This is a genomic window from Natronoarchaeum sp. GCM10025321 (genome assembly GCF_042663585.1).
Lineage (GTDB): Archaea > Halobacteriota > Halobacteria > Halobacteriales > Natronoarchaeaceae > Natranaeroarchaeum.
Window position 1 is genome coordinate 173,014 of the sequence record NZ_JBHTAN010000001.1, and the last position, 57,671, is coordinate 230,684.

A 57,671-nucleotide genomic window follows, 5' to 3' on the forward strand; every position below is an offset into this window, starting at 1 on the left:
GATCGACGGTGACTGGGTAGTCTCGTTCGATAAAGAAATCCCGTACAGCGGAGTAACCTGAGAACCAATAACGCTTTACAACAACTGCACTAATCTGAGGATATGGATAGGAATCTCCCGCTCGCCGTCCTCTGTGGGCTGGTGATGGGTCTCGGCATATACTGGTTCCTCTCCCCTGACTGGTTCGTTGCGGGGGGGACAGCGGCGGTGCACGCTGGAGCGGGGTACTTTTATTTTGCCTTCGATATTTCTCTCCTTGGTAGTAGTATCCAATTTGACGATCGAATAGACAGGTTGGGCTACGCTATTGGCCTGTTCGGTCTCTGTGTGAGTCCAATGGCGTTCGCACAGTACTACGGGCAACAAGGCGCTACGACGCTCCCATTCGTGATTTTATTTGTGGGCGTAATTGCGTTTCTACTTTTCATCTCAGAAGCTCAGCGACAGACCGAATATATCCACTGAGACACGCTATCAAGTACGGCCAACGGGGCATCTGAAGACTCATTGGTACTGGCTCTGTCGACTGGTGTACAAGGATCCGCTGTGAGGTACTTTCACTGCATTGGAAATATACTAAGTTGTCTTTGTTGAAATCCTCAGAGAGTTACAGGTTCGCCCAGTAGTCCAACCGGATGGAAGCCCTACCGAAGTCGCGGTTACTCCGAATTGTTGAGCAAGCGATGCACTTGGGTCGTCGAGCTGTCGCTCGCTACTCCTCGAAATTCTCGAAACGACGGTACCCAGTTCAGCAACACATCGTCTTGCTCTGTCTCAAAGTTCGGAAGAATACGACGTACCGGACGCTTCTTGACGAACTGATCGAGATGCCTCGGATTCGGTGTGCCCTCGATCTTGAGGAAATCCCGTCTCCTTCGACGTTGTGTGAACTCGTTGTTGGCTGTCTCACTCACAACACCGACAAGGCCCTCTGAACGTTAGATGTAGTGTGTGGAGTTAGTACAGGTTGGTTGTGCTGTGTATCTATTGTGCCGCAAGTGTGTTCGCCACCCAACCACCGATGCGACCGAAGGACCACCCGAATACGGGCGACAAACACAGCACTACCACACCAGCAAAGGCGAAGAACATGAGTCTGGGCACCGACCACGTCGCAGTCACGGCTTCCATGAAGACAAGCGTGAAAATTGCGATGACACCACCGAGGAATCCTGCGCGGAGTCCAGCAGCACTCGGATCTGCCGAACGGGTGGCTGCGATAGCTCCAGCAATCGACGCGCCAATTATCATTACCGCACCACCAATGGTCGCTTCAGAGTTCGGTAGCCAATTCATCACAGCAGCAGCAGGTAGTGAGGCCCCCGCACCGAGAATTGCAATCCGCCATACTTGAGGAACGTTACGGGGGTGGAGGACTGGAAACATATTCCATCTAATACTGTACCTGAGAGACATCATATGGTTTTTGAAGTGTCAACCTGCGATTTGACTTGACCAGTGAGACCGCTGTTACATTCGCAGCTCTCAGTGCTAGATTTCTATATAGCACTATACGATATACAAAACCCATTAACTGCTTGGATAAGTGGTTAGAGTCTCTCTTCCGCCTATAATCCGCATAATCCTCCCTGTTCCCAATTGGTCGTGATTACACTGATAATCACGACCACTTTGAGGTACCCCACCGCCGTCGGTGAAGCACGAATTCTGTAATCGGCTCCCGACGCCGCTTCTCCCAGGGTAGAGCCGCCGAGACCAGGGGTCGAGTTTGGTCTTGCTCTCCGCAGGCGAGGTCAAGGCGATGGCCAAGAATCGAGTTCAGTATAGAACTAATGACCTCAACCTATATTTAAACAAAGCGCAAACGGTGTTATATGACCGAAGACGAATCGAATTCCGAGGACGTGATGGAACGCCAGACCACGGGTGAAGACCGGGTGCGGATGATCGCCCGACAGCTATCCGAGCCGCGGACGGCAAACTGGATCGGCTCCGAAGCGGGCTGGTCACACGAGCCGACCAAACGCGTCCTCGAACGACTCGTCGACGATGGGATCCTCCATCGTGACGAAGGCGGCACACACACGACGTACTACCCCGATCAGCGCCGCCTAGCGATACAGGAGGCGATGGGTCTTCGAGACAGCGAGCACACTGTCGAGGAGCTCATGGACACTCTCGCCCACATGAAGGCGCAGATCCGGGACTGGGAGGACGAGTTCGACGTCGAGTCGCCGAACCAGCTTCGCGGAACGCTCGCTGACCAGGCACTCGACGTCACCGAAGAGGATCGTCCCCGTGAGATCGCACGCGAGTGGGAACACCTGCAGCAGCGCATCAAAATCATTGGATTCGTGATCCGCGAGTGGGACTTCCTCGCTCCGACGACAGAGCCTGCCGATGCTAACAGCTAAGAGATGTCGGTCCCGCATCCCGGAAGTGATCCGAACGCGAACCTCTACGCCCAGTTGGAGCGAGATGTCTCGACCATGTGCCACCGATCGGGACCGTCGAGTACGATCCTGACGATATCGAGGCCAAGCAACTACGGGCGATTTTCGATCCCGCCCGCCTTGATCCCCCGACAGGCCCCGATTCGCCGGAACTGACCGTCAAGTGGTATCGACAGGGCCCACACGATCGGTTCCGTATCAACTACACCGACCCGAACACTGGCTTTCACGCTGGCTGGCACCAGGACGAGGACCACCCCGAACTCGGGCAGGTGAATTTCCAGTACTCGGTCGCCAGTACGGAGGACCCCTGGGGGATCACGTTCGAACACGAGACTCCCTCCCTGATCCTCTGGGAAATCGTCGAAGAGTTCCTCGAGGACGTTCGTCCGAACGACCAGTACACGAGCGAGAAACCATGACACCCCGAGAACGCACCGATCAGTCACTCGAGAGTTCCTTCGAGCGCTACCTCCAGGACAAAGGGTAAGGCCGCGGTGGCGGCGGCGGGAACTACCGGCGGAACGCAGCACGAGAGCTCGAGCGGTTTGCCGAGTGGGCCACCACCGACCACTTCTTAGAGGATTCACTGGGCCGGGGTCTCACTACGCGCGAATCCGAGTCAGGGGGAGAGCACCCGCCAGAGGATCCGTGGGTACAGGAGACTTGTCGCCGGTCGTTCCAGCCGAAAGACCCGCAAGAACGCCTCCGTCAACATGCCGTCGTCGTGGGCTCTAGCGACCAACCGGCCTGCGTACCTGTTGAGCAGATCGGTCGCGAACGGTTTGGGTCCCGTCGTCTGTTCGAAGGTAAAATCGTTGCCGACGGCCGTCCGCCAGGCCTCGTGGACGATGTCGTCGACTCGCTCGAACATCCGTGGTCCGAGTCCGTCGATCCCTCTCGGGAGTTCGTGATGGAGCGCAAGCGCGTCTAGAGCTGCGACTGACATGCCTTGTCCGTAGACGGGGTTGAAACTGGCGACGGCGTCACCAGTGACGACCAGTCCGTCCGGGAACCGAGCAAGGTCGTCGTAATGGCGGCGAACACTCGCGGGGAACGGGTAGCGTTGGATCTCCGACACCCACTCTCGGTCACGCAACTGCGTCGAGATGTCATCCATCGGGAGAGTGTCGGCCCAGTCGAGGAACGATTGACGGTCGACCGGCGCTCGCTCGCCGTGCAGTCCCTGGAGGAGAACCTCCCACCGATCCCCCTCGACAGGGAGCATAGCCGCACCGCGCGGTCGGTGGGGCTCAGGTGCGATGAGAACGCCGCGTTGTGCGTCCGGCGGCCGAGTGATACAGACCGTGCTGTAAGTAACGTCGACCGTGACCCGGTCGACATCAGGGGACGGATAGCCGTGTCGCTCGAGCCACGCCGGCGTCCGACTCGTCCGACCCGTCGCATCGACGGTGAGCATCGCGTCGAGTGCCGTCTCCGTGCCCTTCTCGTCTCTGAACCGGACGCCCGTGACACGGTTCGAAGCCGGGTCGTGCTGGTAGTCGATGAAGTGACATCCCTCTCGAAAGCGGATCCCCGGTGTGTCGCGAACCCGTTCGCGGACCACGTGTTCGAAAAGCGGTCGGCTGGCGTACAGCGCTGACAGTGGCGTTGCTGACTCGGCAACGACGCCCCCATGGTCGTACCACGCGATATCCCTCGTCATGTCCAGTTCCAGTCCGCCGGCGGCCAACACATCGTTGCTGAACCCCGGGAAGAGGTCCTCAAGTGTGGCCCGTCCGGCTTCGAGCATCGCATGAGGATGGCTCGTCTGTGGTGCTCCGCCGCGGCTTTCCGGTCCATGGGGGAGGTCGTCGCGTTCGAGGATCACCACTTTGTCGACGACGTCGTGGAGGATACGGGCTGCACAGAGACCGGCCATACTCCCGCCGACGACGATGGCTCTGTCGCCAATCGGCTGGACCCGGGCTTCCTCGTACCGCGCCATCGTTGCCAACGTCATGTGAGAACGATCACTCATTTGTAAGTGCCTGACGGACAAAAAGGCCGCAGTTCCGGCCTGCATCGGGACGGCGCGGCGTCCATGTGGTGGTCGACATTTCTGACGGCAAGCACGGCTGTTCCCGTGTACACGACAGCGTGGATCGGGACGGGAGCCGACGGCTGCAGGCGCGTGAGAGTGACAAGGCAGTATCGCCGACGCGTTCGACGCCCGCCTCGTGTACTCGGATGCCATTCCTGGATCTTCGCGTCCGCGAGAAAGGACCTTCCACGCCGTCACAGAATCACGCATACAAGCTACGTCGGTCCGATAGTACCGGCAGCAGATGGTTGAAATGACCGTAGGACCAAGCCAAGATATGACACAGACCTACCCGATCAGGGATCTTCCGACGCCGGATCCCTCGCTGGACCCGGCGGAGGTTGTCGACATACAGCTTGATGCTCTGGCAACGAACGATGATCCCTTCGAAGACGCGGGGATCGGCGTCGCGTACAACTTCGCCTCGCCGGCGAACCGACAAACAACAGGTCCGTTCGACCGGTTTGTACGGATGGTGAAAGGGCCACAGTACGCTCCGATGGTCGATCACGTGGCGGCGACGACCGGCGAAATGGAACGGGACGGTAACAGTGCCACGCAGTCGGTCACGCTTACGGGGCCTGACGGTCGGACGGTAACTTACGATTTCGGGCTCTCGAAGGATCGACCCGGCGAGTTGGATGGATGCTGGCTCACCGATCGCGTCCTGATATCCTCCAGGTGAACGCAAAAGAATCCCGAGCGGAGAGAGTTTCAGGTTTGCAATCCAGTTAACTACGCGGGCTGATAGACGTCACCGGCACGCTCGTGTTCGTAGCTATCTTGATACAGAGAGACCCCCACCGTTTACGCTGGGGAGGAGGTCACCGAGTATCGGTATTGTCTTTTTGTCCGGTCGCATAGTCATGGTAGTGACAGGGTTCAGGGGGGCGCTCATAGACTGCCTGCACTGTGATACCGAATTCGAGTCGCGCAGCGCGGCGCTTGTAGACAAGTACAATCTTGATGACGTGGCGGCAAGTGAGCCCCCGCCATCATCGGTTACAGCGGATTTCGATGTACGCGACAGGGAGTTACTCGGCCGCGTCCGGCGGTTCGACACTGCCCCGCTGGGACTCACGCTTGCCGGACCGGCCTATCGTGACAACCCCATCCTTTATTCGAACGAGACGCTGAGAGAGTTCACCGGCTACCCGCTTGACGAACTCCGCGGTGAGAACCCACGACTGTTCCAGGGTCCGGACACCGAACAAGAACCGCTCAATCGGCTCCACGAAGCCGTCGACACCTGGACCGAAGTGACCGTCGAACTCTGGAACTACCGCCGAGACGGGAGTCGCTTCCGGAACCGCCTCACTATCGTCCCGGTTCCCGACGATAGCGGCATGATCGCCAACTGGCTCGGTATCCAAGCCGTCATCGACAGGTAGTTCCATGGATAGCGGCGGCACGGATGAACCGAGAGCGTCTAGACGTGGGCATTGATCGGTGGGCCCGAGGCGTCCAGGGGCAGCACACCTCTGCGGTGTTTCAGACAGGTTTGCGCGGAGCGGCGCGGGTAGCGGTTTACACCACGGAAAAGTGGCGATACACCGGGAGCAAATCCGGCAGTTTGGATCAACTGATCTCCGACTCAACGTTCAAGTTTGTCAAAGGAGTACCCGAGAACGAGAATGAAGCTTATCGAACGTGGACACGGGACTGACCGCGTGGCCATTGTCGGCGGCATTCACGGCGACGAACCCGCTGGCGAGCAGATCATCACCCGGCTGGCAGAAAGACTTCCCAATGACTGTCCGAAAACCATCCAACTGATCCTCGCCAACGAACCCGCCCTCGAACTTGGTGAGCGGTACACCGAAACGGATCTTAACCGAGCGTTCCCCGGCGACCTGGAGGGGGATGCGTACGAGACTGTACTCGCGGCTCGCCTGACGCGATTACTGGAGGGATGTGAAGCCGTGCTCGCGTTGCATACCTCCCACAGTGCTCCTCCGCCGTTCGCGATATACAGCAGGTTAACCGAGTCGGTCAGACGGACGGTAGCAGCGCTACCGGTCGATTACGTTCTCGATTCGGGAGCACTCCGCGACACGACACTAGATTCAGTCGTTCCCAACGCCGTCTCCTTCGAGACCGGACGACAGGGAAGTGAGGAAGCCGTCGAGGTCGGATACAGGGGTGCGCTCTCGTTTCTACGCGCCCATGGTGCCTTGACCGATGAGGAACCGACGTTCACCGAAACCACAGTGATCAAGGGGGACAAGGAGGTGCCGAAAGGAGGTGGCACACCACATCTGTACTACAAGAACTTCGAGGAGATGTCCAAGGGGAGTGTCTTTGCCGAAGACGACGTATACGAGCACCGAGTCGAACAAGACGGCGTCGTCCCCGTCCTTGCAAGTAAACACGGATACGAGGATATCTTCGGCATCTACGGCACCGTGGAGCAGACTCTCAAGCCGCCGGAAGCCCATCACCCCGAGGATCACTCGACGAGCGAACCGTCGTAGAAGGTCTCTCCCTGCTGTTGGATATACGCCCGCTGTGTGTCTCGGACGGCCACCCATGGCAGATCAGTTGCCGGATGCTCACCAGTTGCGAGTCCGGTCGGGAGTCCAGCGACGGCAGCCACGAGCACGGTCGCGTTGGGATCTCGGCCTCGATAGTCGACCCTGGCGTCTCCACCGCCCCTCCGACCGGGTTGTGTTCGTCGATGCTAGCGACGACTGGTACTTGACAGCGTTGCTGACGTTGAATGCAAGACTGAGAGCAGGGATTCAGCCAGAAATTTTCACCCTCATCTCCGTAATCACGACCACTTTGAAGTACCCCCGCGCCCTCGGTGACGCACGAATGCGACAATCACCTCACTGCGCCACGTCTCCCGAGGCAGAGCCGTGGAAACTGGGCTCGCAGGAACGCGGGGGCGCAGTCGATGCCTGATCGGGCACTCTCGACGCCGCTTGCCGACAGCTTCGAGCGCTACCTCCAGGACAAGGGGAAAGGCCGCGGTGGCGACGGCGGGAACTACCGGCGCAATGCGGCCCGCGAGCTCGAGCGGTTCGTCGAGTGGGCCGCCGCCGACCGCGGTGAAGACGACTGGACCGGAATCGTCACCGACGACGTCGACCGACGGCCAGCCTTCGATGACCTCGATGAGCGCGTGTTCCGCGGATATGCCCGGCATCTCGCTGGCGACCGGGGGCTCAAACAGAACACTGTACAAACCTATTATCGCTATATCTCTGCCTGGTGTGGCTGGTGTGTCAACGAGGGCTATCTCGAAGCGCACTACGCACAGCGGGCGAGTGCGATGGCGCCACTGCCGGACGACGACGGCCGGAAACCGGGAGATCAACAGGCATGGACCTCGGAACAGCGACATGCGCTCACTAGATACGTCGACGAGCGGGCCCGTGACGCCATCGAGACGTACACGAGACTCCCCGAAGATGCCGACCCCGTCGACAGACAGCGAGCACGATACAAGGCCCTGAAGACGGCCAGGGATCGTGCGCTGGTGTTCGTCCTCGCGTACACGGCGGTCCGCGTCGGCGAACTGCTCCGGGACCCGAACGATCCGCGTCGACGAGGCGTCCGATGGGAGGAGATATCGCTCGACGACGGGAGTATGGACGTCTACCGGAAGAAACAGCAGTGGGATGCCGCAAGCCTGCCCGACCCCGTACTCTCACCACTCCGGAGCTATCGGAAAGTTATGGCTCCGCCGACCGAGCGGTGGCCGGTGTTCCCGACGTTCGACCAGCGGACGCTCGCAACGCTCGTGAAGGACGAACTCGCCGACAGAGGGCTACGTGCGGAAGAAATCGACGAACGCCGTGATGGGCACGCTCGTGACCTGCTGTTAGCACTTGAGGAAGACATTCGTCCGCCGTCAATCACGACGGACGGGGCACGGTCGATTCTCCAGCGACTGTCGGAAGCCACAGAGATGGATATCGACCATCCGAAACACGATTATCTCGCTCCACACGGTGGTCGACGCGGAATGGGCGAGGTCCTCGTCCGCGCGTTCGGCTACACCGTAGCAGCCCGCTATCTCGACAACTCCGAAGAGATGGTTCGGGAGCGCTACTCACACATTGAAGCCGGTGAACTCGGTGACGTCGCTACCGAAGCACTCGACGAGATAGACGGCGGAAAGTAATTGGCCGCGACGGTCTGCTGTGTCGTCATCCAGCCTTCGAGTTCGATATCCCCGGAGACCGGTCCCTCATCCACACGAACAGTTGGGGATAGGCCCAGGGTGACAGAGTGCTGTGCAGGGACAAGTCGGCTCTCACCGACGCCAGCGAACGCTGCTGGTGCTGCGCCCGTGTTCGTTGTGGCATCGGCGATTCGCCTGAGACAACCAGCCAGCCCACCAATGGCCAGGAGGCCACCCGCGGCGAGCAGTTGATGGCGGTTAATGGTGTCATGTGACAGACCATCCGAGAGACCAGTTGGTTTTCGTGAACTCATCTTCAACGTCGGAAGGAGAGACGTAGTATAAGCTTTCTTATGATTTTGAGCAGAGAACGTAGTTTCTGGCGTCTGTACTAATCGTCAAAAAACCGGAATGAGGATCACTCACCCGGTCCGATGTTCTTCTACCACATCCGCCCACGGAATCGGGCCATCCTCCACGATAGTGTCCGGGCTAAGCGCAGGGGACTTCAGGACCTCGGCAGAACTCGGGATGTTCGGATCGAGACCACCGAGAACGCCGGCAATCCCGTTCTCTTCTGCCGGTGGGCGGCCTGTCTCTTCGGTCTCGAGTTCTGGGATCTCTCCTTCGTCCTCAGAGACGACGACCCGATGGACCATCCCGAACGCCTGATGTGGGAGACAGTAGAAGTCGTAAAGGCATTGGCGGTGAGAAGCGGTGCTACCCGTTCTCCTGCCCGACGAGTCAACGGATGCAATATCGCAAAAACGGTTCCTCAGTTCGATTCGGCGGAAGTGGATCTGATGAGTGTCCGTGTTCGGACTGGCGGTGACAACATCAGGGAGTCCACTCTCACCAGTATATTCAAGTCTCCGCCACAGGATATACAAAAGTATGGCCCCCGCGAATAAATACAACATTTCCGGTATTGATTTCGTTGACGATCAGTACACTGTAGAACAGAGCCTAATCCGAAACAAGTACGAAGCACTTGATTCGGCAGGTAACACAGTTCTTAGTGGCAAACAGAAGATGTTCAAGATGAAAGAAGAGTTCCCGTTCGTCGATGCGAACGGGGAGGACGTCTTCTCGGTGAAAGCCGCAGGCATCATCGATGTTGCAGGCGACTACCTACTGATAGACGCACAAACCGAAGCAGAACTCGTTGTTCTTTCGAACGACTTCTCCATGTTTCAGGATACGTGGACAGTACGTGATGCCGAAACGGGATCCAAACTCGCCGAGATCAACTCTCGCGGAGCAGTAGTAACGGCGTTGCGGGGTTTTCTCCCGCTTGGTTATCTGATCCCGCACAAGTACGAAATCACGGACGCGAACGGTGATCACGTCGGATCGATCAATGGCCAGTTATCGTTCCGAGATCGGTACGAGATTACGATTGACGACGCTACCGATGTTCCAAAGGAACCGATTCTCGCTGCTGCAATGGTGATCGACGCGATCCAAAACAACTAATCAGTTATCCAATAGGGGGAATTATATCGCAGTATTTATTCAGTAGCGCGGCAGAAAGTCAAATAGATATGAACGACTGGTCGGTTATGAATACTGATCTATCTTTTTTGGTCTCGATCGAACATAGCCGAGACGAGCGGGTCTCCGCAGACTGATGGGCAAAGAGCTAGAGCGTGACCTGGGCCTACCTGCAGTGACGGCGATCAGCATCGGCGCGATGGTCGGCAGCGGTATCTTCATTCTGCCGGGACTGGCGATGAAGATGGCCGGTCCGGCGGTCGTGTTCGCGTATTTCCTCGCGGGGGTGCTGGTGTTGCCCGCAGCACTGAGCAAGTCCGAGATGGCGACGGCGATGCCCGAGGCCGGAGGAACCTACCTGTACATCGAGCGCGCGATGGGGCCACTGTTTGGAACCATTGCCGGCGTTGGGACGTGGTTCTCGTTGACGTTCAAAGGGGCGCTGGCACTGGTCGGCGGCGCGCCGTATCTGGTGTTGTTGTTTGATCTGCCAGTGACACCCGTCGCACTCACAGTCGCAGTCCTGTTGATCGTTCTGAATATCGTCGGCGCGAAACAGACCGGTCGGATGCAGGTCGTGATCGTCGCGGTGATGCTTGCAGTAATGGTCTGGTTCATCGTTGTCGGTGCGCCGAACGTCGAGAGCGCCCGCTTCGAGGGCTTTTTCGACAGCGGAATCGAGGGGATTCTCGGTGCGACCGGGTTCGTATTCGTCTCCTATGCCGGCGTCACGAAGATCGCTAGCGTCGCCGAGGAGGTCGAGAACCCCGACAGGAACCTCCCGCTGGGCATCCTCGGGTCGCTCGTCATCACCGCGGGGATCTACGTCGCTATCGTAACCGTGATGGTGGGAGTCGCCGAGGAGGCGGCCCTAACCGACACTGAAACACCGATGCAGGTCGCGGCCAGCAACGCGCTGCCTGCAATCGGCGTCGCAGCCGTCGTCGTCGCGGCATTGCTCGCATTGATCAGCACCGCGAACGCGGGGATTCTCTCCTCGTCACGGTACCCGTTCGCGATGAGTCGTGACGGCCTCGCCCCCGACATTTTCGAGGACGTCAGCGACCGATTCGAGACGCCAGTCAACGCGATCACGATCACCGGTGGGGTGTTGCTGGTTCTCATCGCGTTCGTTCCAATCGACGATATCGCCAAACTGGCTAGCGCGTTCAAAATCCTGGTGTTCATCCTGATCAACGTCGCACTGATCGCCTTCCGCCAGGGCTCGATCGAAGCGTACGACCCCAGTTTCAAGTCGCCGCTGTACCCCGTTCCACAGCTAGTTGGGATCATCGGGGGGGTCGTCCTCCTCCGGTACATCGGGTTCGTCCCGCTGGTCGGCGCCGTCGTCATTATCGCTGGTTCGATGGCGTGGTACTACCTGTTCGTGTACCGTCAGGGCGGTGTCGGCCGCGAGGGCGCGATGACCGATGCTCTCCGCCGGAGTGTGGGACGAGACGTCGTCGAGAAGACCGAATCCGAAGTCGAAACCGAAGGCAACGAGGTCCTCGTGGCGGTCACCGAACAGACGCCACCCGACATCGAGCGCTCGCTGATCGACCTCGCCGTGGATTTAGCGCGAACCAGAGAGGGCGGTGTCCGGGTCGCCCAGTTCGACGAGGCCCCCGACCAGACGCCGCTCCCCCAGTCGGCCTCGAATCTCACCGAAGCAGATCAAGCATTCGAGGCCAGATTGGCCGACCGAGCGACCGACTCCGAGATACCGATCCGGTACGGCGAGGTCGTCAGCCACGATACCCGGCATGCCATCGTCAACTATGCTGCAGATGTCAACGCCGATACCCTGATCATCGAGCGCTCGACCGAGTTCGAAACGCTGCTCGGCAGCGACGCCGACTGGATCGAAGAACACGCCCCCTGTAACGTTATCGAGGTCTCGAATCTCGAACACGACACAGTCGAGCGCATCGGCGTCGTCACCGACGAGGGACCGTTCGACCCTGCGAAAGTCGACCTGGCCGACACGCTTGCTACCGCCGTCGGTGCGACGGTTACCTTCTACTTCCCCGTCGGCGCGGACCCGCCCGAGAGTCGGCGGAACACTACCGAGGATTATCTCTCTGAACTGGTAGAGCTTTGTGAAGCCCCGGTCGAGACCCAGGTCGTCGAGGCGGATACCGACGACGTGATCGACCTTGCGGCCACCGACTCCGACGTCCTCGTCGTCAGCGGCAGTCAGCGCGCTCTCACGGACCGACTGTTCGGTCGCAGTTCGAGCCTGGTGACGGCTGGGACAGAGCACGGCACTCTGGTCGTGTACGACGCAAGCCAGCCGGGACCGCTCCGTCAGGCAGTCGAGCGGCGACTGTTCTAGGTCCCTACGTATACCTTCGTGCGGGGCAGTCATGATGGGTCCAAACTGGATCGTGTAAGATGCGTTGGACCGCCAATGGTAGCGGTTCGGGCTATGCATCGATCAGCAGTCCTGCCGTGATGGAGCAACCGGGTAAATCGAGAGACGGAGTGTGACGGTCTTACACGCTCGCGGCACCCCTAATAACCGATAGGGCGAAACCTGAAAGAAGCGACCTCAATGACCCCTTCTTTTGAGTCACCCGAGTGGGAGGGTACGACGGGTTCAGTTGTATCTGTGGCCGGTCAGAGTTCCCAGCCCATAGCCGGGACACGAGGGGTCGCTGTGTTGAGCACGCATGCCAGTAAAGAAACCACGGCGAGTCTGAACGCAGTTCGGGTGTTAAGACACGAACCCCTCTGGATCCATACCGAAAACGTCATTCGGTGGACCGAAGACGGCAGCGTCCGGTTCTCACCGCTCGTCGACATCGACCGCTGTCTGAACAGTTGGTGGGGTTCCACTACCGTTGGTACCCGACTAACCTTTCCCAGTGCTACGCCCATGAACAGACGAACCACTCTGGAGCACCTCGCCCGGATGACGGACGCTGAGCGAGAGGAAACGACGACCATCGATACGCTCGTAGCCGCGCTCGATACGGACAGACGTGCCGTCGAAGTACATTTAGCCGGGTTAGAGGCCTGCGAGCTGGCTCGAATCGACCCGGACGGCACTGCGAGAGTGACGGTCACCGGTGAAGAGTTCTTGCAACTCGATACCGAGGAGGCGATAATCGTCGACTCCGGACCTCCGTGCTCGGAGAAATGAGGGGGCTGAATTTATTGGGAGGCCACCTTTTTGTTCAACTAACGGGGAGAGATTGCCAATGTCTGAAAACGAACCGAGCCAATCGGGAGAGGACGTCGACGAAGTGCAGTACGATCCGGCGTCCAGCCGATACGATATATTCGAATGCCCCGACTGCGACAACGTGGTGCTTGCACTCGGCCGCGACGAACCGCCGATGTCCTGTCACGACGAACCGATGGAACGCGTGACCGATGTAGAAATGAGTGTCAAACCGCCCGACGTGAGACAGGTGCTTCTGGAGGCGTTCGGCCTTCCAAAGGCAGGCCTCGATATCTGCCTGTGTGTCATCGGCGAAGGGCCAGTGTCGGCGAACGAGGTGGCTGACTCTCTGGGATACGATCGGAGTACGATCACCCGATATCTCAATAAACTCGTGGATCTGGGTCTACTTCGGCAATCCGAACTGAACCGTGAGGGTGGAGGTGTCGTCAACGTGTATCACTCGGTCGACCTCGAGCGGATGCGACGCGAGACCCTGATCGGGTTCTACGTCTGGGCAGGGGAAGCCGCCACACTCATCGAGGAGGCAAACCTGACCAAGCAGAACTATCTCGAAGAGAACCCCGACCGGGAACTGCCGGACGTGTTCTGGGACTCGTTTCCTGACGAGTAGGCGCACTACGGCGCTTGTGAAGTACCTCGGTGGCAAGTGGTTCGAGACCCGGAGCGTCTCGTCATCACGGAAATCGTAGATTTCCGTACGATCCCGAGGCACTCGCCTCGAACTGCCTGTAGATGTCTTAGCGACGTCTCGACGACGTTTAAAGAGAGGTAGTTAGCTACAGACAGTTGGCCTCGGCGGGATCCACCGAGACGGCGAAGATGAGCGGACCCCACGGAATCGAGACGCCGAGGTCAGGCGATGTTAGGGACGTCTCTCTCCATCGACCTCCGGAACTATCTCCCCGTCTCCGCACCACACGCTTTGCAGTAGGCAACGACCGCACCCTTGTCGTCAGTCCGTTCCAGGCGGTTGTCCGTTTCGGCCTCGTAGTCCGGGCAGAGACGGAGTGTACGCTGTTCACCGTATTCGAGCGGTGCACCGAGAGCGAGCGCGCGGACGCGTTCGTCGCCACGGTTCCAGCCGCGCTGGAACTCGCCGGGGGCGAATCGAATAAAAACGTAACGAGCAATCAAATCCGTGATTTTCTCCATCAGATACGTGTGCAGGTAGAGAGACAGGTGACGGTCCTGTGGGAGCGTGCATCTGGCCATAATGCGAATAGGATCGAACGATTCTTCGAGAGATACGAGCGGCTGGGCGAAAGCCGTTTATTTGTTGTAGCTGTCAGGGATCAGTACGACGCCGTGGAAATCGAAGAGTTCTGTGACGAACTCCTCGATCTGACCGAAGTCCGGATGCAGTGCCATTGCGGGGAGGTAAATATCGGTGTCGCTGAGCTGCGTCTCATTCTCTATCGTCTCTTTCATAACGACTAGTAGTTGCAGACCTGTATGCTTAGGTGCTAGCGCGTATTATTACGGGTGTTTAAGTGCGAATATAGGTCGTGATTATTCACTATATTTATCAATTTTTACAGAAGAATACCTCGGGTATTGACCCCGAGTATTCACTCAGATGTAACAATCTACACCAGGAACCAGCAGGGCGAACGGATAGTCTAAGATACCTGTCGGGATAAACAAGATGAGAGGGCTTCAACTTGACTTGACCAGTATCAGTCCGGTACTCTGAACGACAACCGTGTGCTTATAATACGAGAAAGTAACGCAACCACCCGGACAACTGCCTTTGGCATCGTTCTCGAACAGTACGTTTAATCCATCAGGGTTGATACTCTGACCAATGGGCGGCAGTGACTCTCGGTCTGCTCCAGTATAATCGGCAACAGCACTGACAACCGCTTCACTGATTCTTTGTTCACTGTCGAATCGTAGCGTGTAATGATCTTCGCTGACACCCCCCTCGTGTGTTGATACCATGCATACTTCCAATACCGCTCATTAATACATGTCTGTGCGGCATATACCACATATATTTAAGTCTGCAAAGCCTTCTGATCCTCACATAATGCGATGCTGGGAGAACAGCCTCGTCCCAGCGTACAATACAGGCCCTCATAACGAGACACTGGCTGACGAATACACTGTCAATAGGAGAAACACAAGCAATATTGGAACACTCAATACAATGTTTCGCGGAGCTATCCACCCTGTAACCGAGGGAAGCCTCTGTCTCGAAGAGTCGATACGAACGGGATACGTTCGGTCGTAACATTAGAATATGACCAATACAACTGCATCAACACCTGATTCGACCGGCAGACAATTGAACCTCGAAATCAAAAACATTGGCGGAGTCTCTCATGCCCAGTTCTCACTGTCTTCGGGAGTGACGCTCTTTTCGGGAGAGAACGCCTCGAACAAGTCCTCTACGCTCCGTGCACTGGCCGGTGTGCTCGGAGGGCCACTCCCACCGCTGAAAAGTGACGCTGACACCGGCTCTGTCCGTATGAACGTAGGCGATGATAAATATTATCTCGATTTGACCCGAAAGGACGGTAAGGTTGTTGTCAGCGAATCTCGGGTCTACTCGGGGAAAGGCGATCTCTGTGAACTTTTCATGGCGCTGACCGAAATAAACCCGATCCGACAGGCCGTCCTTGCCGGAGACGACCTATCCGAACTGTTGATGCAGCCGATCGATACAGATGAGATAGAGGCCGAGATCCGACACCTGACCGAGGAAAAAGAGTCGCTCGACGACCGACTCGACGACCTCGACAAAATGGAAAACAGAGTCCCGGGGCTCCTGGCACGGCGAGATAGTATTCAAAAAGAAATTGAAGACGTTTCTGACTCTCTCGAGGAAACTCGGACGGAAATAGAGGAGTTCGAATCCGAAATTGATCAGACAGACGAAGATACAGTAGCAATAAGTCCGAAACGAAACAAAAGAAGAGAAATTAAGCGACGGATCCGGAAAAACGAGTCCGCCGTCGAATCACTGACTGAGCAACTCAAACGAACCGAGGAAAAGCTGGATTCGATAGAAGTGACCGAGAACGGCGTCGATATCGACGAACTCGGTGAGGAGATTGAGAGACTCCATCATCAGAAACAACAACTCACCTCGACGATTAACACCCTCAGCCCGATTGCGGAGATGAACTCTCAGATACTCAACGAGGAGGACGATGTGCCAGCAGCGATGAAATCTGACGATATTGTTTCCGAACTCGACCCTGCCTCCCAGTCGGTTACGTGTTGGACGTGTGGTAGTTCGGTCGAACGGGCACAGATTGCGGATCAGGTCGAGACAGTCCAGGAGATCATGCGAGAGAAACGCAGTGAGCGAGATGCTCTCACGGAACGTATCCAGAAGAAGACAACAAGAAAGCAAGAACTTGAGTCGGAACGTACCGAGCGAGAGGATCTTCGCAAACAGCGGGCAGACGTTTCTACCGAGATAGAGACACGACGAGAGACACTCTCAGAACTCCGTCAGCACCGCCGGACACTGGAGGACGAAATCAGCGAGCTGCTAGAACAACATGGCAAAGAAACGGACCGGGAAGCCAGATTGAGCGAGCTTTACGATGAGATCAGCGATCTCGAATACGAACGCGGGCAGCTGTCGAACGATCTGGAACGTGTTGAAGAGGAGATATCCGAGATCAAGACAGCGCTGTCCACCCGAGAGACGGTCGAGAACGACCGTAAATCGGTTGCCGAAGAGCTCAGAGAACAGCGCGAGCGTATCGATCAGACCGAACAGGAGCTCGTCTCCACGTTCAATGAGATGATGCAACGTGTCCTCGATAGGCTCGAGTATAACGCGATCGAGCGTATCTGGATCGAGCGTCGCTCGTCCGGCACGCGGATGTCCGCAGAGTCCGAGTTCGAACTGCATCTCGTCAGAACGACTGATGAGGGCCGGGCTTACAAGGACACCGTTGACAGCCTCAGTAAGAGTGAGCGAGAGGTGATCGGTCTCGTTGTCGCGCTAGCGGGCTATCTCGTCCACGATGTCGGCGAGCACATCCCGTTCGTCATCGTCGACGCGATCGAAATGTTCGATGCTGACCGGATCCAGGGACTATTAGAACACTTCAATCAACACGCTGAATTCGTTATTACGGCGGTGTTGCCCGAAGAGCAGAACGAACTCGACGGACTGTACGACTCGATTTCGACAGCCGCTCTCGGAGCAGATTAGCTTTCTTTAGGCTGTCGACTCTCGGACTGGCACGAGCATCCCCCCCGTTCTAGCAGCTTCGAGAAAGGATACTCGTCGCCGCATTCCGAGCAGCCGACACGGAGACTGAGTGTGACTGTTGGTGCCGGGATTGTCAACGACCCGCCCGTCTCCAGCCGGGCTATCATCTGGTGCGCGACCGACTCTGTTCGAGAGATGAGTTTGAACACCGTGTTCTGGGCATCACTGACGGTGAGCGTGGTGTCCCGAGCCGTGTCCACCTCCAGACAGTCATTGAGATGTGTTCGTATCGTCTGATAGCTCACGAAGTCCCCCGTGAGTTCCGCGGGGTCGAGTCCGTTCTGCCTGAGGCGCGATTCGACGTCGATACGCTCCCCTGGACTCACCTCGTCGTCAGTCAGGAGCCGGTATACGTTCGGTATTTCGCCGTCGAGAGTTTCTTGACCCGTCGCTTTCATCGCTGCTTGGAGGACGGCCTGATTGTAGTACGTTTCGAGGTCACGCAAACTGTCCCCGTCGTTTCGACGTTTCTGGAGTCGTTCATCTATCTCTGCCAGTTCCCATTTATTCGAAATCCGATCGACCTTACAGATGGGATCCGACTCCGCTGTCATCGTACCAGTAATATAGAACCTATGGTAATGAACGCACCGTCATTGATCCGACGCTGGGGACTTCCGAAAAGGCAAACTGTATATATAATTCTAAATAGCCAGAGTACAAAATGCCCTGTAACCCTAGCATGACAGACGCTATCCCAGCACGGCAGCATGCCCTCATCTACTCGTAACAATCACTAAGTTGGAATATCCATAATGTCTATTACAGCAAAAGTTCATATCGAGCACGATCGGCTCGCCCTTGTTCCGACACTGACCTCTCTCAGTGATGTCAATATTCGTGTCATAACGCAAGGGAATACCGATCCCGGTTCGACCAAGTTTCCATTCCTCATCGAGTACGACGATCAGGAGGAGTTAGAGGAGATGCTGGACGACGATCCGACGGTCGAAACGTACGACCTCGTCGACTGGACTGAACAGCAAGGAATCTACTATGTCGAGCACAGTCCGGAGACGGAACTGATCAGTACAGTCGTCACCGACGTCGGTGGATTCCTCGTCAATACCGAGACGAAAGGAAGTGGGTGGCTCGTCCATCTGTTACTACCGGACAGAGACGCACTCAACACTATCTGGGAGTATACCACCGAGAAGGACATTTCGCTCGATATTATCGAAATATACGGGAATACCGACACGGACGGGATGGAATCGTACGGGCTGACAGACGAACAGCGGGACGCGTTACAGATCGCGTACGCCCACGGCTACTTCGACGAGCCACGCAGTATCAAACTCAACGAGGCCGCTGACGAAATGGGATTGTCGTCGACAGCGATGAGCGGTCGTCTTCGTCGTGGGATCCGAAATCTCATTTCGACGACCATCGCTGAAGAAGAGACAGAGGAGTGAGACTGTCTCTCATAGCTATCATCGAAATAGTTGTTTTTCAGTAGGGTATAGTTCTCCATTGACGCATAGCCGATGGTCACTCACCGCGTTTTGACTTCTTCTCTTTATACACCGGTCGAAGTGCGGATATGTCCTTACTATATCCCAGCCAGACGCTCAGCACTGAGGCAACGAGGATGAGATACACTGGTAAAAGGCTGATAAGAATGTAACCGATGATTGGCAGCGAAATCAGACCACTCCAGTACAGTATTCCCAGTACAACACCTCCGGCAGCCAGACTAGCGAGAATCCCCAAACGAAACGCCTGGTCGGCTGCAGGACCGGGAGAGGTTTTGATTTTGTCCATACGAAATCTACACGCCCGAGACGAATAAATAGCGCGAGAGACGGACTACCACTGTACAACTGGGTAGCTTCGTTTGTTTGATTCACGAGACGAACGCGAACGATTTGGCCGTGGGTGAAGCGCTGCGTTTTCAAGTGTTAAATGCCCGAAAGCGCCCGCCTCAGTGGTAGTATCGACCAGATCGAATTAGGTTTTGTGGAAGCGAGGCCACGCCGGAACTGCTGATGGAGCTCGGTATTCAGCTCCGTCTTGACATATTATCAGTTTCAAATACTATCTTAGTACTTGAATTATTTGGTATCAAACACGCTCGATCGACCGTATATAAGTGGGTTCACAAGACAGATCTACAGCCCGAAGAGGGCCAGAATCCGGATCACGGTGCAGTTGATGGAACCGTGATCCGATTCAATGGACAGCAGTACTGGCTGTACGCTGCTGTTGACCTGAAAATCGACGAATTACTCTATTTACAGCCTAATCCGACCACTACAACCGTTCTCGCTCAATGGTTTCTTGCCACGCTGCGGGAGAAGCACGACGTTGACGACGCGGTGTTCCTCGTCTATAGCGCGACCTCACTCCAAACAGCCTGTTCACGACACAGCCTCTATTTTAGATACGAAAGTCAAGTAAATCGGACCAGTGTAGAACATATATTTTTTGAAGTAAAACAACAAAACTTTTTGTTTAGTAATATTTTTAGCCACGCCGAAGTTGAAACTGCTGACTACTGGTTCAGATCGTTCGTTTTCGCGTAGAACCAGCTTATCTGAACACGACCGTATCTACAGCCTGAAGACTGTGACATTGCGCTGGTCCTCCTGCAATGATGATTTGTGGCGATCACAACTTGTCGGATATCATCGGCCCGTTCGCAGTCAGAAACCTCCCCTGTGATAAATGCCAGAAGTGATCCACAGTATCTTTTATTATGATTTCCTATCTCGTCTTATAGGCATGACCGGAAATCAGGACCATCCCAATTATCCTAATGTCGACCAGTCAGATCGGAAAGTCCCACGCAATCTGCGCCAGACCGGTGACCCGGACATCGAGATGCTTGTCTCGACCCGCGTTCGGAAATCGCCGTTCTTCCACAAGTCCTTCAACGAGGAGGGTGCGTGGCGCGCCACCGTCTACAACCGACTCTATCACCCGCGCGGTCTCATCGAACCCGAAGACGGCGGTGTAATGAAGGAGTACGATGCGCTGACCAACGCTGTCACGCTCTGGGATGTCGCTGTCGAACGCCAGATCCGTGTCAAAGGACCTGACGCCGAGGCACTCACGAACTACGTCGTCACGCGTGATGTCAGTGAAATGGACGCGATGGACGGCAAGTACGTCATCCTCTGTAACGAGGATGGCGGCGTGCTGAACGACCCCGTTCTCCTGCGACCCGAAGAGGACGAATTCTGGTTCTCCATTTCGGACTCAACGCTGATGCAGTGGCTGCAGGGCGTCAACGTCGACAACGAGTTCGACGTCGAGATTGACGAGATCGATGTCGCTCCGATGCAGATTCAGGGCCCAAAGTCCGAGGACGTCATGGTCGATGTCGTCGGCGACAAGGTGAAGGACGTGCCGTATTACGGCCTGATGGACGCCGAAATCAACGGTGCCGACGTACTTATCAGCCAGACCGGGTTCTCCGGCGAGGCTGGCTTCGAAATCTACGTCAAGGACGCACACGAGACCGCCGAGCAGGTCTGGGATCCCGTTATGGAGACGGTCAAGGACCACGGTGGTCGACAGATCGCACCGGGCCACCACCGCCGTATCGCTGCGGGGATCATGTCCTGGGGCCAGGACCTCGATCACGAAACGTCCCCATTCCAGGTCAACCTCGGCTATCACGTTCCTGACGAAAAGGATGCCGATTACATCGGTAAAGAGGTGCTCGAAGAGCAGAAAGAGCAGATCAAAAACGGCGAGTACCCATTCACGCACAAGCTTATTGGGCTCAAGATCGCTGGCGATCCGATCCGCGACTACGCACCGGACTTCTGGCTCATCTCCGATCCGGAAACGGGCGAAGAGTGTGGCTACCTCACCTCGCCGTGGTGGAACCCGGACCTGGGCACAAACATCGGCATGGGCTTCGTGCCGGCCGACATGATCCAGGAAGTCACCGATACGCCGCTCAACGACGAGGTCTACGACGAGGAGTTGGACCTCGAGTTCCAGGTTCACCTCCCCGACGAGTACTCCGAGGAGCCTGGCGAGCCGACGTTCGCGACGGCCGCCAAGGTGCCGTTCAAGGAGTCCGTCAACCCGAGCGCGCGTGAACAGGCGAAGCTGAACGCACGGAAGGAAGCAGAGGCCAACCAGAACGGCGACTGATCGACGTCACGGCGTCTGTCCCTAGTTGGTTTTTTGCGATATCTTTTTTGATCGTCGATAACGGGTTGACACACAAACAGACAGCCGTCAGCCGACCAGACCGCAATTGTGCTCCCCAGAAAAACCGACGATCACCGGCACGATAGCTATATTCTGAGATGTGCCGGTGGGTCGACGGCCTCGAGCTGTTCGAGCAGTCCGAGTCGATCCTCTTCGATCCATATCTCCGCGATCTCGTCATCTTCGATACGGTACTGGACCATGCCGGACCACTCGGCTTTGTGTTGGGTCGGTTCGATATCCTCGAACTCAGCGGTTTGGGTTCCAGATGCCGTGTATCGGACAGTGACAATGTTGTCTTCGGCGATCATTGCCTCAGTAGATCCTGAATAATCCGGAAACACGTCGAAGTGAGAGCGGTGGAGTTCGACGACTTCCTCCGGCCCGTGATGGGTATCGTGGATGCCATGCTCGACGACATCGTCTGCGAGATGCTCTTTGAGCGCCTCCTCGTCCTGGTCATTGAAAGCGGCCAGATAGTTTCGAACTGTTTGCTTGGCGTCGTCTTTCTGTACTGACATCGTATCACCTGATTTGAACACTCCGGTCCCCGTCCTGTCGCTGTGACGAGACCGAAGGTCGGTTTTAAATGATACAGCCGATATTGTTAATCGTTTCCATAGATGCAAATTGCTTTCACTTTCGACCAAGCCACCGCAGATGGTCCCTGCAACATCGTCCCGAGTCGTCGGTAGTCTCGCTAGCCGTCACCATTTTTCCATCGCGGGTTCCTATCTGATCGACGTGATATCGAACGCGTTGCTCACCGTATGGTGTCATATCAAATAATCGGCTGATTGTGTTGGGGCAAAGGTGTTTTTATTCCTCATCACGAGACTAGTTGTGATGACACAAGACCCCTGCTACAACTGTCCGATGTGCGGCGCTGTATTGAGCTACCAGACGACAAAACATACTGGCTGCCCGCAGTGTGGTTTCATTCCGTCCCACAGTGCTGATTAGCGATCTGTCCTTCGGAGGTATCTGTAGTTCGGACTCCTGACTCTCGATACGTTATAGCGCCGGCAGTTAGTTCGTGACGACAGCGTCACCTGAGTGACGACGTTCGGCACACAGTGACGATCAGTCGTATGGAACGACGAAGCCGGCTTTGTAAATTTGAATCGGACTGTCTCTCTTCTGACTGGACGGAGTGAATCCTCACTCCGTTAGTTCGTTCCAGCGATCGACGCCGGCCTCCGCAACCTCTTGATCCTGCGCAACTGCGCCGCCAGAGACGCCGATCGTCCCGACGATTTCGCCGTCGCGCTCGAGTGGGTAGCCGCCACCGAAAATGACGATCCGCCCCTCGTCTGTCGTCTGCAGACCATACAGCGAGTTGCCCGGTTCGGATGGTTCGGCCAGCTCGTGGGTCGGTGTCTCCAGCGCCGCAGCCGTGTAGGCCTTGTTCCGCGAGATGCTCACGGATGCGAGCCAGGCGCCGTCCATGCGATGCTGTGCTACGAGGTTCCCCTCGCTGTTCGCTACCGTGAGGACCATCGGATTGTCGATCTCTTCCGCCTTTGTTGCTGCCGCCTCGATCAGTTCTGTCGCTCTCGAAAGCGAGATGGACTCGACCATGCAGCTAGTGGACCGTAGACAGATGATAAAAAACCTTGTTCGGGCGTGAACCGGCAGCCCGTACGCCTATTAGTGACCTGATCAACGCCGATGAAAACGCCGTTTCTGATGGACGAATCCGGCGTGAAGAGCACAGCTCTCCCGGTGTGTGACACGGGACGGACCGACTGGCGTCTGTGGTACTGTACAAGAGTCGGTGATTCTGATATGACGATATCCGTATCATTTGCAATCTGGGACCAGGTGTGGCACAGTACGTGACTCCAGCCCAGGTGCGATTCATTCTATCCAAAATCGGTATTCCTGGAAACGGTTACATCCCGACTCCGAGCGATTCGTCCGTCGTCGACCGGCTCTCTTCTCCATCCATCGCCCCACAGAGTGCTCGGACAGCGTCGACACTCTCCGGAACGACATCCGCCTGCTGGTGGATCGCTTGGAAGAACGAGAGGCGCCCGTCACTCACATCGATCGAGTCGGCCCAGACACAGTTCTCCCAGACGTCGCCCCGCCGCCGGCCGGTATCGAGGACGTACTCCTGAATCTCCGCACAGCTCTGACAGCCTGACGCGGTGCTGATGAGCTCGATACGGTTTTCGTCGTTAAGTAGCTCTCTGACCGTCGCTGCTGTCGGGTCGGCTTCCAGTGACACGGTCACACTGTGGAGGTGCATCAGTGTGGCCGGGACGGTGACGCCTTTCGTCGTTACGTCGAGATCCGGCATAATCGCCTGGAGATCCGGTGCGTGATGTGACGGAACACCGATTGGATCCGGTAGGATGTCGTTGATGGGCCCCCGGTCGGTCTGGGTCGGATCGCCCCCCCGTCTGATGAGTGTCGCATCGAGAGACTGGACACCGTACTGTTCCCGCAGCGGCGTTACTGCTCTCGCCAGCCCTGTCGTGTTACACGAGACGACCCGTGTTGCCGTGCTGTTGAGAGAGTCACTGTAGTTGGTCCGAGCGTTGAAACTGTGGGGCGCAACATCCGGGTCTTCCCCACCCTGGTAGACGACGCTCGTATCGTGCTCTTTGTACAGGTCGCGGTATGTCTCGCCAACGCCGGAGGGCGTCGCATCGACGACGACATCGCCTGCGGCGACCAGTTCGGAGAATGAGCCAGCGACCGGAATCCCGCGCTGCTCGAACTCGTCTGTCCGATCCGGGTCTGCCGGGTACAGATCGTACCCTATCTCGGTGGCAGCACGGGCTTCGTGGTTCGGTGATCGCTTGCTGACACCAACAACCCGCATGTCCGGCTGGGCCGACACGGCGTCGGCAACCCGTTTTCCGATCGTCCCGTAGCCGTTTACGCCGACTGTCATCATGATATCAGCACACTCCGTCCCGTGCCGTACCGAGCGTTCTTGACGGCCCGGGACATTGCTTCAGTCGGGAAGACCCCTGGGTTATCGACGCGCAAGCGATCCTTCGCGGCTGGACTGTGTCAGGTACCGTCATCAGCCGATATTTTCGGTGTCTTCGTAATAAACAGCCGGTACGATACCCGATCTGATTGTCAAACTATGTGTTGAAAAACTGTGTTTCAGGGTGTCTCTGTTGGCTCTGGGGGAAATACTCATTAACAGGTCCGCGGTACTCCACGGTAATGACGGTAGCCTGGTTCGAGGCGGTCAACGCCGACGACGTTGATATTGTCGGTGGGAAAGCGGCTTCGCTCGGAGAACTATCATCACATGGATTACCGATTCCTCACGGGTTCAGCGTCAGGGCTGACTCGTACCGAAAGTTCATCGACGAATCCGGACTCGGACCGGAACTGTTCGAGGCCGTCGACGTCGATACCGAAGACTCGCGCGCGCTGGCCGAGGCCGAACAGCAGGCCCGCGAACTCATATTGGAAGCCGACTGGCCCGACGGTATGCGAACATCGATCCTTGCAGCGTTCGACGATCTGGAAGGTGATCCAGTCGTCGCGGTCCGCTCGTCGGCAACCGCCGAGGATCTGCCCGACGCATCGTTTGCCGGGCAGCAGGATACGTACCTGAACGTCGGGCGCGAGGATTTGCTCGACAAAATAAAGCAATGCTGGGCGTCGCTGTTCACACAGCGAGCGATCTACTATCGCGTCGAACAGGGGTTCGACCACGAGACGGTCGATATCGCCGTCGTCGTCCAGCGAATGGTCGACGCTGACAAGTCCGGCGTCATGTTTACTAGTCACCCATCGACGGGTGAACCGGAACTGACAGTCGAAGCCGCGTGGGGACTGGGCGAAGCTGTCGTTTCCGGTGCTGTCTCGCCGGATCATTACACCTACGACCGGCAACAGAACGCGGTCAATAATGTCACTATCTCGACAAAGAAGGTGATGTGTGTCAAGAACGAGTCTGGAGAGACTGTCGAACGGCCGGTCCCCGACGAGAAGCGAGACGAACGGGTGCTCTCTGATGAAGAGCTCCACTCGCTCAACGATATCGGCGAACTTGTCGAGGAACAGTACGACCAACCACAGGATGTCGAGTGGGCGATATGTGATGGCGACATCTACCTCCTGCAGTCCCGGCCGATCACGACGATCAGCGACTCTTCCGACCGCACTGACACCAAGACCGGCGAGACGGCTGATGGGTCGCTCGTCGATGGAGTCGGCGCAAGCCCCAGTTCTGGAACCGGTACCGTCCGCGTCGTCGGCTCGCTGGATCAACTGGACAAGGTCAAAGACGGCGATATCGTGGTGACGGAAATGACGACCCCGGACATGGTACCCGCGATGAAACGGGCCGGTGGCCTGGTCACCGACGAAGGTGGGATGACGAGCCATGCTGCCATCATCTCCAGGGAACTCGGCGTGCCGGCAGTGGTCGGTTGCGAAAACGCGACATCTGTCCTGACCGACGACCAAAGAGTCACTATCGACGGCGATAGAGGCGTCGTGAGGGACCCTACAACAGAACCAGCACAGGACGATACGAGCGAAGGTGCTGAGACACCGTCTCCGCCCACCCAGAACCGTGGTCCGAAGCCGATGACAGCGACGGAAATCAAGGTAAACGTCTCCATCCCAGAGGCAGCAGAGCGGGCGGCTACGACCGGCGCTGACGGCGTCGGCCTGTTGCGGATGGAACACATGGTCCTGTCGACCGGTGAGACGCCGGAGCACTACGTGGCCCAGCATGGCGAGGAGGCGTTCGTCAACTCTCTCAGCGACGCGATGCGTACGGTCGCCGACGAGTTCTACCCCCGACCAGTACGTGTTCGGACGCTAGACGCACCGACGGACGAGTTCCGACAGCTCGAGGGGGGCGAATCCGAACCGGCCGAGCATAACCCGATGCTCGGCTACCGTGGCATCAGACGCTCGCTCGACGAACCAGCGACGTTCAAACTCCAGCTTGAGGCTTTCAAATCCCTCTACGAGAGGGGGTACAACAACATCGAAATCCTGCTACCGCTGGTCAACGACGCCGAGGACGTCTACCGGGCCAAAGCACTGATGGAGGCGGTCGGGATCGATCCGAACAAGCGACCATGGGGTGTGATGATCGAGACGCCTGCGAGCGCACTTAGCAGCGACGCCATCTGTAAGGCGGGGATCGACTTCGTCTCCTTCGGCACGAACGACCTCACCCAGTATACCCTCGCTGTCGACCGCAACAACAGTACAGTGGCCGGCCGGTACGACGCGCTCCATCCATCGGTCCTGCAGTTGATGACGGACACGATCGAGACGTGTCGATCCCACGATGTTGCGACCAGCATCTGTGGACAGGCGGCCTCTCAGCCCAGAATGATTGAGACCCTCGTCGACGCGGGAATCACGTCAATGAGCGTCAACATCGATGCGGTCCACGACACCCAGCAGAAAGCAAAGCGAGTTGAACAGCAACACATTCTCGACTCGGTTCGGTAGTGAACCGAACGTATGAGTGGCTCCAACGGCACACCTGAACCGTGGCCAGGCACACACAGTCGGGGGACCAAGACGGTTCACCAGTAACAGTCGGGAGCGTCATCGATTCGCTGCCGGCCGGTCGCTTCCAGCGACGTCTACTCCTCGTCACTGGCGGTATCTGGGCCAGCGTCGCGCTGTCTATTCTCGTTATTTCGTTTACGATCCCCGTTCACGTGGCAGTGTGGGGACTCTCGCCAGTCGAGGCAGGAATTCTCGGCAGTGGGACGCTCTTTGGTATGATCTTTGGAGCCAGCCTCGGTGGTAGGTACAGTGATCGACACGGTCGAAAACGGACGCTGGTTGTCGCAGTCGCACTGTTTACGAGCTGTACCGCATTGACGGGACTGGCGACCGGACTCCGCTCGGCCATCCTGTTGCGAATCCTGACCGGGATCGGCGTCGGGGCCTCGGTCACTGTGACTGCAACGTACCTCTCTGAACACGTCCCGACCCAGTGGCGCGGGCGGTATCTCGCGTATCTGGAAGGGTTTTTCGCGCTTGGCAACCTCGCGACGGTCCTCCTGGCGGCGGCCATACTCCCGGCTGGAGCCACCGATGCGACAGTATTCGGCATCGCAGCATGGCGCGTCACCTTCGTCGCTGCCGGTGCGCCGATAGTCTTCGTCGGACTAATCCACACACAACTTTCGGAGTCGCCGTACTACCTCGCACGGACCGGCGACCGTTCCGGCGCCAGCGATCGTCTGGCCGCTATCGCGGCCGAAAACGGACACACGTTCGATATCGAGCCCGAACAGTTAGCCGCGGGTGACCCGGAAAAGGCGTCGTTTCGACGCCTATTTCGTCCGGAGTTTCTTGGACGGACGGTACTCATTTCCGTAGTCTGGTCGGGGTTGAATCTCGGCTACTACGGCGTGTTCATCTGGCTGCCGGACACGGTCCAGGCAGCCGGGTATGTCGGCGGGCTGTACGTCTATCTCACGGTGGTCGGGGTGTTCCAGTTACTGGGTGTCCTGACAGCGTCGACGCTCGTCGATCGACTCGGTCGAAAGCGCGTCCTCGCCGGATCCTTCTCGCTCTCGGGACTCTCGACAGGACTGTTCACGCTCGCGCTCCCCGGCGTCGATGTGGGTCTCGGTATTAACGGTACTGTGCCGCTCTTGTCCGGTCTCTTTGCGACCGGGTTCTTTATTTTCGCGTCGTTCGCGGTCATCTTCGGATATACGACGGAACTGTTCCCCACGGGCATTCGATCATCCGGACTCGGCTTTGCCAGTGGTCTCGGCAAGATCGCTGCCGTCGCCGGGCCGATCCTAGCTGGATGGCTCGTCCCGTTCGGATACGCCGTCGCGCTTGCACCCTTCGCCGTGGCGTTGCTGGCGACAGGCCTGCTAGTCGGGCTGTTCGGTCCCGAGACGATGGGTGAAACACTCGAGTAACACTCTGATTGTTCTCGCCATCCAGAGATGCTGTGTCCGAAAACCGACGGCTATGATTGTGGCGAGACTGTCGGTGTGAGCGCGATTACAAGATATACCAGATCGGTCATATCGAGCTATCAATGGTGATCCCTTCGAGGGACCAAAACATCAAAAGAGCCGCTCTCCGATGTCCTGTGCATGGCAACGCAAGAGCAGCCACTCGTCAAAGATGTCATGTCTCGACCCCTGATCACCATTCCAGCTGAGATGTCACTGGTAGATGCGGCCGAAAAGATGCGCGAACACGACATCAGTGCGCTCCTCGTAACGACAGCACCACCATCGCTCATCACCAGTACTGACATTCTGAATGCGATCGCACAGGGAAAAAGCCCGTCTGAAGTCGTCGTGGGCGACGTCATGACGGAATCCGTTGAGTCCATTCCGCCCGACCTGCGCCTCCAGCAGACGGCAGCGATGATGGAGACGTTCCAGATCAGTCACCTCCCTGTCATCGACGACGATTACATCGGGATGGTCTCTTCGACGGATCTCACTAACGCGTTCTGGTAGACGGTTTCGGGGGTTGTTAACCTGTTTCAGTCGTCGGATTTCAGAACTCCTCCAGAGATGATAACGACGGTATGCACGACAGCCACGGCAGAATCCGGGCTACTCGTACAGTGTATACTCGTCGGTGAGTTCGTCGACGCGGTCGCTCACGCCACTGAGGACAGTTTCGTCGTGCGGTGCATCGACGACATCACAGATGAGATCGGCGACCTCTCGACAGGCTTCCTCGCCGAAGCCGCGGGTCGTGAGTCCCGGCGTGCCGGCGCGGATGCCTGAGGGGTTGAACGCCGAGCGAGTCTCGCCGGGCACCGTGTTCGCGTTCAAAACGATCCCTGTCTCTTCGAGCGCCTCCTCGACGTCCTTGCCGGTCGTGTCCGGATGGGATGGCCGGAGGTCGATCAAAACGAGGTGGTTATCGGTCCCGCCCGAAACGAGTGTCAGGCCACGCTCTTGCAGTCGGTCACCCAGCGCCGCCGCGTTGTCGACGGTCTGCTGGGCGTACCTTTCGAATGCGGGATCGAGTGCCTCACCGAAACCGACAGCCTTGCCGGCGACGCAGTGCATCGCCGGACCGCCCTGCGTACCGGGGAAGACGGCGCTGTCGATTTCGTCGGCGTGGTCGTCGCCACACATGATGATGCCACCACGACCGGCACGGATCGTCTTGTGTGTCGAGCCAGTGATGAAGTCCGCGACGCCGACGGGCGACTCGTGGACGTCGGCAGCGACGAGTCCAGTGATGTGTGCAATGTCCGCGAGGTGGTACGCACCGACGGCGTCAGCGGCGTCCTGAATACGACCGAAATCGACCTCGCGGGGATATGCGGAGTAGCCCGAGATGATGATGTCGGGCTCGAAGGTCTCGGCGGTCTCCCGCAGGCCCTCGTAGTCGATGTAGCCGGTCTCTTCGTCGACCTTGTACTGCTCGACATCGTACACCTGACCAGCGAAGTTCGCCGGGTGGCCGTGTGACAGGTGGCCGCCATGGGTCAGATCCAGCGAGAGGATCTTGTCGCCGGGATCGAGTGCGGCCAGGTACACGCCCATGTTTGCCTGTGAACCGGAGTGTGGCTGGACGTTGACGTGGTCGGCCCCCCACAGTTCTTTCGCGCGATCGATCGCCAGCTGTTCGACGTCGTCGGCGAACTCACAGCCGCCGTAATAGCGTTCGCCGGGATAGCCCTCGGCGTAGTTGTTCGTCAGTTCGGAGCTCTGGGCCTCCAGAACCGCCTCAGTGACGTGGTTCTCGCTTGCAATCATCGCTAGCGTGTCGTTCTGGCGGTTTCGTTCCCCTTCGAGCGCGTCGGCAACTGCTGGATCTGTATCGCGGACTGTCTCGTACGTCATACCCGTGGTACGGGTTCCGGTGTCAATAGTCTGTCCTCTGGCAGAACGTGTCGGGCGAGCGACGTATTGCAATTAACCCAGACGCGACGATTGCAGGACAATCGACAGGTGAACTCCGCCAGCGACGACCGAGCAGGTGCGCCGACGTAGTCGCTGGGCTCTCACGAACACCGGAGAACTGCAGGAATAGCAGTGAGGCGTGTCTGGGACAGTAGCAGCATGCAGTACAAACGAAGGCGTGCCCACGGTGGCGCCGTCAGGAATCGAGTCGGTCGTGCCGCCACGACTCGGTGTCCGGCGTCTGATTGAACGTGTAGATGTGGATGCCGCTGATGTTGTAGTACTCGTCGTCGACATGGGGTGCGAGACCGTCAATGAGGTCGTCGGGCTTGTACGTTCCGCGCGAGCCGACGAGCTGTTTCACGAATCCGAGAATTCCGGTCGTCTTTCGGAGGAACTTGATGGAGTCGCCGACCCCGACCTTCTGTGAGATCTGCATCAGCCGCTTGTACTTCATGACGCCGGGGATGCCGATCTCGACCGGGAGATCGACGCCACGGTCACGAATGGTTTCGATCCACTCCAGCACGGCGTCCGGGTCGTAACAGAGTTGCGTGACGATGTACGTCGCGTACGGCGTCTTCTTGTCCATCGACTCTGCCAGTGTCTTCTCGTCGAGGAAGTCGTGACCCTCGGGATAGCCCGTAATGCCGACTTCTTCGAAGGAGTACTCCATCTCGTCGAGTGCGGTCAACAGGTCGTATGCCGATTCGAACTCACCCGCTGGTTCTTCACGATCACCGCCGGGGACGAAGATGTCGGTGATACCGGCCTCCGTGAGCCGTCGGGCGATCTCTTCGAGTTGCGCCCGGTCCTCGACGTACCGTGCCGCGATGTGCGGGACGACGTCGAATCCCATCTCGGCTGCATCTTCACTCCGATCGACGGTCCTCTCGATACCCAGTTGTGGCGACGTGGTGATCGCGATCGTCGCGCCGTCGGGCAGGTGCTGGATTTCGTCGTCGAAGCTCTCGAACGGCATCAGTTCGAACCGTGTATTGGCAAGGAGCGTCTGAACGCCACTGTGATCAGATGTGGCCCGTTTACCTAAAGACATGATTTATCGAATTATAGGGATATGTATACTTCCGTCTGTGGGTGGGTTACCGAACCCATTTAAATACACTATCGATCATCGGATGTATCAGTGTGTGGCCTCCTGGATTCGTTCGACCACCTGCTCGTAGGTGACTGACCATTCCGGATCGTCCGCGAGCGGTCGCAAGACGAGACTCAGGAGGTTGAGTTCCTCGAGGATAGCCCGGGTCTGGTCCCGGTTGAGTCCGAGGGTCTGCGTGACCTCGTACACTGTGACGGAGTCGATTACGGCACCGGCGACCTCTTCGAGATGCACGTCCTCGGGAAGGCCGAGACCGTCGGTCACGAGCTTTTCGTCGGGTATCTGTTCCACTGACTCCGGTTCGTCGGTCTGGGCCGACACGGTACCGGCAGCAGTTGTCTGCTGCTCGTGTTCTCCCGCGGATTCCGCTGATTCGTCTGTCGAGGACGTCTCGTTGTCGACTGCTGGCGACACTTCGTCGCTCGTATCGTACGTGTCGGGGTCGTGGATATCGGCTTCGATCATGTAGCGCCTGACGGTCTCCGAAGAGACATCCATCTGGATGTGTCGGCTCATCTCGGTAAAGTTGTCACAGCTATCGTAGAGCGCCTGGAGGTACTTTGTGTCCTCGTATGGCGGGACAGTGGCGTCACGCACCGCGGCGAACTCATCTGCGGTGTTTCCGGAAGCTGCAGCAGTCTTTTGCCGACTGACATCGTCCGGATCGGCTCGCTCGAGTTGTTCGGCGAAACTGATGGTCGATTCCTCGTCAGTACTACCCTCCGCTTCTTCGGCAGCTGCCGTCGCGGACTGAGGATCGTCATCTACTGTCCCCTCGTCGACATCGACCGGTCCTGTCGATACGGTTTCCGTTGGGTCGATCGTCACCCTGACAGTCAGCGAGAATCCCTCGTCGGTAACCCGAACGTCTTCTACGGTCGTCGAGACTGCGTCCTCATCTGTCGACGGGAGCTCAGGCAGTGAAAGGTCTACCTGGAGTCCGCCGTCATCGGTCAGTGCTGCGGCCTCCGGACTGAGCTCTCGCTCTCCTGCCGGTGAGCAGAGTGTGAGCGGAACGTCTAGCGTGGCATCGAGCACCCCTGCCTCGTCATCAACTGTTGCGACTTCGAGATGCTGGATCGAGTGACCCTCAGATTCGTACTGGTCGATTAGTTCCGAGAATAGTTGGAACGTCCTATGTACTCCCATGTTATAATAGCCCATGATACCTTATGTCATAGAAATACGTGAGGAATGCCAAACCCATTTAAGTACTACCACCGCATGAGGGGTGGCGATTTTGAGCTACCGACTTCGGTCCAGTCTTGACACCCTTCGGCGTCACATCTCTGTCGCGAGCGCAGCAATCCGTTCGCCGGCAACGACCACAGCCTCCCGCGCGACAGAGTACGCAACGCCACCCTCGTTTGCGGTGACCGTCTGGAGTCGGTCGTACGTAGATGGCGAATACACCGTCCCAAGTTCCGCCCCTTCGGCTACTGTGTCCCCGACGCTGATCTCTGATCGCAGTTCGAACAGCCCTGATGCCGCTGCTATGATATCGGTGCTGTTGTTCTCGAGGACAGTTTGGTTGGAAGATGCGACCGGATCGGCATCGATCACCTCGACCGCTCGCAGGAGGTTCGCCATCCCGTCGACGCCACTTTCGATCGCATCGTGCGTTATCTGCCGGCTGTTGGATAGTTCGGCTGTTATCGCCGGAATAGCTGCGCGAGCGGCGGCGGCTCGAAACGTCCCATCGAACGGTTCCTCGGTGGCGATCTCCCCCGTGTCGACGAGACAGTACTCCGTCCCGAAGGCCTCTGCAAGTCGCCGTGCATCCGCCTGGGATGCGTGATACCGGACGTGTTCGAGCATATCCGCCGTCCCGGTGTGGAGGTCTACTGCTGCGTCGGCATCTGTGACGAGCTTCCACAACTGTGCGGCCAGGCGTTCCTGGAGACTCCCCTCGCTGTCGCCCGGCCAGACCCTGTTCAGGTTCGGATTCCTGACATCGTACTCCGAAGGCATCATATACGAGCGATGATCGAAGGCCGGTGGATTCACCACGGGGACGACGAGAATAGTGCCCGCTATCTCGGTCGACAGTAGGCGATCGTGCAACCGACGGAGTGCTGCTGGGCCGTTGAGCTCGATCCCGTGCTGGGCTGCCTGCACGTACACAGTCGGCCCGTCGCCGCCGACATATCGGTGAACGGTCACGGAGAGGGTACGGCCCGACGGCAACTGACCGAGTCGCCGGTCAGTCGTCGTGTGGGTCGGTGGCTCGTACTCCATACGGAGTGTCAGCGACGGTCTTCGCATTACGTTTGGGGTCGTCGACGTCTGTTCACCGTCACTGTGACATTTTGGGAGCGGGAGGCTTTATACGTCTCCGGGCGAAGCGGCGCGCATGCAACTAGCGACCGAGACGTGGACCGACGCAGAGCGCACCGACACGAACCTGGCACTCCTTCCGGTCGGGAGTACGGAACAGCACGGACCACATGCTCCGCTCGGAACTGATACGTTCGACGCGGAAGCGGTCGCCGAACACGGTGCGGAGCGATACGACGACCCGGTCGTCGTTGCACCAGCTGTGCCCGTCGGGGTCGCCGAAGAACACCGATCGTTTACCGGAACGCTGTGGACCTCGGAATCGACGTTTCGAGCGTACATCCGCGATATCGTCGATAGCCTCGCAACACACGGCTGGGACCACGTCGTTCTGGTCAACGGTCACGGTGGCAACATCGCTGCCCTTCGAGAGGTCGCCGGGCGAATCACACGACACGACGAGGCGTACGCCATCCCGTTTACCTGGTTCAATGCGGTTGGCGACCACGGAGCCGATATGGGTCACGGCGGGCCACTGGAGACATCGCTCCTCCAGTCCACCCGGCCCGACACGGTCCACGAGGACCGACTGGACGAAGCGGCGGCGAACGGCAGTGACGGCTGGGGCGACTGGCAAAGTGGCGTCAATCTCGCCTTCGACTCCGGGGAGTTCACCGAGAACGGCGTCGTCGGTGACCCCCGCGAGGGAAGTGCCGACCGTGGAGAAGAACTGCTGGAACTGTCGACGACCGCACTTGTGGAGCTTCTCGACGCCATTGCGGACCGGCCGACCGGACCGCGCGACGATCGCTGACCGTCACATATCGCGGAGGCGTCCATCAGCCCCTCGGTCAGTGTTTGTGAGTTCGCTGTTGCAGGCTACTCCCACCTCACTTCACAATAGTAACGATGTTATTTCATAACTCTACATGACAGGTTGCTGAAAATCTGGAAACAGCGAGAGGGGTAGCCGATAACTATATTTGCCCGCCACAGTTCTTTTTATTCAGAATTATGAAGACGACAGAGAGCCTGCCGGACCAGGCCGACACCGTCATCGTCGGTGCCGGAATCGTCGGCTGTAATGTCGCGTATCAGTTGACCGAACTCGGGCGCGAGGATGTCGTGGTCGTCGACCAGGGGCCGATGCCGACGACGGGTGGGTCCTCGACACACGCGCCAGGGATTATGTTTCAGACGGCAGAGCCAAAGGTACTCAGCCAGTTCGCGGACTACAGCCGCCGGCTCTACTCCGACCTAGAGGGCGCTGACGGCCACCAGGCCTACAACGAAACCGGCGGCATCGAAGTCGCCCGGAGCGAAGACCGGATGGACTTCCTCCAGCGTCGCGTCGAACACGCCTCGGCCTGGGGTATCGAGGATCCTCAGCTCCTCTCGCCGGAGGAAGTCACAGAGAAGTTGCCCCTCGTCGATGCAGACCAGATTCTCGGCGGGTATTACTCTCCCACGGACGGACAGGTATCCGGCGTCGTCGCCTGTGACGCCCTGGCACGCGAAGCGATGGAGCGTGGCGCAGAGTTCGTGCCACACACGCGTACGGAAGACGTCGAGATGGCCGATGGCGCGGTCCAGTCGGTCGTTACGGAAAACGGAACCATCGAATGCAACGAGGTTGTCGTCGCTACGAACATCTGGGCGCGCCAGCTCGGGGAAAAGCTCGACGTTCACCTCCCAGTAACGCCGGTCGAACACCAGTACACGATGACGGAGTCGCTGGACGAACTGGCCGACAGCGCGGTCGACATTACCGACCACCCGTTGTTCGAGAACTACGAAAACGTCTCCGGCGAGAAGGCAAAACGCCTGCTTGTCGGGCCGGATCGCCCGATTCTCCGGGATCAAGACAACGCGATGTACTACCGGAACCACGGAGACTCCTACGGGATCGGGTCGTACAACCACGAGCCGATCGTCCCGGACCCCAAGGAGCTGGGAACCAATGATCCCGACGGCGAGCAAGGCTCGGTCCACGAGTTCACCGACTACCACATGAACGTCGCAACCCATCCGGACCGGCCAGACAAGGCCCCGCGCCAGGCCAGCGACGAACTCGTTCCGGCGACAGCCGGGAAGGAACTCGAACACAAGTACAACGGGATGTTCGCGGAATCGCCCAACGGCCTTCCAGTGATGGGTCCGGTTCAGGAGTACGACGGCCTCTGGACGGCGGCGGCCATCTGGGTCACCCATGCTGGCGGGGCCGGAAAGGCACTCGCCGAGTGGATGGAGAACGACGTGCCACGGCTGCCCGACGGCCCGATCGACCTCGCACACTGTGACGTCAACCGCTTCGACGAACACGAAGGGAGCTGGGACTTCGCCCGCGATATCGGTGCAGAGGAGTACCGGATCGTCTACAACATCACGCACCCAAAATGGGTCTGGACGGACAAACAGCGTGATATCCGGCGGACGCCGATGTACCATACCCACAAGAAGTACGACGCGGAGTTGTGGGCCGAGGCGGGCTGGGAGGAGCCACACTGGTTCGACTCGAACGCCGACCTGCTGGCCGAGTACGGTAACCAGATCCCCGACCGCGACGGCTGGGAAGCGGAGTACTGGTCGGCGATCGAGGGGGCAGAGGCGCTGAACGTCCGCGAGAACGTCGGGCTCCACGATATGACCTCGTTCAACAAGATGGAGGTCGTCGGGAGCGACGCCGGCGAGTTCGTCCAGTACCTCTGTACAAACGACATGGACCTCGACGTGGGCGACGTCAAGTACACGTTGATGTGTAACGAGGTCGGCGGCGTCCGTGCGGACATCACCGTTACGCGGACCGACGAGGACCGCTATCTCCTACTGACGACCGGACGCGAGGTCGGAAACAACCACGTCGCGTGGGTCCGCGACCAGTCGCCGGATGATATCGTCGTTAACGACGTCACGTCCAGCCTCGCTGCGATGGTCTGTACCGGGCCGAAGGCGCGCGCGGTCCTCTCGAAGATCACCGACGTCGACCTCTCCGATGACGCCTTCCCGTTCTTCACGAGCCAGCAGTTCTTCGTCAAGAACATCCCCGTGACTGCGCTTCGGGTCTCCTACGCCGGCGAACTCGGCTGGGAGTTCTACACGCCGTCGGAGTACGGCGAACGGCTCTGGGAGCACATCATGGAGGCCGGCGAGGAGCATAGGATCCGCCCGTACGGGAACGGAGCGCTCAACGCCCTGCGTATCGAAGTCGGGTTCAGACTGTGGGGGAAAGACCTGCACACCGAGCACAACCCCTACGAGGCCGGCCTCGGTTGGGCAGTCGATCTGGAGACCGACTTCATCGGCAAAGAGGCCGTGGCCGCAGCGGCCGACGGCGACAACATCGACCACAAGGTCGCCTGCCTCACGCTTGACGATGAGGACGCGGTCGTGCTCGACAATCGACCGGTGCTCGACGGCGACGAGACAATCGGCTACCTCCACAGTGCCGAATACGGCTACACTGTCGGTGCCTGTGTCGCCTACACGTATCTGCCGCCGGAGTACACCGAACCGGGCACAAAAGTCGAGATTCTCTACGAGGGCGAGCGATACGACGCGACTGTCCGTGAGGAGCCCCTAGTGTCCTGACGGTCTGGGCGAGTCTATCGCCGGGAAACTCCGGCATTCGTGCCGCGCAGGACGTCACGACTTCTGGCCGATTCAGTACAAGAGAGACCGGCCGACGCTTTCGCATCAGAACACAAGTAGCTCATGTAAAAATTTAGAGCCGTTGAAATACGGTGCCAACTGTCTTAATGATGAGAACAGTACTCTTATCGAGATGAATGGGGAGATCCAAATAGGAGTTGTAGTTGACGGTATACTTTCGGTAGAGGACTTACTGGTTGGCCCATCCTCTCCAGCTAGCACGATCACAGGGAGACGAGTAAAAAAAATAGGACACGGCCGAGTAACGGTTGGTTTGAAACACTGTCTCGGTGAACGCTGACATGAGCCTGATCGCAGTCGTTCACGTCGAACATCACAAACTGGCACTGGCACCCACGATCGAAGCTGTACCAGCAGTCGACATTCGAGTTGTTACGAACTGTATGACCGACCCGGAGACGGAGATGTTCTTCTTTCAGGTCCAGCACGAAAGTGGCGATTTCGACGAGTTCGAAGCGGCTTTAGACCGGGACGAGACGGTTTCGCATCCGCTCGTGGTCTCCGAGTCAGAGACCACCCGAATGTACCGGTTCAAACATCGCTCCGACACAGAACTACTGTCCCCAAAGATTACGGAACTCGGTGGACTGGTTATTGAAGCGACGGCAGCGCAGGCCGGCTGGCGACTTCGCATGCAACTCCCCAATAGAGGGACTATTGAAGAACTCTGGGAGTACTGCTCACAGAACGGGATATCCTTCGAGCTATGCCAGATATCCGACAACGACGCGGACAGCGCGTCCGCCACCAATGTGAGTGAGGAGCAACGGACTGCCCTCATCGAGGCGTACCGGAATGGCTACTTCCAGGAACCACGCAAGACTTCCCAGTCCGACCTCGCCGAGCAATTCGACATCGGTCCGACGGCCATCGGCGGTCGTCTCAGACGCGGCACGCGACAACTCGTCGAAGACATGCTTCTCGATGATGACGCAGACCGACAGGGATAACCATAGTACAGTCAACTATTGTAGAAATACGGCAAATATCTGCCGGGAGTTATTACCATAACACGATATAATTGTACGCGATAAATCACCAGTACTTAAAAACCGAGCCATCTGTGGTCAATCCCCATGTATGTGTTACACATACCCAGTAGTAGATGACGCGATGGAACACAGCTAACGACGACGTCGCAGCAGTAAGTCCAGATATCACCGACGAAACGAACGCGCTTCCAGCAAAGTACTTCACGGATCCAGAAGTCCACGAACTCGAAAAAGAGAAAGTATTCGGCCAGTACTGGGTCTACGGCGGACACGCAAACACGATCACGGAGCAGGGGGAGTATTTCACCCGGACCATCGGCGGAAAGCAGGTGATTATTGTCCGTGATCACGAGGATCAGGTGCGTGCGTTCTTCAACGTCTGTGCTCACCGTGGTTCGAAGATGGTCGAGGAGACTCCCATGACGGACCCCGGAAACATGGGTCGTATCCGCTGTCCGTACCACATGTGGTCGTACGATCTTGACGGTGATCTCCAGAGTACTCCCGAGAGCTTCGAGGAGGCAGGGCTCAACCCGGACCTCGAAGACGACGACGTTTGCAGTCTGGACGCGGGCGAAAACGGCCTCAGTGAGGTTCAGACAGACCGGATCGGTCCGCTCGTTTTCCTCAACTTTGCTGACGATCCGATGCCGCTAGCCGAGCAGGCAGGCTCACTCAAGGACGAACTGGAATCCTTGCCGCTAGGCGAGTACGAGCACGCTGCGCGGTACGTCTCGGAAGTCGACTGTAACTGGAAGACGTTCGCTGGTAACTACTCCGAGTGCGACCACTGTCACGCAAACCACCAGGACTGGATCACCGACATCGAGCTCAACGAGTCCGAACTCGAGGTCAACGACTACCACTGGATTCTACATTACACCCACGACGAGGACGTCGACGACGAACTGCGGATCCATGACGAACACGAGGCCAAGTTCTACTACTTCTGGCCGAACTTCACCGTGAACATGTATGGGACTGCGGACGGGTACGGGACCTACATGATCGACCCGATCGACGAAGGTCGGTTCCAGTTGATCGCCGACTATTACTTCAGTTCCGCGGAGATGACCGACGCCGAGAGAGAGTTCGTCCATACGAGCCGTCAGTTGCAGGAGGAGGACTTCGAACTTGTCGAGCGCCAGTACGAGGGACTCCAATCGGGCGCGCTCGCACAGGCACAACTGGGGCCGAACGAACACACGGTCCACAGACTGCATCTGCTCGCACAGGAAGCCTACGAGGCCTGAGTCTAATGGCACACACGAGTACTCAGGACGCTCTGCCGTTCGTCGCCCGAACGACGGCGACCGACGAAGTGGTCGAGGCACAGACGGCCAACGAGGTCGTCGAGTTCTACCGCCGTCAGCAGGGACTCACGGGAACAGATATCGAGTGGGTCTTTGCAGAACACCCAGCTGTGACACAAGCACCGGCATCAGGCGATATCGAAGCCGTTCTCCGGAGGCTGGACGATCACTTCGAGAACGGTGTCCCAATAGGTATCGTCACCGCCGCGATGGGCAAGCAAGGAAAGACAGTCGAGGAGACGCTGGCTGCTCTCTACGACCTCCGTATGTCTGGCTCGCTCTGGGAACCACAGTCGGACCACCTTCGCCCAGTCTGACGGCGCGCAGTCCGTCGGATATCCTCCAGGTTGATCGCTGTGGGTATCGTCGTCCCTCTTTTTTCGGTCCATCAAATCGAGACAGACTGGGTTTTCACCAGCTCAGTCCGTGAATCAGATATTGTCAGTTGTATACTACGCTGAGGTTTGGCCATATACATGTTTTGTCTGATTCGAACGAGATTGCCCATTGTGGCCGTTAGTGGGTGTTAAATGGGTTCTACCGAGAAAACGCGCCAGTCGGAGACTCACACCACCGGTGTATTTATCACTATGACAGCGGCAGTGAAGAACGAGATATATGAGCACGCATACTCCTCCGTCACAGGCGGACACAGTCATTATTGGTGCCGGTGCCGTCGGCTGTAGTGTCGCCTATCATCTGACGGAACTCGGCGCTGAGGACGTCGTCGTCATCGATCAGGGACCGCTCCCCGTCACTGGTGGCTCGTCCGTCCACGCACCTGGAATCATGTTCCAGACGTCGCCGTCGAAGATCCAGGCGAAGACCGCGCACTACACGAGCCGTATGCTCTCCGACGCCGGCGTCTACGACGAGGTCGGTGGCATCGAGGTCGCACGTAGTGAGGAGCGCATGGACTTCCTTCGTCGCCGCGTCGAGTGGGCAACGTCCTATGGCCTCCCGGAGCCACAACTACTCTCGCCAGAAGAGGTCACCGAGCACATCCCGATGATCGAGGAAGACGAGATCCTCGGCGGCTACTACTCGCCGACCGACGGCCGCGTCGACGGGATCGGGGCGCTACAATGGTATATGGAGCACTCCTCGGCGTCGTTCTACGGCGACACTGAAGTGACCGACCTCGACGTCGAGGGCGGCCAAATCAATCGCGTGGTCACCGACCAGGGCGAGATCGACTGCGAGCGAGCGGTCATCGCAACGAACAACTGGGGCTACCAGACTGGACAGCTCGCCGGCCTCGATCTCCCGATCGCCCCGGTCGAACACCAGTACGTCGTCACCGAACCGATGGAGGAACTCGCTGATGCAGGGACATCTGTGGGCGACAACACGACCGGGCTCGAAGTCCCCGGCGACCGTTCCATCGCGGAGTACATGAGCGAAGGCCCGCACCAGCCCGTCGGCCGCGACCAGGACCATTCGCTGTACTTCCGGACCCATGGCGACGCGCTGGGAATGGGGTCGTACAACCACGAGACCCTTTCTGTCGACCCCGACGCAATGGGGAAGAACTCCGAGGAGAGCCAGGCGTCAGTTCGCGGATTTACCAGAGAACACTGGGAGACACCGACCCACCGCGGTCGGGACAAGTCCGCAAAACAGGCCTTCGACGAACTGCTGCCGGCCACGCAGGACATCGAGTACGAGGCGACGGAGAACGGTATCTTCGTCTTCACGCCGGACGGGATGCCCGCCGTCGGCGAGACGGCACAGGTCGACGGGCTCTGGACTGGCCTCGCCATCTGGTGGACCCACTCTGGCGGCTACGGACGAATCCTCGCCGAGTGGATGGAGAACGGCGTCCCGCGGCTTCCCTCTGGCCCGGTCGATACCGGTGGGATCCACGTCCGACGGTTCGAGCCGCACGCCGGCGAGAAAGATTACTTCGTCGACCGCGGTGCCAAACGCTACGAGCAGGTGTACAGCATCGTCGAACCGCGCTGGCAGCCCGACGACCATCGGAAACTCCGGACGAGCCCGTTCTACCACCAGCAGAAAGAACTCGGCGCGGAGTTCTATCAGAGCGGTGGGTGGGAGACGCCACAGTGGTACGAGTCCAACGAGGATCTCGTCGACCGCTACGCCGATCAGATTCCCGACCAGGACGGCTGGCAGTCGATCAACCGCTCGAAGATCGAAGCGGCGGAACATCTACACACTCGCGAACACGTGTCGATGTTCGACATGACCACGTTCAGTTCGATCATGGTCGAGGGCGAGGGAAGCGAAGCGTTCCTCCAGTCGGTGTGTAGTAACGACATGGAGATCGACATTGGACAGGTCCGTTACTCACTGCTCCTGAACGAGGGCGGTGGCATCCTCGCAGACATCACCGCTGTCCGACTTGACGACGAGGAGTTCATGGTGACGACTGGCGGCGGTAATTCGCCGGGGATCCACGGTGGCTGGCTTGAAGACCACGCGCCTGAGACGGTCTCGGTCCACATCGAGGAGGGTGCGAAGTCGACAATCGGACTCTGGGGCCCCAAGTCTCGACTCTTGCTCCAGCGGTGTACTGACGAGGACGTCACGAGTGACGGCTTCCCCTACTTCCGTGCTAAGCAGATGTACGTCGGCGACGTGCCAGTTATTGCGCTACGCGTTTCCTACGTCGGTGAACTCGGCTGGGAACTCTGGACGCCGACCGAGTACGGCCAGCGTCTCTGGGAGACGCTCGAAGAAGCGGGCGAGGACCTCGACGTGCGGCCCATGGGCGGCGGCGCACTGAGTTCCATGCGACTCGAAAAGGGGTTCCGTCTCTGGGGCAACGACATCGACACGGACTCGAATCCCTTCGAGGCCGGCCTCCCGTTCGCGGTCGACATGGACACCGACTTCATCGGCAAGGAAGCACTCGAAACCGCTCGCGAGGACGGCGTCGACAGCAAGATCACGCCGATCACGCTAGACGACTCGACGGACATCATGCTGGGTGGCCGTCCAGTGCTGAAAGACGGCGACGCGATCGGCTACGTACAGGCCGGTAACTTCGGCCACACGATCGGTGAGTCGATCGCCTACACGTACGTACCGACCGAGTACGCCGAGGCTGGAACGTCTGTACAGGTCCAGTGCGAAGGCGAGACCTATGACGCGACAGTCCGCGACGAACCGCTGTTCGACGCCTCGAGAGAGAAGATACTCCGATAACGACCGCAGATCACACGAAACCGACTCCACATTCAGGGCACGACGAACCTATGACATCAACCGAATCGACGGACCCACCCGTTACGTACGCAGACATCGAACAGGCTCGTGAACGCCTCGACGACGACACGGTCGTCAAGGAGACGCCAGTGGAACAGAGCACCTCGCTCGGCACGTTCGTCGGCGGTGATGTCTACCTGAAAATGGAACATCTGCAGTGGACAGGGTCGTTCAAAACACGGGGTGCGTACAACAAGATCTCACAGGACGTCGCGAACGGCGTCGACAAATTCGTAGCGGCCAGCGCCGGTAACCACGCTCAGGGCGTCGCGCTTGCGGCCACGAAATGTGGGGCCGAGTCGACGATCTTCATGCCGAAGAACGCACCACAGGCCAAGGTCGACGCGACACGAGACTACGGCGCGACGGTCGAACTGGTTGGAAGTGACTTCCAGGAGACGATGTCACACGCACAGGCTACCGTTGAGGAGAGCGACGCCGAATTCGTCCACGCGTACGACGACACAGACATCATTGCCGGGCAAGGAACACTTGGAGCGGAAATGTACCACGACTGTCCCGACGTCGATACGATCGTGGTCCCCATCGGCGGTGGGGGACTGATCAGCGGTATTTCGACCGCGGTCAAACACCTCTCGCCGGAAACTCGCATTATCGGCGTGCAGGCGACCGGTGCCGAGACCGTCCACGAGAGTCTGGACAAGGGGATGCCTGTCGTCCTCGACGATGTAGACACGATCGCCGACGGTATCGCGACCGGCGGCATCTCCCAGATGACGCTCGATATCATCGAGCGCAACGTCGATGAGGTCATGACCGTCTCGGACACGCAGATCGCACAGGCGATCCTCCTGTTGATGGAGCGGGCGAAACAGGTCGTGGAAGGTGCCGGTGCGGCGTCGGTTGCCGCCATCTTGAGCGACGACCTCGACGTGAGCGACGAAACAGTAATGCCGCTGCTTTGCGGTGGCAACCTCGACATGACACAGCTCCGAACAGTCTTGATACACGCGCTGACTGAGCGGCGCCAGCTCATGCGTCTTCGCGTGCGGATCGACGACCAGCCCGGAGTGATGGAAGATATCTCCGGGACGATCGCCGACTACGGAGCGAACATTCACAACGTCCGTCACGAGCGGTCGGTCGACGATCTGGAGGTCGGCGAGGCGTACCTCGTCTTTAACGTCGAGACAAGCGGGAAAGAACACGCGGACAGTATCGTCTCCGGTATTCAGGACACTGGGTACCCGGTCGAAAATATCGCGAAACTCTCGACTCTGTGAGCGGGGTCGGCTTTTGATCTTGCTAACTGATACACTAGGAAAAATTATTTACTTTTAGATTGTGACAGTCTATGTGAACTGGTAGCATGTACGAACACATACTCATCCCATACGACGGCAGTGACGAGGCAAAAAAAGGCGCAAGGCACGGAATCGAACTCGCGAACGAACTCGGTTCGTCAGTCCACGCACTGTACGTGATGGACTTGCCCGGTGCACCACGCGCACTCGCGCTCAGAGATGACGAGGAAGAAATCCGCAGGGAGTACAGAGAGTACGGCGAAGAAGTTACCACAGAGTTGTGTGAGATGGCCGCCGAACACGGTGTCGACTGTCAAACGGCAATCAAGACCGGTTCGGTGAGCGAGAACATCGTCCAATATGCAGAAAGCGAAGGAATGGATGCGATTGTGATGTCGTCTGCCTACCACGGAAAGCTCGGCGCGCTTCTGGGAAGTACGACAGACAAGGTTGTCCGGACCGCGACAGTGCCGGTTATCACCGAACGAATGCAGGTCGACGAGGTCTGAGATCGCCCAGAGTTCCTTCCGAGCGAGAGTACGGGCTGTCACTCTGTGTTAGATCCGGTAGGGAAGGTCGGATAGCGTTGATCAGTCCGATACCACACGCGTTTCCCTGAGATAGAGGACGAGGCTGACACTGAGAAAACAGAACCCGGCAACTTGAATATTCCCAGCGGACATCGCGAGTAGAGCAGCCGCGGCCAACGCTACAGCAACGAGTGCTAACCCTGTCGCCAACGGATTTTCCATACCAGTGCTACTCTGCCGGATAAAATAAATCCTCTCACGCTCGCAGGTCCCCATCGGACATCCAGCGAAGTCTTGATCACGCTACCGTCCCAGATAGCCTCACTCATACGAATGGCGGAACTCCCAGTGATACCGACAGCGATTACAGGTCGCCCACTCGGGGATATCGAACTTCTGAGGGTGTCGTTGACCGTGTTCCATCCGGTCGCCACAGACTGGACAGGTCATGAAGTCGAGTTCGAGATCTGGAAACTCAGTGTATTTGAACTCGGCGACACAGTGGTTGCAGTCGATATCCTCCCGAGGATCTACCTGTTTGATACCATCTCCACATCGCGAGCAGACGAGTGTGGCCGGCGGCCGCTCTGCCCATCCAATTCCGCCATCGACGGTCGTCGTATGTGCCTCCGGGACCGAGAGAGTGAAACTGGGGGCGTCCGGGTTCTTTCGCAGTGGCTCGGCGAGCTTGGCCGCTGCACGCTGCGCCAGACCGAACACAAAGCGTATCTTTTCTATCACTAACTGTTCTAATGACCGGACAAACATAATTCCCAGTCTCAGTCTGGTTCTGTTACTGGCCGCATATGTCCCGATTGCATCCTGAGTGGTCCACGCAGGTGTGTACGTTCATATCCAACTACGGGATGGCAGTTTTGCATGTACAACTATACTGATCAACAGTTGTTCTTGTCGCCCTCGAACGTCTGAATATGCACGGTATCGATCTGCTCACGTCGCTGTCCAACTCTACAAATTGTTGAATCATGCTAACTTTTATTATAATACCGGCATTTGTAGGGTGTGAGGGTATGTGACATTCCCCAAACGACGAATCCGTGAGGGGCTAGAACCAACCGGTGGACCGCTCCAGCCCGCAGCTGGTGGGTCTCCTGGAAAAAAGACCGGTACGGTGAGTCGGCAACCGAGACGGAATACGAGATGGCGTATAGTGCGTGAAACGAAGCGGTAAGACGAATACACGGTTCAACATGAAAACCATGATACCAAATCGAACGGTAGAGCATTGGTGGATCGATAAAAGACAATGACAGATGGTGAAGACAAACCGGTTGGAGAGACTTCTGACGGACTTCAGGTAGAACTCTTCCATCCGGATTCGGAACGAGAACCGGGCGACACAAATATACAGAGATGGGGGTTCGACGTTCATCCAGTCGTCTTCCCCGTTGCGTTGCTGTTGATCGGGGTGTTCATCACTGCGACGCTCGTTCTCGGTGAACAGGCTGCCTCGACCTATTCCAACATCCGTAGCTTCTTCGAGGGGAACTTCGGCTGGTTTTTCCTCCTCGCAGTGAACATCTTCATCGTAACGATCCTCTACTTCGCGCTCGGGAAGTACGGAACCATCCGGATCGGCGGCGTCGAAGCCGAAAAGGAATTCAGCGACTTCTCGTGGATGGCGATGCTGTTCAGCGCCGGAATGGGGATCGGCCTGATGTTCTTCAGCGTTTCCGAGCCGCTGTTCTACTTCCAGAACGTCCCCGGCTTCTTCGGTGCTGAGGGGGGAACTGGCGCAGCCGCCTCGGCGGCCATGGCCCAGACGTTCTTCCACTGGGGTTTCCACCCCTGGGCGATCTACGGTCTGGTTGGCCTGGGGCTGGCGTTCTTCTCGTTCAACCGAGGGCTACCGCTGACGTTCCGCTCGGTATTCTGGCCCCTACTGGGTGACCGGATCTACGGCTGGCCGGGTCACGTTATCGACCTCGTCACCGTGTTCGCGACCCTGTTCGGGCTGGCGACCTCGCTCGGCATCGGCGTCTCACAGGTCAATACTGGCCTCTCCTACGTCGGTGGCGACATGCTCGGACTCGTCAACATTCCGATCGGGACGAACATGCAGGTTCTCCTGATCGCCGGCATTACCGCAATCGCGACCCTGTCGGTCGCGGCCGGCCTCGACGGCGGAGTCAAGCGTCTCAGTACGTTGAACCTCTACCTGATGATGGGACTCCTCGGATTCCTCCTCATCGTCGGCCCGACCGTCTACATCTTTGGGGCATGGGTCGAAGGTCTGGGTGCCTACTTCGGCAGCCTGCTGTCGCTGTCGTTCTTCACAGGAACGATGGGTACAGGCCAGGGAACCGTTTCCGCCTGGACAGTGTTCTACTGGGCCTGGTGGATCTCCTGGTCGCCGTTCGTCGGAATGTTTATTGCACGGATTTCGAAGGGTCGGACGGTTCGAGAGTTCGTTATGGGCGTGCTGTTCCTGCCGGCCCTCTTCTCGACGCTCTGGCTGTCCACCTTCGGTGGGAGTGCGCTGTTCAACTCTCTCGTGGGCAACGGTGCCGCATTAGCGACGTATAACGAAGTCGGACAGACCGTCGCGATGTTCGCCCTGCTGGAACAGTTCCCACTGGGCGCTATTTCCGGCGCGCTCGCGACGCTGCTCGTGATCACGTTCTTCGTCACGTCTTCCGACTCGGGGTCGCTGGTCATCGATCATCTGACTTCGGGCGGCAAGCACGACGTTCCCAGAGCCCAGCGGATCTTCTGGGCCGTCACTGAAGGCGCCGTGGCCGCGCTCCTGCTGTACGGTGGTGGACTCGGTGCGCTACAGACCGCTGCAATCGCGACTGGCTTCCCGTTCGCGCTGATCCTACTCCTGATGTGCTTCACCGTCTACATGGGACTCGATAACGAGTACGAGATACTGGAGTCCGAGCAGTTCGCTGACCGCATCCAGGACATGACTGCCGAAGGCGATATCGATGTCGTCACGAGCGGTGACGAGGTTGTCACTGATATTCGAGGTGATCCGGAGGGAACAGACGACTGACAACGTTTCGTCACGGGCTTGCCGCAACCTTCTTGTCGCTACAGTAGCTCACACCGCTTTTTTACCGTAGATAGGGACTACCAGTCGCCGACATCCTCCCGAACGCTCGGCTATGAGAGGAGGTCATGAACAGGTACAGTCAACAGTTCTAGTAATACTTCCAATCGTCATCGTCGGACCCGTGCTGGACCTCGTCGTCGGTTTCCTCTTGATCGTCGGGCCAGGTAATCCCGTCGCCACGGAGGCTCTTGTATACGAAGGCTCCGAGGGCGACGAGCATGAGCAGTAGGATCACCGTACCGGCAGTGACGACGAACTGGCTGGCCGTCTCGAACAACCCCGAGTCGAATGCCTGGATGATCAGTGTCACACACAGTATTGTATGCCAATGCGTATCAGTGTTACTTCGATCGGACTGCTGACTGGCTCTTCGCGAGATCCCGCTGCGGTAGCGGCTGCGTCTCAGGTAGCGGCCAGGCGTATCAGCTCCGGTCGAGTTTCACGGTGTCGTCGTGAAGCCACAGCCTCGCGGGACCACCGATCCCAACTGCACCGACGCTGAACCAGACGGCTACACCGACAACGGCCGGCAGCAAGAACCAGACGAATGCGCCGGCAGTCCCGAGGCCGATCAACCCGAGCCACGGATCGCGCGGTCCAAAAAGCTCCGACAGCCAGCAGCCAACAATTACGAAGCCGAACCCACTCAGGGTGAGCAGGAGAGAGATCAAGATAATGCCAGCAACAATCAATACCGCTGTCGATGTGACCTCGATCCGGAGTAACTGGCTGTAGGCGTACCCGACGAGAAAGAAGGCACCGCCGTACGTCATTATCCCATAGAGTGTTGAACTCAGCGGGCTCCCCATCGAGGCGTCGACGGCACCATCTAGACGCCCGCCATACAGGTAGATTACAGCCCCGCCAAACAGGATCGTCGCAAACAACGCAGCCACGGCCCGGACCGAGCTTGGGGCGTTGAGCAATGTATTCGGGTCGAATATCTGTGTCGTCAGCGGCCAGAAACCGAGAACGAGCGACGTAGCAGCAGTCGCCGTGACTTCAATTACCATGGCTTCTATTTTCGACACACAAGGTGAAAAGCTACCGGTCATAGTGCCGACGAGGCGTCCGGCGCTTGTCACCAGTCGTTCGTCGCGGCCACCGTGCGAACTGTAGCGACGTTCTCGGCAACATCGTGGACGCGGACGATATCCGCGCCCCGCTCGGACGCCATCGCCGTCACAGCTAGCGTCGGGTGGAGCCGCTCGCCGTCGGAACTGACGGACTCGAACATCGATTTCCGCGAGTGACCGAGCATGATCGGACACTCCAGCGCACGCAATTCTCCGAGACGGTCGACGAGTTCGAACGACTCCTCGGCGTTCTTTCCGAACCCACACCCAGGATCGACGATAATCTGTTCGCGATCGATGCCAGCCTGTTCGGCGAGCAGTATCTGCTCTATGAGCACCCGCATAACGTCGCTACCCACGTCGTCGTAGATCACGGATCGCTCGGGATCGACCGGTGCGGAGAGGCTATGCATGAGCACGACTGAAGCGTCGTGGTCGGCAACGACGAACCGCATCTCCGGGTCTGAGAGACCGGACACGTCGTTGACGATGTCGGCCCCTGCGTCCAGTGCGGCGTCGGCAACGGCTGCCTTTCGCGTGTCGACCGAGATCGTCACGTCGAGCGACGAGATCGATTCGACGACGGGAACGACACGCTCGATCTCCGTTTCGATCGATACCGGCTCTGCGCCGGGACGCGTACTCTCGCCGCCCACGTCGACAACGTCTGCCCCCGCTGCGACCATCTGTTTGGCGTGGTCGACCGCCGCCTCGAGCCGATCGTACTTACCGCCGTCGTGGAAACTGTCCGGGGTCACGTTCAGAATTCCCATCACGGCCGTCTCCTCGGTGTCAAAGGGTGCGGACAGTGCCCGCCCATCGACGACTGCTTCGAGTTGCTGTGCAACCCGCGAGAGACCCAGCCCGTCAGCTGCAAGTCGATCGACGAGTTGCCGTAGCTGACCGTCTGTCCCGGATATCGTAGTAGACACGAGTTTCTCCGGCATTCCCTTGCTTGTACTGGCGAACTCGCCGCCGATTGTCTCGAATCGTCGTTGGACGGTCTCGGCCTGGTCGCTACGGAGCGTGAGCGAGAAGGTCCGCTGTCGCACACGTTCCTCGGCGACCCGTGTACTCTCCTCGCTGGCACCCGTCGAACCGACGGGTGCCCTGGGATGGCGGTCTTTAGGAACGACTAGCCGAATCCAGCGGTCTCGTGCCTCGGCGACGGCGTACAGCGATCCGGTGACGAGCACGAAATCGTCATCAGAAGCCTCCTCGATGGCCTGCTCTGTCGCTTCGGGAACGGATTCGACCTGGTGGACCTCTTCAGCCCCATCGTCGAGGGCCTCGGCGAGCGTCGCAGTGTCGGCGGCCCGATCAACGTCGGGGCGAGTGGCGAACGCAGTGCCAATCTCTGGCAACGTCTGTACCATCTGCTCGTAGGACTTGTCCTGCATCGCCGCGAAGACGACGTGTAGATCGTCGTACTCGTACCGTTCCAGGAGGTCTTCGAGCGTTGCCATCGCACCCGGGTTGTGTGACCCGTCGAGAACCGTCATCGGATCGGTCGACCGAATCTCGAACCGTCCCGGCAACGTCGCGTCACGGAGTCCGTCGGCTATCTCTCCAGTCGTGGCATCCGCAACCATTCTGGCCAACGTCGCTGCAACCCCCGCGTTCGTGGCTTGATGTTGGCCGAGCAGTTTGAGATTCGTCTCCAGTGACCACTCCGGAGCAGTGATCGAGATACTGTTCTCGATCTGCGAGCGCATGCCGTCCTCGATGGCCGTCACGTCGGCGTTGCTTCCACCGACGGTGATCACGTCGGTCTCCATCCGGATCGCGTCGAGGGCCGCCCCTGATGTCCCGGTCACGAGTGGCGCGTCGGCAGGCGCGACCTGTGCCTTGTCACGGGCGATCTCTTCGATCGTCTCCCCGAGCAGATCCGTGTGTTCCAGGCTGATGCTCGTGACCGCGCTTGCGACCGGATCGACCGCACTCGTTGCGTCGTAACGACCGCCGATACCGACCTCAAGCACGGCGATATCGACGTCTTCGGCAGCGAAATGATAGAGAGCGAGCGCAGTGAGCACCTCGAAATGTGTCGGCATGTCGTCGTCCGCCCGGAGTCGCCCGATGCACGGTTCGATCTGCTCAACGAACTCGGTGACGCGTGCCTTCGGGATCTGTCCACCGTTGACCTGTACCTGTTCTCGAAAGTCGTTCAGTCCGGGGGAGGTGAACGACCCCACGTCGGCACCGGTCGTTCGAAGAATACTCTCGACCATGCGGGTCGTACTTCCCTTGCCATTCGACCCGGCGATCTGAATGCAGTCCATCTCCGCCTGTGGATCGCCCAGATGTGAGAGCATCCTCGCTGTTGTCTCGGTGCCTAATTTGGGCCGCCGCCGCTGTAATGACTGCAGGTACTCAGCAGACTCGTGATATTCCATAACACATATCCCCGGTGCGGAGTTGATTAAATTGTCGCTGACGGATCAAAACACGTGATTTATTGGCACATCTTTCCACCCTGATTATATGATCGACAATGCTCCGGTAAACCGATCGTCGCAGGAACCGTACGTTACGTCGTTCGAATCGCAGGTCCGGTCGATCGACGGCCGAGCCCTGACCCTCGAAGAAACATACTTTTACGCCGAGGGTGGGGGTCAGCCCGCCGACAGAGGAACAGTGGCCGGTATCGACGTGGTCGATGTCCAGAAACGCGACGGCGTGACTGTCCATACGCTCGCCGAGGAGCCGGATATCGGCGCCGGTGATACTGTGGAAGGGTCCGTCGACGAGTCGTTCCGCACGTACAGCATGCGCGCACACACCGCGAGCCACGTCATCTACGGGGCAGGCCGGAAACTGCTCGATAGCCACGGCTACGGCGGCTTCGACATCGGCGAGGACAGCATTCGGATGGACTTCGCGACCAGTGCGTCGGATGACGACCTGAACCCACTTACCTTCCAGCGGATGGCGAACGAAGTCGTCTGGGACGGTCTCTCGGTGGACTGGTACGGGATGGGAATCGAGAGAGCACGGGACGACGACCGCATCGTTTTCAACCTTGGTGACGACGTCGACACGACCGATACCGTCCGTATCGTCGAGGTCGGCGACTGGGACATCTCCGCCTGTGGCGGCACGCACGTCCGGAACACGGCCGAGATTGGACCAATAAAAGTCCTCGGCGTCTCGAATCCAGGTGCAGATCTGGTACGGGTCGAATACGCAGTCGGCCCGGCGGCGATCAATCGACAGATCGACGAGACCAGAAACGCGACCCGCGCGGCCAAAACGCTCGATACGAGCGTCGACGACCTTGCCCGGCGGGCCGAGCAACTCCTCGAGGAGAAGCAATCGTTGCAGGCGGAGCTGGACGAACTCGGCGAGGAACTGCTCGATGCCCGTCTGGCAGCGCTCGCTGAAGACACACAGACAAGAGACGGCGACGAGTGGCTCGTTGGGACCGTCAATGCCGTCGGCCCGAACACTGTCGCGGACCGCATCGGCGAACTCGGTGATGATACCGCTGACGTCGTCGTCCTCGTCGGCACCGACGGATCGACCTTCATCGTTGTCGGAACAGGCGGTGAAACGGACGCAAACGCCGTTATCGACGACGTAACCGGCGAGTTCGGTGGTGGCGGTGGTGGACGCCCCACACTCGCACAGGGCGGCGGTCTCGATGCAAATCCGGATTCGGTCGTCGAGTATCTTCGGCGAGACTGACCGGCGCGCCACTGTGTCCAAACTCTTCTTATCACTCAAATAAACAAATATGTCGGCGCTACCCACGATTGAGTGGGACGAACACATCCTATTCCGATTTTGTCAGCTATACTAACATTATTACGATGGTGCAGGGAATATCCTATCGAGATGACTTCACAGAACAACAGTAGCTCATCTGAGGAGAAACCGGAGCCAATCCCGACTGACTACGACATTGCCCAATCGACGGATATGGAGCCAATTTGGGAACTGGTCGAACCGTGGGGACTCGGCCTCGAGGATCTCCAGTACTTCGGAGAGTACACTGCGAAGGTCAAACAACCCGCGATCGAGCGACTTCGCGACGAGGCAGGCGACAGGGAGGAGAACCTGGTGTTGGTAACTGGGATGACGCCGACACCAAAGGGCGAGGGCAAAACCGTAACGACGGTCGGCCTGGGGCAGACGCTCAATCATATCGGTGAGGAAGCGATGATCGCCATTCGCGAACCGTCGCTTGGCCCAGTGTTCGGTGTCAAGGGCGGTGCGGCCGGTGGGGGCCGCTCGCAGGTGCTTCCGATGGAGGACATCAACCTCCACTTCACGGGCGACCTGCACGCACTCACCTCCGCACACAACCTCATTGCCGCGATGCTCGATGCGAAGATCTCTCAGGGTGACGAACTCGATATCGACATCAACAACGTCGCCTGGCCGCGAGCGATCGACATGAACGATCGGGCCCTGCGAGAAACCGTCGTTGGACTCGGCGGCAAGACGGGCGGGACGCCGCGAGAGGACAGCTTCCTGCTCACGGCCGCCTCAGAACTGATGGCCGTGATCTGTCTGGCGCGGGACCTCGGTGACCTCAAAGAGCGCATTAGCCAGATCATCGTCGCTTACGATGAGGACGGCGAGCCGGTCACGGTCGACGACATCGAGGCGACAGGGCCGGCCACGATGTTGCTCCGCGACGCGATCAAGCCGAACGTCGTCCAGACGATCGAGGGCACGCCCGCGTTCGTCCACGGCGGTCCGTTCGCGAACATCGCCCACGGGACGAACTCACTGGTCGCCGACAAGACGGCCTTCGGGATGGGTGACTACCTCGTTACCGAGGCTGGGTTCGGCTCCGACCTCGGTGCGGAGAAGTTCATGAACGTTGTCTGCCGAATGGGCGACATGACGCCGAACGCGGTCGTGCTGGTCGCCTCCGTCCGCGCGCTGAAGTATCACGGACTGGACCAGTGGCCGGTCGACTACGACGAGATCGGTGAGGCCGGTGTCGATGCGGTCGAGGCCGGCTTCGAGAACCTGGACAGACACGCACAGAACCTCCAGAAGTTCGGCGTCCCTGTCGTCGTCTCGATCAATCGTTTCCCGGACGACACCGATGAGGAGATCCAGGCAGTGCTCGACCACTGCCGAGACGACCTCGGCGTCCGCGTAGCCGAGTCGAACGTCTTCGCCGAGGGCAGCGAAGGCGGCGTCGACCTGGGAGAGAACGTCGTCGAGGCAGTCGAGGAGAGCGACGAGGAGGATTTCGAGATGCTGTACGCCGACGAAGACAGTATCAAGGACAAGATCCACACGATCGCAACGGAGATCTACGGTGCGGACGACGTGAAGTACACGGGTAGCGCGCTCGACGACATCGAGCAGATGAACGACCTGGATTTCGACGACTACCCGATCGTCATGTCCAAGACGTTCCACTCGCTGAGCGACGACGCGAGCCGCAAAGGTGCACCGGAAGACTGGGAACTGGAGATCAGCGAGGTCTACCCCTCCGCTGGTGCCGGCTTCCTCGTTGCACTCACCGCCGACGCTCTGACGATGCCTGGCCTGCCCGCCCGCCCGGCAGCAGCCGACATGGACATCGACGAAGACGGAAACATCTCGGGACTGTTCTGAGAGGACCGAGTGTCTACCTGCGGCGGATTTCGCCACTTCGAGATGGCGAAATCCAGACAACGTGACAGCCTGTAGTGCGAGAACGCCATTCCGATCGACGATTGCTTTTTTGTGGCGATTCGGCCAACTAGTGTCGGTCTGCGGTAGTAGCCCGGATCTCCGTCAGCGCCACTTCGGCGTCCGCCTCGATCTCGGCGGCCTGCTGTTCGGTCTCCGAAACGAACTCGTCGTCATCGATCGCCGCGAGGTTCGCATGCACAGTGGACATACAGCCATCGAGTGCAGCGTGTGCGAGTAGTGCGCCGACAGCAGCGTCCGGAACAGCGACTGAACGCCCCTCTCTGGTAACTGTGACTGCGGCTTCGACGATATCAAGACACGCAGTGGCAGTCTCCAGTGGGACTTCGGTCGCCCGTTTCGAGGTCCGCTGAATCCGATCGTCGTCGCCCGATGCGAACGCCGCCTGTACGTCGTCGACGATAGCGGCATCCTCGTCAGCGAGATCGAGCAACCGGCTCCGGCGGTCGACGAGCGTGTCGCGAACACCGGCCAGGTCCGCCCGAGGATCGGCTTCGCCCGCCTCGATCGTATGGATACACACCATCTCACAGAGTGCTGCCCCCATCGCTCCGCCGACGCCGGCAACTGCGCCGCCACTGGGGGTGACCTGTTCGGAGGCGATTGCTTCGAGAAATTCGCCGATCGTCTGGTCGGCAAACGTCACAGTCGCCCCCCTTTCGTTCGTCCTGAACGACTCTCGTCACCACGCACCGTCGACGTTCCCGGAATCTCTCCCCCACAATCGAGCCGTAATCGTTCGCTGTGTTGCACAGGCGGATGTCCGTGTCGACCGACCTAACGCTTTTGCCGAACTGTCAGAGAACAGTAAGGTAGGACGGGTTCCAACATTTCGAGCGGTCACGTCCGCCCCTGCTACTGAAGCGTATACAGTGTATGTAGGTATTCAACGGCCTCTTTTCGAAAGAAATATTCGGGAGCGATCAGCCTGTCTCGTCCAGCATCTTGTTCAGTTCGGGAACGATCTCGTGGAGGTCGCCGACGACGGCGTAGTCCGCTTTCTGCATGATGGCTGCTTCGGGATCCGTGTTGATCGCGAGGGTGGTATCCGCACCCTTGCAGCCGACCATATGCTGGACCGCGCCGCTGATGCCACAGGCGATGTACAGGTCCGGACTGATTTTGGTCCCGGTCTGGCCGATCTGGTCGTCGTGTGGTCGCCACCCCTCATTGACCGCCGCGCGGGACGCACCAACCGTTCCGTCGAGATGGTCGGCCAGCCTCTCCAGTTTGTCGTACCCGTCTGCACCGTCGACGCCACGGCCTCCACCAACAACAGCACGGGCTTCGGCGAGCGACACGCCGCCCGTGTCGGACGATTCGATCCGGTCGACGACGACACGGAACGCCTCTTCGTCAAGTGTCGGCTCGAACGACTCCACTGCCGGATCAGTCGCGTCGTCGACGGTCCTCGGCGAAAACTCGTGTGCCGCGGCGGTCAGCAGTTTCGTCTCGCCGTCGAGGTGTGCGTGTTCGACGAGACTCCCACCCCAGCGCTGGCGAGCGAGTTCGTACTGCTGGTCGCCGTCCACATCGACTTCGATGCAGTTCGCCACCATCGGCAGATCCAGTCTGGCGCCGACGTGGGCCAGCAGTTCCTGACCGCGGTCGGTCCCTGGTCCGACAACGGCCGCCGGATCAGTGGTTTCGATGAGTTGGCAGATGCTTTCCGCCCAGGCTTCAGGTGCGTACGTATCCAGGCGCTCGTCGTCGACGTGGTGGACCGTCCCCACGCCGTGATCGCCGAGATGGTCCGTGGTCGCCGCTCCCTCGGCGCCTATGACGACGGCTTCGAGCGAAGAGTCCGTCTCAGTCGCGACCTCTCGGGCCAGGGTGAGCATCTCCTGGGACGACTCCGTTGGTGCGCCGCTCTCGTGTTCGACGACGGCGAGAATCACCATCAGATCACCTCCAGGCCGTCGGTAAGGAGTTCGGCAACGGCCGGAGCCGCGTCTGAACCCTCTCCGAGGATTTCTGCGTCACCACCCTGGCTCTCCGATGCCTCCAGTCGGATCTTTTCGAGGCCGCCGTCGAAATCGGCTCTAATCGGCTCTCGGCGTTCGATCGACTGCTTACGCGCCTGCATCTTTGCACGCATCGAGGCGTACCGCGGTTTGTTGACGCCCTCTTTCACGCCGAGAGCCGCCGGGAGGTCGAGTTCGTACACCTCTGCCCCACCAGTAACGTCGCGTCTGGCGACGACAGTATTCCCGTCGATACGGACATCGGTTACGCCTCCGACGAACGGGATATCGAGCGCCTTGGCGACGCGAACGCCGACCTGGTGGTTCGCAGCATCTGCCGATTCATTGCCAAAGAACATGAGGTCGAACGAGAGGTCGTCGCCACCATCAGTACGTATTGCGTCGGCGATGGCGGCTGCCGTCTCGCGGGGCCGCCACTGATCGTCGTCGGTCTCGAGCAGGGTCGCTTCGTCTGCCGTCATTGCCAGTGCGGTCCGGAGTTGCTCGCCAGCGCCGTCCGGGCCCACTGACAGTACGGTCGCGCTACCGTTGTGGTTCTCGGCCTGCTGGATCGCTTCCTCGATGGCACACTCCTCGTGTGGAGCGATGGTGAATCCGAGGTTGCTGGTGTCTATCTGCTGTTCGTCGTCGGTCAGTATGATTTTCGCACCGGTGTTCGGCACGCGCTTGATACAGGCTAGCGTGTTCATGTGGTTCGGGTTTAGTGTCTGTTTGTTGCTTGTCTTAGCTTCTGATACGTTCGTTATCGGGATCGAACAGCGGACGGCTCCCGACGACTTCGACCGTCACCGGGTACTGTTGACCCATGTACTCGACCTGGAGGCTTCGCCCTTCTTCGGCGACGGACTGTGGGAGGTACGCCAGCAGAAGGTGTTTGCCGACGCTTGGCCCGGTACCGGCACTCGTCACATAGGATCGACGACCCTCGTCGTCG

51 protein-coding genes and 4 pseudogenes (1 of these 55 running past the window's edge) are annotated in these 57,671 nt (G+C 58.6%); 31 read left to right on the top strand and 24 right to left on the bottom strand.

Translation table 11 applies throughout. The annotated features are described in order from the left end of the window. The first annotated feature begins 102 nt into the window (after positions 1 to 102). Both ACFQL3_RS00810 and ACFQL3_RS00815 read left to right on the top strand, forming a co-directional pair. Positions 103 to 465 (top strand): hypothetical protein, encoded by a 363-nt coding sequence (locus tag ACFQL3_RS00810; RefSeq protein ID WP_377050532.1) that lies wholly within the window; start codon positions 103 to 105, stop codon positions 463 to 465. 170 nt (positions 466 to 635) lie between these two features. Then, positions 636 to 890: pseudogene (locus tag ACFQL3_RS00815) on the top strand (IS5/IS1182 family transposase); the annotation flags it as partial. A gap of 94 nt (positions 891 to 984) precedes the next feature. Here ACFQL3_RS00815 and ACFQL3_RS00820 read toward each other — a convergent pair. Next, entirely contained in the window at positions 985 to 1,419 is a 435-nt protein-coding gene (locus tag ACFQL3_RS00820) for a DUF5518 domain-containing protein (protein WP_377050534.1), read from the bottom strand. A 416-nt stretch (positions 1,420 to 1,835) separates the two neighbouring features. Between ACFQL3_RS00820 and ACFQL3_RS00825 the strand changes: the two genes are divergently transcribed. From ACFQL3_RS00825 to ACFQL3_RS00835, 3 genes and pseudogenes are all read left to right on the top strand, one after another. Next, the gene (locus ACFQL3_RS00825) at positions 1,836 to 2,375 is read left to right on the top strand and encodes a DUF7342 family protein (RefSeq protein ID WP_377050536.1); all 540 of its coding nucleotides are present in this window, start codon (positions 1,836 to 1,838) and stop codon (positions 2,373 to 2,375) included. A gap of 3 nt (positions 2,376 to 2,378) precedes the next feature. Next, positions 2,379 to 2,836: pseudogene (locus ACFQL3_RS00830) on the top strand (hypothetical protein). Next, positions 2,833 to 3,009: pseudogene (locus tag ACFQL3_RS00835) on the top strand (site-specific integrase); the annotation flags it as partial. The pseudogenes ACFQL3_RS00830 and ACFQL3_RS00835, both read left to right, overlap by 4 nt. Before the next feature lie 27 nt (positions 3,010 to 3,036). Here ACFQL3_RS00835 and ACFQL3_RS00840 read toward each other — a convergent pair. Beyond that, a complete protein-coding gene (locus ACFQL3_RS00840) occupies positions 3,037 to 4,377 on the bottom strand; it encodes an FAD-dependent oxidoreductase (RefSeq protein ID WP_377050538.1) in 1,341 nt (446 codons plus the stop codon). A gap of 358 nt (positions 4,378 to 4,735) precedes the next feature. Between ACFQL3_RS00840 and ACFQL3_RS00845 the strand changes: the two genes are divergently transcribed. From ACFQL3_RS00845 to ACFQL3_RS00855, 3 genes are all read left to right on the top strand, one after another. Further along, positions 4,736 to 5,143, top strand: a complete 408-nt coding sequence (locus ACFQL3_RS00845; protein ID WP_377050540.1) for a DUF4864 domain-containing protein — start codon at positions 4,736 to 4,738, stop codon at positions 5,141 to 5,143. A 181-nt stretch (positions 5,144 to 5,324) separates the two neighbouring features. After that, on the top strand, positions 5,325 to 5,849 hold the full coding sequence (locus tag ACFQL3_RS00850; RefSeq protein ID WP_377050542.1) for a PAS domain-containing protein: 525 nt from the start codon (positions 5,325 to 5,327) through the stop codon (positions 5,847 to 5,849). Between the two features lie 243 nt (positions 5,850 to 6,092). Then, positions 6,093 to 6,932 (top strand): succinylglutamate desuccinylase/aspartoacylase domain-containing protein, encoded by an 840-nt coding sequence (locus tag ACFQL3_RS00855; RefSeq protein ID WP_377050544.1) that lies wholly within the window; start codon positions 6,093 to 6,095, stop codon positions 6,930 to 6,932. On the opposite strand, the gene ACFQL3_RS00860 is transcribed toward ACFQL3_RS00855, so the two are convergent. After that, entirely contained in the window at positions 6,908 to 7,060 is a 153-nt protein-coding gene (locus ACFQL3_RS00860) for a hypothetical protein (protein ID WP_377050546.1), read from the bottom strand. The two genes, ACFQL3_RS00855 and ACFQL3_RS00860, sit on opposite strands and share 25 nt — an antisense overlap. Before the next feature lie 297 nt (positions 7,061 to 7,357). On the opposite strand from ACFQL3_RS00860, the gene ACFQL3_RS00865 reads away from it, so the two are divergent. Further along, a complete protein-coding gene (locus ACFQL3_RS00865; protein WP_377050548.1) occupies positions 7,358 to 8,590 on the top strand; it encodes a phage integrase SAM-like domain-containing protein in 1,233 nt (410 codons plus the stop codon). Between the two features lie 422 nt (positions 8,591 to 9,012). On the opposite strand, the gene ACFQL3_RS00870 is transcribed toward ACFQL3_RS00865, so the two are convergent. After that, entirely contained in the window at positions 9,013 to 9,510 is a 498-nt protein-coding gene (locus tag ACFQL3_RS00870; protein WP_377050550.1) for a plastocyanin/azurin family copper-binding protein, read from the bottom strand. Between ACFQL3_RS00870 and ACFQL3_RS00875 the strand changes: the two genes are divergently transcribed. The 4 genes from ACFQL3_RS00875 to ACFQL3_RS00890 all read left to right on the top strand — a co-directional run bounded on the left by ACFQL3_RS00875 (position 9,485) and on the right by ACFQL3_RS00890 (position 13,884). Next, positions 9,485 to 10,066 (top strand): LURP-one-related/scramblase family protein, encoded by a 582-nt coding sequence (locus ACFQL3_RS00875; protein WP_377050552.1) that lies wholly within the window; start codon positions 9,485 to 9,487, stop codon positions 10,064 to 10,066. The two genes, ACFQL3_RS00870 and ACFQL3_RS00875, sit on opposite strands and share 26 nt — an antisense overlap. Positions 10,067 to 10,220: 154 nt before the next feature. Beyond that, on the top strand, positions 10,221 to 12,419 hold the full coding sequence (locus ACFQL3_RS00880) for an amino acid permease (RefSeq protein ID WP_377050554.1): 2,199 nt from the start codon (positions 10,221 to 10,223) through the stop codon (positions 12,417 to 12,419). A gap of 543 nt (positions 12,420 to 12,962) precedes the next feature. Then, positions 12,963 to 13,229 carry a hypothetical protein gene (locus ACFQL3_RS00885; RefSeq protein ID WP_377050556.1) on the top strand — a complete coding sequence of 89 codons (267 nt, stop codon included), beginning with the start codon at positions 12,963 to 12,965 and terminating at the stop codon, positions 13,227 to 13,229. A gap of 58 nt (positions 13,230 to 13,287) precedes the next feature. Next, positions 13,288 to 13,884, top strand: coding sequence for a helix-turn-helix domain-containing protein (locus tag ACFQL3_RS00890; RefSeq protein ID WP_377050558.1), 597 nt, complete (start codon positions 13,288 to 13,290; stop codon positions 13,882 to 13,884). A 284-nt stretch (positions 13,885 to 14,168) separates the two neighbouring features. On the opposite strand, the gene ACFQL3_RS00895 is transcribed toward ACFQL3_RS00890, so the two are convergent. The 3 genes from ACFQL3_RS00895 to ACFQL3_RS00905 form a co-directional block, all read right to left on the bottom strand. Beyond that, positions 14,169 to 14,426, bottom strand: a complete 258-nt coding sequence (locus ACFQL3_RS00895; RefSeq protein WP_377050560.1) for a hypothetical protein — start codon at positions 14,424 to 14,426, stop codon at positions 14,169 to 14,171. 117 nt (positions 14,427 to 14,543) lie between these two features. Beyond that, the gene (locus ACFQL3_RS00900) at positions 14,544 to 14,702 is read right to left on the bottom strand and encodes a hypothetical protein (protein WP_377050562.1); all 159 of its coding nucleotides are present in this window, start codon (positions 14,700 to 14,702) and stop codon (positions 14,544 to 14,546) included. 228 nt (positions 14,703 to 14,930) lie between these two features. After that, positions 14,931 to 15,215, bottom strand: coding sequence for a HalOD1 output domain-containing protein (locus ACFQL3_RS00905; protein ID WP_377050564.1), 285 nt, complete (start codon positions 15,213 to 15,215; stop codon positions 14,931 to 14,933). Positions 15,216 to 15,516: 301 nt separating this feature from the next. On the opposite strand from ACFQL3_RS00905, the gene ACFQL3_RS00910 reads away from it, so the two are divergent. Continuing rightward, positions 15,517 to 17,451 carry an archaea-specific SMC-related protein gene (locus ACFQL3_RS00910; RefSeq protein ID WP_377050566.1) on the top strand — a complete coding sequence of 645 codons (1,935 nt, stop codon included), beginning with the start codon at positions 15,517 to 15,519 and terminating at the stop codon, positions 17,449 to 17,451. Here the strand turns inward: ACFQL3_RS00910 and rdfA are convergent. After that, a complete protein-coding gene (rdfA, locus tag ACFQL3_RS00915; protein WP_377050568.1) occupies positions 17,448 to 18,065 on the bottom strand; it encodes a rod-determining factor RdfA in 618 nt (205 codons plus the stop codon). The two genes, ACFQL3_RS00910 and rdfA, sit on opposite strands and share 4 nt — an antisense overlap. Positions 18,066 to 18,266: 201 nt before the next feature. Here rdfA and ACFQL3_RS00920 point away from each other — a divergent pair, with 201 nt between their 5' ends. Further along, positions 18,267 to 18,926, top strand: coding sequence for a helix-turn-helix domain-containing protein (locus ACFQL3_RS00920; RefSeq protein ID WP_377050570.1), 660 nt, complete (start codon positions 18,267 to 18,269; stop codon positions 18,924 to 18,926). A gap of 76 nt (positions 18,927 to 19,002) precedes the next feature. Here the strand turns inward: ACFQL3_RS00920 and ACFQL3_RS00925 are convergent, their stop codons facing one another. Next, positions 19,003 to 19,275: a hypothetical protein gene (locus ACFQL3_RS00925; RefSeq protein ID WP_377050572.1), complete on the bottom strand. Its 273-nt coding sequence runs from the start codon at positions 19,273 to 19,275 to the stop codon at positions 19,003 to 19,005. A 141-nt stretch (positions 19,276 to 19,416) separates the two neighbouring features. On the opposite strand from ACFQL3_RS00925, the pseudogene ACFQL3_RS00930 reads away from it, so the two are divergent. Both ACFQL3_RS00930 and ACFQL3_RS00935 read left to right on the top strand, forming a co-directional pair. Beyond that, positions 19,417 to 20,036: pseudogene (locus tag ACFQL3_RS00930) on the top strand (IS6 family transposase). Between the two features lie 199 nt (positions 20,037 to 20,235). Beyond that, positions 20,236 to 21,621 (top strand): aminomethyl transferase family protein, encoded by a 1,386-nt coding sequence (locus ACFQL3_RS00935; RefSeq protein ID WP_377050574.1) that lies wholly within the window; start codon positions 20,236 to 20,238, stop codon positions 21,619 to 21,621. 146 nt (positions 21,622 to 21,767) lie between these two features. On the opposite strand, the gene ACFQL3_RS00940 is transcribed toward ACFQL3_RS00935, so the two are convergent. From ACFQL3_RS00940 to ACFQL3_RS00950, 3 genes are all read right to left on the bottom strand, one after another. After that, complete coding sequence (locus ACFQL3_RS00940; protein ID WP_377050576.1) at positions 21,768 to 22,202, bottom strand: ester cyclase; 435 nt, start codon at positions 22,200 to 22,202, stop codon at positions 21,768 to 21,770. A 640-nt stretch (positions 22,203 to 22,842) separates the two neighbouring features. Next, positions 22,843 to 23,262, bottom strand: a complete 420-nt coding sequence (locus ACFQL3_RS00945) for a GlcG/HbpS family heme-binding protein (RefSeq protein ID WP_377050578.1) — start codon at positions 23,260 to 23,262, stop codon at positions 22,843 to 22,845. A 313-nt stretch (positions 23,263 to 23,575) separates the two neighbouring features. Next, the gene (locus ACFQL3_RS00950) at positions 23,576 to 24,589 is read right to left on the bottom strand and encodes a type II glyceraldehyde-3-phosphate dehydrogenase (protein ID WP_377050580.1); all 1,014 of its coding nucleotides are present in this window, start codon (positions 24,587 to 24,589) and stop codon (positions 23,576 to 23,578) included. 281 nt (positions 24,590 to 24,870) lie between these two features. Here ACFQL3_RS00950 and ppsA point away from each other — a divergent pair, with 281 nt between their 5' ends. The 3 genes from ppsA (at position 24,871) to ACFQL3_RS00965 (ending at position 29,132) form a co-directional block, all read left to right on the top strand. Continuing rightward, the gene (ppsA, locus tag ACFQL3_RS00955; protein WP_377050582.1) at positions 24,871 to 27,135 is read left to right on the top strand and encodes a phosphoenolpyruvate synthase; all 2,265 of its coding nucleotides are present in this window, start codon (positions 24,871 to 24,873) and stop codon (positions 27,133 to 27,135) included. Positions 27,136 to 27,176: 41 nt separating this feature from the next. Further along, positions 27,177 to 28,577: an MFS transporter gene (locus ACFQL3_RS00960; protein ID WP_377050584.1), complete on the top strand. Its 1,401-nt coding sequence runs from the start codon at positions 27,177 to 27,179 to the stop codon at positions 28,575 to 28,577. A 180-nt stretch (positions 28,578 to 28,757) separates the two neighbouring features. Further along, positions 28,758 to 29,132 (top strand): cyclic nucleotide-binding/CBS domain-containing protein, encoded by a 375-nt coding sequence (locus tag ACFQL3_RS00965; RefSeq protein ID WP_377050586.1) that lies wholly within the window; start codon positions 28,758 to 28,760, stop codon positions 29,130 to 29,132. A 99-nt stretch (positions 29,133 to 29,231) separates the two neighbouring features. Here ACFQL3_RS00965 and glyA read toward each other — a convergent pair whose 3' ends face one another. From glyA to ACFQL3_RS00985, 4 genes are all read right to left on the bottom strand, one after another. Next, positions 29,232 to 30,479 carry a serine hydroxymethyltransferase gene (gene glyA / locus ACFQL3_RS00970; protein ID WP_377050588.1) on the bottom strand — a complete coding sequence of 416 codons (1,248 nt, stop codon included), beginning with the start codon at positions 30,477 to 30,479 and terminating at the stop codon, positions 29,232 to 29,234. A 256-nt stretch (positions 30,480 to 30,735) separates the two neighbouring features. Next, a complete protein-coding gene (locus ACFQL3_RS00975) occupies positions 30,736 to 31,596 on the bottom strand; it encodes a methylenetetrahydrofolate reductase (protein WP_377050590.1) in 861 nt (286 codons plus the stop codon). Between the two features lie 87 nt (positions 31,597 to 31,683). Next, positions 31,684 to 32,808 carry a hypothetical protein gene (locus tag ACFQL3_RS00980; RefSeq protein WP_377050592.1) on the bottom strand — a complete coding sequence of 375 codons (1,125 nt, stop codon included), beginning with the start codon at positions 32,806 to 32,808 and terminating at the stop codon, positions 31,684 to 31,686. 132 nt (positions 32,809 to 32,940) lie between these two features. Further along, a complete protein-coding gene (locus tag ACFQL3_RS00985; RefSeq protein ID WP_377050594.1) occupies positions 32,941 to 33,897 on the bottom strand; it encodes a succinylglutamate desuccinylase/aspartoacylase family protein in 957 nt (318 codons plus the stop codon). 115 nt (positions 33,898 to 34,012) lie between these two features. Between ACFQL3_RS00985 and ACFQL3_RS00990 the strand changes: the two genes are divergently transcribed. The 8 genes from ACFQL3_RS00990 (at position 34,013) to ACFQL3_RS01025 (ending at position 44,915) form a co-directional block, all read left to right on the top strand. Then, a complete protein-coding gene (locus tag ACFQL3_RS00990) occupies positions 34,013 to 34,750 on the top strand; it encodes a creatininase family protein (protein ID WP_377050596.1) in 738 nt (245 codons plus the stop codon). Between the two features lie 200 nt (positions 34,751 to 34,950). Continuing rightward, positions 34,951 to 37,524, top strand: coding sequence for a GcvT family protein (locus ACFQL3_RS00995; RefSeq protein ID WP_377050598.1), 2,574 nt, complete (start codon positions 34,951 to 34,953; stop codon positions 37,522 to 37,524). A gap of 362 nt (positions 37,525 to 37,886) precedes the next feature. Then, positions 37,887 to 38,555: a helix-turn-helix domain-containing protein gene (locus tag ACFQL3_RS01000; protein WP_377050600.1), complete on the top strand. Its 669-nt coding sequence runs from the start codon at positions 37,887 to 37,889 to the stop codon at positions 38,553 to 38,555. Positions 38,556 to 38,710: 155 nt separating this feature from the next. Further along, positions 38,711 to 39,850, top strand: a complete 1,140-nt coding sequence (locus ACFQL3_RS01005) for an aromatic ring-hydroxylating oxygenase subunit alpha (protein WP_377050602.1) — start codon at positions 38,711 to 38,713, stop codon at positions 39,848 to 39,850. A gap of 5 nt (positions 39,851 to 39,855) precedes the next feature. Then, on the top strand, positions 39,856 to 40,227 hold the full coding sequence (locus ACFQL3_RS01010) for a hypothetical protein (protein WP_377050604.1): 372 nt from the start codon (positions 39,856 to 39,858) through the stop codon (positions 40,225 to 40,227). 301 nt (positions 40,228 to 40,528) lie between these two features. Next, positions 40,529 to 43,081 (top strand): GcvT family protein, encoded by a 2,553-nt coding sequence (locus ACFQL3_RS01015; protein ID WP_377050606.1) that lies wholly within the window; start codon positions 40,529 to 40,531, stop codon positions 43,079 to 43,081. Positions 43,082 to 43,131: 50 nt separating this feature from the next. After that, complete coding sequence (gene ilvA, locus ACFQL3_RS01020; RefSeq protein ID WP_377050608.1) at positions 43,132 to 44,385, top strand: threonine ammonia-lyase; 1,254 nt, start codon at positions 43,132 to 43,134, stop codon at positions 44,383 to 44,385. Between the two features lie 86 nt (positions 44,386 to 44,471). Continuing rightward, positions 44,472 to 44,915 (top strand): universal stress protein, encoded by a 444-nt coding sequence (locus ACFQL3_RS01025; RefSeq protein ID WP_377050610.1) that lies wholly within the window; start codon positions 44,472 to 44,474, stop codon positions 44,913 to 44,915. Positions 44,916 to 45,257: 342 nt separating this feature from the next. Here the strand turns inward: ACFQL3_RS01025 and ACFQL3_RS01030 are convergent, their stop codons facing one another. Then, positions 45,258 to 45,677 (bottom strand): hypothetical protein, encoded by a 420-nt coding sequence (locus ACFQL3_RS01030; RefSeq protein ID WP_377050612.1) that lies wholly within the window; start codon positions 45,675 to 45,677, stop codon positions 45,258 to 45,260. A 526-nt stretch (positions 45,678 to 46,203) separates the two neighbouring features. On the opposite strand from ACFQL3_RS01030, the gene ACFQL3_RS01035 reads away from it, so the two are divergent. Next, positions 46,204 to 47,955, top strand: coding sequence for a BCCT family transporter (locus ACFQL3_RS01035; RefSeq protein ID WP_377050614.1), 1,752 nt, complete (start codon positions 46,204 to 46,206; stop codon positions 47,953 to 47,955). Positions 47,956 to 48,103: 148 nt separating this feature from the next. Here the strand turns inward: ACFQL3_RS01035 and ACFQL3_RS01040 are convergent, their stop codons facing one another. The 3 genes from ACFQL3_RS01040 to folP all read right to left on the bottom strand — a co-directional run bounded on the left by ACFQL3_RS01040 (position 48,104) and on the right by folP (position 51,487). Further along, complete coding sequence (locus tag ACFQL3_RS01040) at positions 48,104 to 48,325, bottom strand: hypothetical protein (RefSeq protein WP_377050616.1); 222 nt, start codon at positions 48,323 to 48,325, stop codon at positions 48,104 to 48,106. Positions 48,326 to 48,437: 112 nt separating this feature from the next. Beyond that, positions 48,438 to 49,070 carry a hypothetical protein gene (locus ACFQL3_RS01045; RefSeq protein ID WP_377050618.1) on the bottom strand — a complete coding sequence of 211 codons (633 nt, stop codon included), beginning with the start codon at positions 49,068 to 49,070 and terminating at the stop codon, positions 48,438 to 48,440. A 26-nt stretch (positions 49,071 to 49,096) separates the two neighbouring features. Beyond that, positions 49,097 to 51,487 carry a dihydropteroate synthase gene (gene folP / locus ACFQL3_RS01050; protein ID WP_377050620.1) on the bottom strand — a complete coding sequence of 797 codons (2,391 nt, stop codon included), beginning with the start codon at positions 51,485 to 51,487 and terminating at the stop codon, positions 49,097 to 49,099. A gap of 88 nt (positions 51,488 to 51,575) precedes the next feature. On the opposite strand from folP, the gene ACFQL3_RS01055 reads away from it, so the two are divergent. Together ACFQL3_RS01055 and ACFQL3_RS01060 are read left to right on the top strand one after the other, a co-directional pair. After that, positions 51,576 to 52,778, top strand: coding sequence for an alanyl-tRNA editing protein (locus tag ACFQL3_RS01055; protein WP_377050621.1), 1,203 nt, complete (start codon positions 51,576 to 51,578; stop codon positions 52,776 to 52,778). Positions 52,779 to 52,928: 150 nt separating this feature from the next. Continuing rightward, positions 52,929 to 54,674 (top strand): formate--tetrahydrofolate ligase, encoded by a 1,746-nt coding sequence (locus tag ACFQL3_RS01060; protein WP_377050623.1) that lies wholly within the window; start codon positions 52,929 to 52,931, stop codon positions 54,672 to 54,674. Positions 54,675 to 54,801: 127 nt separating this feature from the next. Here the strand turns inward: ACFQL3_RS01060 and ACFQL3_RS01065 are convergent, their stop codons facing one another. From ACFQL3_RS01065 to ACFQL3_RS01080, 4 genes are all read right to left on the bottom strand, one after another. Further along, entirely contained in the window at positions 54,802 to 55,398 is a 597-nt protein-coding gene (locus ACFQL3_RS01065) for a cyclodeaminase/cyclohydrolase family protein (protein ID WP_377050625.1), read from the bottom strand. Positions 55,399 to 55,675: 277 nt separating this feature from the next. Then, complete coding sequence (locus tag ACFQL3_RS01070) at positions 55,676 to 56,650, bottom strand: electron transfer flavoprotein subunit alpha/FixB family protein (protein WP_377050845.1); 975 nt, start codon at positions 56,648 to 56,650, stop codon at positions 55,676 to 55,678. 2 nt (positions 56,651 to 56,652) lie between these two features. Continuing rightward, complete coding sequence (locus tag ACFQL3_RS01075) at positions 56,653 to 57,426, bottom strand: electron transfer flavoprotein subunit beta/FixA family protein (protein WP_377050627.1); 774 nt, start codon at positions 57,424 to 57,426, stop codon at positions 56,653 to 56,655. A gap of 34 nt (positions 57,427 to 57,460) precedes the next feature. Next, positions 57,461 to 57,671 carry the end of a GcvT family protein gene (locus ACFQL3_RS01080; protein ID WP_377050629.1) on the bottom strand. The gene runs 2,324 nt beyond the window's last position, so only the last 211 of its 2,535 coding nucleotides appear in the window; the start codon falls outside the window, past its right edge; it ends in the stop codon at positions 57,461 to 57,463.

Coding starts and splice junctions, on each gene's coding strand:
- ppsA (WP_377050582.1), top strand. CDS start 24,871: ATGACGGTAGCCTGGTTCGAGGCGGTCAACGCCGACGACGTTGATATT.
- ACFQL3_RS00910 (WP_377050566.1), top strand. CDS start 15,517: ATGACCAATACAACTGCATCAACACCTGATTCGACCGGCAGACAATTG.
- ACFQL3_RS00855 (WP_377050544.1), top strand. CDS start 6,093: ATGAAGCTTATCGAACGTGGACACGGGACTGACCGCGTGGCCATTGTC.
- ACFQL3_RS00945 (WP_377050578.1), bottom strand. CDS start 23,262: ATGGTCGAGTCCATCTCGCTTTCGAGAGCGACAGAACTGATCGAGGCG.
- ACFQL3_RS00995 (WP_377050598.1), top strand. CDS start 34,951: ATGAAGACGACAGAGAGCCTGCCGGACCAGGCCGACACCGTCATCGTC.
- ACFQL3_RS01000 (WP_377050600.1), top strand. CDS start 37,887: ATGAGCCTGATCGCAGTCGTTCACGTCGAACATCACAAACTGGCACTG.
- ACFQL3_RS00975 (WP_377050590.1), bottom strand. CDS start 31,596: ATGTCTTTAGGTAAACGGGCCACATCTGATCACAGTGGCGTTCAGACG.
- ACFQL3_RS01005 (WP_377050602.1), top strand. CDS start 38,711: ATGACGCGATGGAACACAGCTAACGACGACGTCGCAGCAGTAAGTCCA.
- ilvA (WP_377050608.1), top strand. CDS start 43,132: ATGACATCAACCGAATCGACGGACCCACCCGTTACGTACGCAGACATC.
- ACFQL3_RS00905 (WP_377050564.1), bottom strand. CDS start 15,215: ATGGTATCAACACACGAGGGGGGTGTCAGCGAAGATCATTACACGCTA.
- ACFQL3_RS00840 (WP_377050538.1), bottom strand. CDS start 4,377: ATGACGTTGGCAACGATGGCGCGGTACGAGGAAGCCCGGGTCCAGCCG.
- glyA (WP_377050588.1), bottom strand. CDS start 30,479: ATGACGTACGAGACAGTCCGCGATACAGATCCAGCAGTTGCCGACGCG.
- ACFQL3_RS00870 (WP_377050550.1), bottom strand. CDS start 9,510: ATGTTGTATTTATTCGCGGGGGCCATACTTTTGTATATCCTGTGGCGG.
- ACFQL3_RS00865 (WP_377050548.1), top strand. CDS start 7,358: ATGCCTGATCGGGCACTCTCGACGCCGCTTGCCGACAGCTTCGAGCGC.
- ACFQL3_RS01075 (WP_377050627.1), bottom strand. CDS start 57,426: ATGAACACGCTAGCCTGTATCAAGCGCGTGCCGAACACCGGTGCGAAA.
- ACFQL3_RS00820 (WP_377050534.1), bottom strand. CDS start 1,419: ATGATGTCTCTCAGGTACAGTATTAGATGGAATATGTTTCCAGTCCTC.
- ACFQL3_RS01045 (WP_377050618.1), bottom strand. CDS start 49,070: ATGACCGGTAGCTTTTCACCTTGTGTGTCGAAAATAGAAGCCATGGTA.
- ACFQL3_RS00890 (WP_377050558.1), top strand. CDS start 13,288: ATGTCTGAAAACGAACCGAGCCAATCGGGAGAGGACGTCGACGAAGTG.
- ACFQL3_RS00980 (WP_377050592.1), bottom strand. CDS start 32,808: ATGGGAGTACATAGGACGTTCCAACTATTCTCGGAACTAATCGACCAG.
- ACFQL3_RS01060 (WP_377050623.1), top strand. CDS start 52,929: ATGACTTCACAGAACAACAGTAGCTCATCTGAGGAGAAACCGGAGCCA.
- ACFQL3_RS01025 (WP_377050610.1), top strand. CDS start 44,472: ATGTACGAACACATACTCATCCCATACGACGGCAGTGACGAGGCAAAA.
- ACFQL3_RS00920 (WP_377050570.1), top strand. CDS start 18,267: ATGTCTATTACAGCAAAAGTTCATATCGAGCACGATCGGCTCGCCCTT.
- folP (WP_377050620.1), bottom strand. CDS start 51,487: ATGGAATATCACGAGTCTGCTGAGTACCTGCAGTCATTACAGCGGCGG.
- ACFQL3_RS00940 (WP_377050576.1), bottom strand. CDS start 22,202: ATGTCAGTACAGAAAGACGACGCCAAGCAAACAGTTCGAAACTATCTG.
- rdfA (WP_377050568.1), bottom strand. CDS start 18,065: ATGACAGCGGAGTCGGATCCCATCTGTAAGGTCGATCGGATTTCGAAT.
- ACFQL3_RS00985 (WP_377050594.1), bottom strand. CDS start 33,897: ATGGAGTACGAGCCACCGACCCACACGACGACTGACCGGCGACTCGGT.
- ACFQL3_RS00925 (WP_377050572.1), bottom strand. CDS start 19,275: ATGGACAAAATCAAAACCTCTCCCGGTCCTGCAGCCGACCAGGCGTTT.
- ACFQL3_RS00825 (WP_377050536.1), top strand. CDS start 1,836: ATGACCGAAGACGAATCGAATTCCGAGGACGTGATGGAACGCCAGACC.
- ACFQL3_RS00885 (WP_377050556.1), top strand. CDS start 12,963: ATGAACAGACGAACCACTCTGGAGCACCTCGCCCGGATGACGGACGCT.
- ACFQL3_RS00810 (WP_377050532.1), top strand. CDS start 103: ATGGATAGGAATCTCCCGCTCGCCGTCCTCTGTGGGCTGGTGATGGGT.
- ACFQL3_RS00965 (WP_377050586.1), top strand. CDS start 28,758: ATGGCAACGCAAGAGCAGCCACTCGTCAAAGATGTCATGTCTCGACCC.
- ACFQL3_RS00900 (WP_377050562.1), bottom strand. CDS start 14,702: ATGAAAGAGACGATAGAGAATGAGACGCAGCTCAGCGACACCGATATT.
- ACFQL3_RS00880 (WP_377050554.1), top strand. CDS start 10,221: ATGGGCAAAGAGCTAGAGCGTGACCTGGGCCTACCTGCAGTGACGGCG.
- ACFQL3_RS00935 (WP_377050574.1), top strand. CDS start 20,236: ATGACCGGAAATCAGGACCATCCCAATTATCCTAATGTCGACCAGTCA.
- ACFQL3_RS00850 (WP_377050542.1), top strand. CDS start 5,325: ATGGTAGTGACAGGGTTCAGGGGGGCGCTCATAGACTGCCTGCACTGT.
- ACFQL3_RS01015 (WP_377050606.1), top strand. CDS start 40,529: ATGAGCACGCATACTCCTCCGTCACAGGCGGACACAGTCATTATTGGT.
- ACFQL3_RS00895 (WP_377050560.1), bottom strand. CDS start 14,426: ATGGAGAAAATCACGGATTTGATTGCTCGTTACGTTTTTATTCGATTC.
- ACFQL3_RS00950 (WP_377050580.1), bottom strand. CDS start 24,589: ATGATGACAGTCGGCGTAAACGGCTACGGGACGATCGGAAAACGGGTT.
- ACFQL3_RS01035 (WP_377050614.1), top strand. CDS start 46,204: ATGACAGATGGTGAAGACAAACCGGTTGGAGAGACTTCTGACGGACTT.
- ACFQL3_RS00845 (WP_377050540.1), top strand. CDS start 4,736: ATGACACAGACCTACCCGATCAGGGATCTTCCGACGCCGGATCCCTCG.
- ACFQL3_RS00875 (WP_377050552.1), top strand. CDS start 9,485: ATGGCCCCCGCGAATAAATACAACATTTCCGGTATTGATTTCGTTGAC.
- ACFQL3_RS01055 (WP_377050621.1), top strand. CDS start 51,576: ATGATCGACAATGCTCCGGTAAACCGATCGTCGCAGGAACCGTACGTT.
- ACFQL3_RS01010 (WP_377050604.1), top strand. CDS start 39,856: ATGGCACACACGAGTACTCAGGACGCTCTGCCGTTCGTCGCCCGAACG.
- ACFQL3_RS00990 (WP_377050596.1), top strand. CDS start 34,013: ATGCAACTAGCGACCGAGACGTGGACCGACGCAGAGCGCACCGACACG.